General features: G+C 67.3%; 62 protein-coding genes and 1 riboswitch (2 of these 63 running past the window's edge). Of the genes, 31 read left to right on the forward strand and 31 right to left on the reverse strand.

All coding sequences use genetic code 11. The features are described from left to right. On the forward strand, positions 1–1,527 hold the 3' portion of the coding sequence (locus ABZ004_RS20790) for an AAA family ATPase (RefSeq protein ID WP_355681769.1). It extends 1,395 nt beyond the left edge of the window; only the last 1,527 of its 2,922 coding nucleotides appear in the window; its start codon lies beyond the left edge, outside the window; it ends in the stop codon at positions 1,525–1,527. Between the two features lie 97 nt (positions 1,528–1,624). Then, complete coding sequence (locus ABZ004_RS20795; RefSeq protein WP_355681771.1) at positions 1,625–2,857, forward strand: ROK family transcriptional regulator; 1,233 nt, start codon at positions 1,625–1,627, stop codon at positions 2,855–2,857. Here the strand turns inward: ABZ004_RS20795 and ABZ004_RS20800 are convergent. Beyond that, positions 2,854–3,597 (reverse strand): alpha/beta hydrolase, encoded by a 744-nt coding sequence (locus ABZ004_RS20800; RefSeq protein WP_355681773.1) that lies wholly within the window; start codon positions 3,595–3,597, stop codon positions 2,854–2,856. The two genes, ABZ004_RS20795 and ABZ004_RS20800, sit on opposite strands and share 4 nt — an antisense overlap. Further along, positions 3,594–4,280, reverse strand: a complete 687-nt coding sequence (locus tag ABZ004_RS20805; RefSeq protein WP_355681775.1) for a DUF998 domain-containing protein — start codon at positions 4,278–4,280, stop codon at positions 3,594–3,596. Before ABZ004_RS20805 ends, ABZ004_RS20800 begins: the two co-directional genes overlap by 4 nt. 59 nt (positions 4,281–4,339) lie before the next feature. On the opposite strand from ABZ004_RS20805, the gene lysX reads away from it, so the two are divergent. The 4 genes from lysX to ABZ004_RS20825 all read left to right on the forward strand — a co-directional run bounded on the left by lysX (position 4,340) and on the right by ABZ004_RS20825 (position 10,700). Further along, entirely contained in the window at positions 4,340–7,702 is a 3,363-nt protein-coding gene (lysX, locus tag ABZ004_RS20810) for a bifunctional lysylphosphatidylglycerol synthetase/lysine--tRNA ligase LysX (protein ID WP_355681777.1), read from the forward strand. 67 nt (positions 7,703–7,769) lie between these two features. Next, positions 7,770–8,666: a hypothetical protein gene (locus ABZ004_RS20815; protein WP_355681779.1), complete on the forward strand. Its 897-nt coding sequence runs from the start codon at positions 7,770–7,772 to the stop codon at positions 8,664–8,666. A 111-nt stretch (positions 8,667–8,777) separates the two neighbouring features. After that, complete coding sequence (locus tag ABZ004_RS20820) at positions 8,778–9,725, forward strand: hypothetical protein (protein ID WP_355681780.1); 948 nt, start codon at positions 8,778–8,780, stop codon at positions 9,723–9,725. A gap of 345 nt (positions 9,726–10,070) precedes the next feature. Continuing rightward, a complete protein-coding gene (locus ABZ004_RS20825; protein ID WP_355681782.1) occupies positions 10,071–10,700 on the forward strand; it encodes an alpha/beta hydrolase in 630 nt (209 codons plus the stop codon). On the opposite strand, the gene ABZ004_RS20830 is transcribed toward ABZ004_RS20825, so the two are convergent. Continuing rightward, entirely contained in the window at positions 10,678–11,373 is a 696-nt protein-coding gene (locus ABZ004_RS20830) for an SDR family NAD(P)-dependent oxidoreductase (protein ID WP_355681784.1), read from the reverse strand. The genes ABZ004_RS20825 and ABZ004_RS20830 overlap by 23 nt on opposite strands. A gap of 103 nt (positions 11,374–11,476) precedes the next feature. Between ABZ004_RS20830 and ABZ004_RS20835 the strand changes: the two genes are divergently transcribed. Continuing rightward, positions 11,477–12,325, forward strand: coding sequence for a helix-turn-helix transcriptional regulator (locus tag ABZ004_RS20835; RefSeq protein ID WP_355681785.1), 849 nt, complete (start codon positions 11,477–11,479; stop codon positions 12,323–12,325). Here the strand turns inward: ABZ004_RS20835 and ABZ004_RS20840 are convergent. Both ABZ004_RS20840 and ABZ004_RS20845 read right to left on the reverse strand, forming a co-directional pair. Next, a complete protein-coding gene (locus tag ABZ004_RS20840; RefSeq protein ID WP_355681787.1) occupies positions 12,312–13,685 on the reverse strand; it encodes an L-serine ammonia-lyase in 1,374 nt (457 codons plus the stop codon). The two genes, ABZ004_RS20835 and ABZ004_RS20840, sit on opposite strands and share 14 nt — an antisense overlap. A gap of 79 nt (positions 13,686–13,764) precedes the next feature. After that, positions 13,765–13,857, reverse strand: a riboswitch (glycine riboswitch). Positions 13,858–13,936: 79 nt separating this feature from the next. Next, positions 13,937–14,266, reverse strand: a complete 330-nt coding sequence (locus ABZ004_RS20845; RefSeq protein ID WP_355681789.1) for a DUF3817 domain-containing protein — start codon at positions 14,264–14,266, stop codon at positions 13,937–13,939. Positions 14,267–14,392: 126 nt separating this feature from the next. On the opposite strand from ABZ004_RS20845, the gene ABZ004_RS20850 reads away from it, so the two are divergent. Beyond that, on the forward strand, positions 14,393–15,880 hold the full coding sequence (locus ABZ004_RS20850) for an alpha/beta hydrolase (RefSeq protein WP_355681791.1): 1,488 nt from the start codon (positions 14,393–14,395) through the stop codon (positions 15,878–15,880). Here the strand turns inward: ABZ004_RS20850 and ABZ004_RS20855 are convergent. From ABZ004_RS20855 to ABZ004_RS20870, 4 genes are all read right to left on the reverse strand, one after another. Further along, positions 15,877–16,101 (reverse strand): hypothetical protein, encoded by a 225-nt coding sequence (locus ABZ004_RS20855; protein WP_355681793.1) that lies wholly within the window; start codon positions 16,099–16,101, stop codon positions 15,877–15,879. The two genes, ABZ004_RS20850 and ABZ004_RS20855, sit on opposite strands and share 4 nt — an antisense overlap. Before the next feature lie 208 nt (positions 16,102–16,309). Next, positions 16,310–17,734 (reverse strand): aminopeptidase P family protein, encoded by a 1,425-nt coding sequence (locus tag ABZ004_RS20860; protein WP_355681795.1) that lies wholly within the window; start codon positions 17,732–17,734, stop codon positions 16,310–16,312. A 19-nt stretch (positions 17,735–17,753) separates the two neighbouring features. Continuing rightward, a complete protein-coding gene (locus tag ABZ004_RS20865) occupies positions 17,754–18,524 on the reverse strand; it encodes a putative hydro-lyase (protein WP_355681797.1) in 771 nt (256 codons plus the stop codon). A 3-nt stretch (positions 18,525–18,527) separates the two neighbouring features. After that, a complete protein-coding gene (locus tag ABZ004_RS20870; protein WP_355681799.1) occupies positions 18,528–19,256 on the reverse strand; it encodes a GntR family transcriptional regulator in 729 nt (242 codons plus the stop codon). Positions 19,257–19,427: 171 nt separating this feature from the next. Between ABZ004_RS20870 and ABZ004_RS20875 the strand changes: the two genes are divergently transcribed. Genes ABZ004_RS20875 through ABZ004_RS20890 form a run of 4 tightly spaced genes read left to right on the forward strand, consistent with a single transcriptional unit; the run spans position 19,428 to position 22,124 of the window. After that, positions 19,428–19,937: a hypothetical protein gene (locus ABZ004_RS20875; RefSeq protein WP_355681800.1), complete on the forward strand. Its 510-nt coding sequence runs from the start codon at positions 19,428–19,430 to the stop codon at positions 19,935–19,937. Between the two features lie 2 nt (positions 19,938–19,939). Continuing rightward, on the forward strand, positions 19,940–20,692 hold the full coding sequence (locus ABZ004_RS20880; RefSeq protein WP_355681802.1) for a 5-oxoprolinase subunit PxpA: 753 nt from the start codon (positions 19,940–19,942) through the stop codon (positions 20,690–20,692). Beyond that, on the forward strand, positions 20,692–21,297 hold the full coding sequence (locus ABZ004_RS20885; protein WP_355681804.1) for an allophanate hydrolase subunit 1: 606 nt from the start codon (positions 20,692–20,694) through the stop codon (positions 21,295–21,297). The genes ABZ004_RS20880 and ABZ004_RS20885 overlap by 1 nt, the downstream gene beginning before the upstream one ends. Further along, entirely contained in the window at positions 21,294–22,124 is an 831-nt protein-coding gene (locus tag ABZ004_RS20890; protein WP_355681805.1) for a biotin-dependent carboxyltransferase family protein, read from the forward strand. The genes ABZ004_RS20885 and ABZ004_RS20890 overlap by 4 nt, the downstream gene beginning before the upstream one ends. On the opposite strand, the gene ABZ004_RS20895 is transcribed toward ABZ004_RS20890, so the two are convergent. From ABZ004_RS20895 to ABZ004_RS20915, 5 genes are all read right to left on the reverse strand, one after another. After that, entirely contained in the window at positions 22,114–23,115 is a 1,002-nt protein-coding gene (locus tag ABZ004_RS20895) for a proline racemase family protein (RefSeq protein WP_355681807.1), read from the reverse strand. The genes ABZ004_RS20890 and ABZ004_RS20895 overlap by 11 nt on opposite strands. Next, positions 23,112–24,014 carry a dihydrodipicolinate synthase family protein gene (locus ABZ004_RS20900; RefSeq protein ID WP_355681809.1) on the reverse strand — a complete coding sequence of 301 codons (903 nt, stop codon included), beginning with the start codon at positions 24,012–24,014 and terminating at the stop codon, positions 23,112–23,114. Before ABZ004_RS20900 ends, ABZ004_RS20895 begins: the two co-directional genes overlap by 4 nt. Next, the gene (locus ABZ004_RS20905; RefSeq protein ID WP_355681811.1) at positions 24,011–25,768 is read right to left on the reverse strand and encodes an FAD-dependent oxidoreductase; all 1,758 of its coding nucleotides are present in this window, start codon (positions 25,766–25,768) and stop codon (positions 24,011–24,013) included. Before ABZ004_RS20905 ends, ABZ004_RS20900 begins: the two co-directional genes overlap by 4 nt. Further along, the gene (locus tag ABZ004_RS20910; protein ID WP_355681813.1) at positions 25,765–26,928 is read right to left on the reverse strand and encodes an FAD-dependent oxidoreductase; all 1,164 of its coding nucleotides are present in this window, start codon (positions 26,926–26,928) and stop codon (positions 25,765–25,767) included. The genes ABZ004_RS20905 and ABZ004_RS20910 overlap by 4 nt, the downstream gene beginning before the upstream one ends. 139 nt (positions 26,929–27,067) lie before the next feature. Beyond that, the gene (locus ABZ004_RS20915; RefSeq protein ID WP_355681815.1) at positions 27,068–27,661 is read right to left on the reverse strand and encodes an XRE family transcriptional regulator; all 594 of its coding nucleotides are present in this window, start codon (positions 27,659–27,661) and stop codon (positions 27,068–27,070) included. A gap of 60 nt (positions 27,662–27,721) precedes the next feature. Between ABZ004_RS20915 and ABZ004_RS20920 the strand changes: the two genes are divergently transcribed. Beyond that, positions 27,722–28,633 (forward strand): cation diffusion facilitator family transporter, encoded by a 912-nt coding sequence (locus tag ABZ004_RS20920; RefSeq protein ID WP_355681817.1) that lies wholly within the window; start codon positions 27,722–27,724, stop codon positions 28,631–28,633. A 110-nt stretch (positions 28,634–28,743) separates the two neighbouring features. After that, positions 28,744–30,270 carry a hypothetical protein gene (locus ABZ004_RS20925; RefSeq protein WP_355681819.1) on the forward strand — a complete coding sequence of 509 codons (1,527 nt, stop codon included), beginning with the start codon at positions 28,744–28,746 and terminating at the stop codon, positions 30,268–30,270. Between the two features lie 7 nt (positions 30,271–30,277). Here ABZ004_RS20925 and ABZ004_RS20930 read toward each other — a convergent pair whose 3' ends face one another. After that, entirely contained in the window at positions 30,278–30,457 is a 180-nt protein-coding gene (locus ABZ004_RS20930; protein WP_355681820.1) for a DUF3099 domain-containing protein, read from the reverse strand. A gap of 107 nt (positions 30,458–30,564) precedes the next feature. Here ABZ004_RS20930 and ABZ004_RS20935 point away from each other — a divergent pair, with 107 nt between their 5' ends. Both ABZ004_RS20935 and ABZ004_RS20940 read left to right on the forward strand, forming a co-directional pair. Beyond that, complete coding sequence (locus ABZ004_RS20935) at positions 30,565–31,236, forward strand: response regulator transcription factor (RefSeq protein WP_355681822.1); 672 nt, start codon at positions 30,565–30,567, stop codon at positions 31,234–31,236. Positions 31,237–31,292: 56 nt separating this feature from the next. Continuing rightward, positions 31,293–32,606: a HAMP domain-containing sensor histidine kinase gene (locus tag ABZ004_RS20940; RefSeq protein WP_355681824.1), complete on the forward strand. Its 1,314-nt coding sequence runs from the start codon at positions 31,293–31,295 to the stop codon at positions 32,604–32,606. On the opposite strand, the gene ABZ004_RS20945 is transcribed toward ABZ004_RS20940, so the two are convergent. From ABZ004_RS20945 to ABZ004_RS20955, 3 genes are all read right to left on the reverse strand, one after another. Further along, positions 32,579–33,829 carry a DUF1501 domain-containing protein gene (locus ABZ004_RS20945; protein WP_355681826.1) on the reverse strand — a complete coding sequence of 417 codons (1,251 nt, stop codon included), beginning with the start codon at positions 33,827–33,829 and terminating at the stop codon, positions 32,579–32,581. The two genes, ABZ004_RS20940 and ABZ004_RS20945, sit on opposite strands and share 28 nt — an antisense overlap. Before the next feature lie 8 nt (positions 33,830–33,837). Next, positions 33,838–35,157 carry a DUF1800 domain-containing protein gene (locus ABZ004_RS20950; RefSeq protein WP_355681828.1) on the reverse strand — a complete coding sequence of 440 codons (1,320 nt, stop codon included), beginning with the start codon at positions 35,155–35,157 and terminating at the stop codon, positions 33,838–33,840. Positions 35,158–35,232: 75 nt separating this feature from the next. Next, positions 35,233–35,685 carry a MarR family transcriptional regulator gene (locus ABZ004_RS20955; RefSeq protein WP_355681830.1) on the reverse strand — a complete coding sequence of 151 codons (453 nt, stop codon included), beginning with the start codon at positions 35,683–35,685 and terminating at the stop codon, positions 35,233–35,235. A 272-nt stretch (positions 35,686–35,957) separates the two neighbouring features. On the opposite strand from ABZ004_RS20955, the gene ABZ004_RS20960 reads away from it, so the two are divergent. Next, positions 35,958–36,758 carry a serine protease gene (locus ABZ004_RS20960; protein WP_355681832.1) on the forward strand — a complete coding sequence of 267 codons (801 nt, stop codon included), beginning with the start codon at positions 35,958–35,960 and terminating at the stop codon, positions 36,756–36,758. 90 nt (positions 36,759–36,848) lie between these two features. After that, entirely contained in the window at positions 36,849–37,556 is a 708-nt protein-coding gene (locus ABZ004_RS20965) for a TetR/AcrR family transcriptional regulator C-terminal domain-containing protein (RefSeq protein ID WP_355681834.1), read from the forward strand. 1 nt (position 37,557) lies between these two features. On the opposite strand, the gene ABZ004_RS20970 is transcribed toward ABZ004_RS20965, so the two are convergent. Genes ABZ004_RS20970 through ABZ004_RS20980 form a run of 3 tightly spaced genes read right to left on the reverse strand, consistent with a single transcriptional unit; the run spans position 37,558 to position 40,957 of the window. Next, on the reverse strand, positions 37,558–38,886 hold the full coding sequence (locus ABZ004_RS20970) for a dihydrolipoamide acetyltransferase family protein (RefSeq protein ID WP_355681835.1): 1,329 nt from the start codon (positions 38,884–38,886) through the stop codon (positions 37,558–37,560). Beyond that, positions 38,883–39,848 (reverse strand): alpha-ketoacid dehydrogenase subunit beta, encoded by a 966-nt coding sequence (locus ABZ004_RS20975; RefSeq protein WP_355681921.1) that lies wholly within the window; start codon positions 39,846–39,848, stop codon positions 38,883–38,885. The genes ABZ004_RS20970 and ABZ004_RS20975 overlap by 4 nt, the downstream gene beginning before the upstream one ends. 20 nt (positions 39,849–39,868) lie before the next feature. Next, complete coding sequence (locus tag ABZ004_RS20980; protein ID WP_355681837.1) at positions 39,869–40,957, reverse strand: thiamine pyrophosphate-dependent dehydrogenase E1 component subunit alpha; 1,089 nt, start codon at positions 40,955–40,957, stop codon at positions 39,869–39,871. A gap of 160 nt (positions 40,958–41,117) precedes the next feature. Here ABZ004_RS20980 and ABZ004_RS20985 point away from each other — a divergent pair, with 160 nt between their 5' ends. Together ABZ004_RS20985 and ABZ004_RS20990 are read left to right on the forward strand one after the other, a co-directional pair. Then, positions 41,118–41,573: an Lrp/AsnC family transcriptional regulator gene (locus ABZ004_RS20985; RefSeq protein ID WP_355681839.1), complete on the forward strand. Its 456-nt coding sequence runs from the start codon at positions 41,118–41,120 to the stop codon at positions 41,571–41,573. A gap of 16 nt (positions 41,574–41,589) precedes the next feature. Next, on the forward strand, positions 41,590–42,087 hold the full coding sequence (locus tag ABZ004_RS20990; RefSeq protein ID WP_355681841.1) for a hypothetical protein: 498 nt from the start codon (positions 41,590–41,592) through the stop codon (positions 42,085–42,087). A 9-nt stretch (positions 42,088–42,096) separates the two neighbouring features. Here ABZ004_RS20990 and uppS read toward each other — a convergent pair whose 3' ends face one another. The 3 genes from uppS to ABZ004_RS21005 are packed head-to-tail and all read right to left on the reverse strand — an operon-like array spanning position 42,097 to position 44,453. Further along, the gene (gene uppS, locus ABZ004_RS20995; protein WP_355681842.1) at positions 42,097–42,873 is read right to left on the reverse strand and encodes a polyprenyl diphosphate synthase; all 777 of its coding nucleotides are present in this window, start codon (positions 42,871–42,873) and stop codon (positions 42,097–42,099) included. Positions 42,874–42,924: 51 nt separating this feature from the next. Then, entirely contained in the window at positions 42,925–43,431 is a 507-nt protein-coding gene (locus ABZ004_RS21000) for an AAA family ATPase (protein WP_355681844.1), read from the reverse strand. Positions 43,432–43,451: 20 nt separating this feature from the next. After that, a complete protein-coding gene (locus tag ABZ004_RS21005; RefSeq protein WP_355681846.1) occupies positions 43,452–44,453 on the reverse strand; it encodes a magnesium and cobalt transport protein CorA in 1,002 nt (333 codons plus the stop codon). A gap of 93 nt (positions 44,454–44,546) precedes the next feature. Here ABZ004_RS21005 and ABZ004_RS21010 point away from each other — a divergent pair, with 93 nt between their 5' ends. Further along, the gene (locus ABZ004_RS21010; RefSeq protein WP_355681848.1) at positions 44,547–45,518 is read left to right on the forward strand and encodes a 2-hydroxyacid dehydrogenase; all 972 of its coding nucleotides are present in this window, start codon (positions 44,547–44,549) and stop codon (positions 45,516–45,518) included. A gap of 53 nt (positions 45,519–45,571) precedes the next feature. On the opposite strand, the gene ABZ004_RS21015 is transcribed toward ABZ004_RS21010, so the two are convergent. Next, a complete protein-coding gene (locus ABZ004_RS21015) occupies positions 45,572–46,123 on the reverse strand; it encodes a DUF402 domain-containing protein (protein ID WP_355681849.1) in 552 nt (183 codons plus the stop codon). 133 nt (positions 46,124–46,256) lie between these two features. Between ABZ004_RS21015 and ABZ004_RS21020 the strand changes: the two genes are divergently transcribed. Beyond that, positions 46,257–46,742, forward strand: coding sequence for a DUF2199 domain-containing protein (locus ABZ004_RS21020; protein ID WP_355681851.1), 486 nt, complete (start codon positions 46,257–46,259; stop codon positions 46,740–46,742). Here ABZ004_RS21020 and ABZ004_RS21025 read toward each other — a convergent pair. From ABZ004_RS21025 to ABZ004_RS21040, 4 genes are all read right to left on the reverse strand, one after another. Continuing rightward, positions 46,739–47,239, reverse strand: a complete 501-nt coding sequence (locus ABZ004_RS21025) for a DinB family protein (protein ID WP_355681853.1) — start codon at positions 47,237–47,239, stop codon at positions 46,739–46,741. The two genes, ABZ004_RS21020 and ABZ004_RS21025, sit on opposite strands and share 4 nt — an antisense overlap. 42 nt (positions 47,240–47,281) lie before the next feature. After that, complete coding sequence (locus tag ABZ004_RS21030) at positions 47,282–48,175, reverse strand: alpha/beta hydrolase (RefSeq protein ID WP_355681855.1); 894 nt, start codon at positions 48,173–48,175, stop codon at positions 47,282–47,284. Beyond that, a complete protein-coding gene (locus ABZ004_RS21035; protein WP_355681857.1) occupies positions 48,176–48,589 on the reverse strand; it encodes a VOC family protein in 414 nt (137 codons plus the stop codon). It abuts the gene before it with no gap. A gap of 79 nt (positions 48,590–48,668) precedes the next feature. Continuing rightward, positions 48,669–48,887 carry an HAD hydrolase-like protein gene (locus tag ABZ004_RS21040; protein WP_355681859.1) on the reverse strand — a complete coding sequence of 73 codons (219 nt, stop codon included), beginning with the start codon at positions 48,885–48,887 and terminating at the stop codon, positions 48,669–48,671. A gap of 504 nt (positions 48,888–49,391) precedes the next feature. Between ABZ004_RS21040 and ABZ004_RS21045 the strand changes: the two genes are divergently transcribed. Continuing rightward, on the forward strand, positions 49,392–50,648 hold the full coding sequence (locus ABZ004_RS21045; RefSeq protein ID WP_355681861.1) for an alpha/beta fold hydrolase: 1,257 nt from the start codon (positions 49,392–49,394) through the stop codon (positions 50,646–50,648). On the opposite strand, the gene ABZ004_RS21050 is transcribed toward ABZ004_RS21045, so the two are convergent. Beyond that, complete coding sequence (locus ABZ004_RS21050; RefSeq protein WP_355681863.1) at positions 50,628–50,903, reverse strand: YggT family protein; 276 nt, start codon at positions 50,901–50,903, stop codon at positions 50,628–50,630. The genes ABZ004_RS21045 and ABZ004_RS21050 overlap by 21 nt on opposite strands. Positions 50,904–50,994: 91 nt before the next feature. Then, a complete protein-coding gene (locus ABZ004_RS21055) occupies positions 50,995–51,372 on the reverse strand; it encodes a Rid family hydrolase (RefSeq protein WP_355681865.1) in 378 nt (125 codons plus the stop codon). Positions 51,373–51,475: 103 nt separating this feature from the next. Here ABZ004_RS21055 and ABZ004_RS21060 point away from each other — a divergent pair, with 103 nt between their 5' ends. From ABZ004_RS21060 to ABZ004_RS21095, 8 genes are all read left to right on the forward strand, one after another. Beyond that, positions 51,476–51,775 carry a GNAT family N-acetyltransferase gene (locus ABZ004_RS21060; protein WP_355681867.1) on the forward strand — a complete coding sequence of 100 codons (300 nt, stop codon included), beginning with the start codon at positions 51,476–51,478 and terminating at the stop codon, positions 51,773–51,775. Continuing rightward, a complete protein-coding gene (locus ABZ004_RS21065) occupies positions 51,757–52,275 on the forward strand; it encodes an AAA family ATPase (protein WP_355681869.1) in 519 nt (172 codons plus the stop codon). The genes ABZ004_RS21060 and ABZ004_RS21065 overlap by 19 nt, the downstream gene beginning before the upstream one ends. A 244-nt stretch (positions 52,276–52,519) precedes the next feature. Further along, on the forward strand, positions 52,520–52,918 hold the full coding sequence (locus tag ABZ004_RS21070; protein ID WP_355681870.1) for a hypothetical protein: 399 nt from the start codon (positions 52,520–52,522) through the stop codon (positions 52,916–52,918). A gap of 3 nt (positions 52,919–52,921) precedes the next feature. Further along, a complete protein-coding gene (locus ABZ004_RS21075; protein WP_355681872.1) occupies positions 52,922–53,347 on the forward strand; it encodes a GNAT family N-acetyltransferase in 426 nt (141 codons plus the stop codon). 23 nt (positions 53,348–53,370) lie between these two features. After that, positions 53,371–53,664: a hypothetical protein gene (locus tag ABZ004_RS21080; protein ID WP_355681874.1), complete on the forward strand. Its 294-nt coding sequence runs from the start codon at positions 53,371–53,373 to the stop codon at positions 53,662–53,664. Between the two features lie 10 nt (positions 53,665–53,674). Continuing rightward, positions 53,675–54,055, forward strand: coding sequence for a hypothetical protein (locus tag ABZ004_RS21085; RefSeq protein WP_355681876.1), 381 nt, complete (start codon positions 53,675–53,677; stop codon positions 54,053–54,055). Between the two features lie 47 nt (positions 54,056–54,102). Then, positions 54,103–54,387: a hypothetical protein gene (locus tag ABZ004_RS21090; protein WP_355681878.1), complete on the forward strand. Its 285-nt coding sequence runs from the start codon at positions 54,103–54,105 to the stop codon at positions 54,385–54,387. A gap of 85 nt (positions 54,388–54,472) precedes the next feature. Then, positions 54,473–54,649, forward strand: the beginning of a protein-coding gene (locus ABZ004_RS21095; protein WP_355681880.1) for a hypothetical protein. 453 nt of this gene lie beyond the right edge of the window; the window shows 177 of its 630 coding nt (coding positions 1–177); its start codon is at positions 54,473–54,475; its stop codon lies off the right edge, out of view.

The following is a 54,649-nucleotide window of genomic DNA, read 5'->3' on the forward strand; positions in this document are numbered from 1 at the left end:
GACCATCCCGCCGCCGGCACGGAGGCGATCGACGAACTGGCCAACCGCAACCTCGACAGCCGCAAGGTCGCGGCTCTGTACGTCGAACTGGCCGGCGTCGAGCACGTGGCCGGCCGCTGGTCCCCGGCGTCCACCCATATCGCCCTCGCCCGATCCCTGCTCGGGCCGGACGCGGACGACGCCGACCAAGCTCCGCTGGATGCGATGGCGGCAGCCCTCGAACTGACGAAGACGAGTCCCGGCCGGTTGAAGTCCGCGGCCGAGCTCGCCACCCGGGCCGCCGAGGCGGCCGAGCGGGCCAACCTGCCGGCGGTCGCCGTCGATGCCTGGCAATTGCTCGGGATCCTTTCCCGCGAGCACGATCTGGATCAGTCGATCGGCTACTTCCGCCGAGCCCAGCAAGTGGCCGCGGAGAACAACATGGCGGTCCAGCGGGTCATCTCGCATATCTTCCAAGCCGGCACGATGTGTCTGGCCGACGGTGATGTGACGGAGCTGGAACGGGCCCGCCAGCAGGCGCTCCGGATCGGCGCGATCCCGAGCGCCTACGAAGTCGACGGCGCGCTCGGGCAGCAGGCAGTCCTGCGGGCGGAGTACGAGAAGGCTGCCGAGATGATCGATGCCTGCCTGGCGGTGACCCAGCGGCTCAAACTGACCCGAGGTGCGCCGTACGTGCTGGTCACCAAGGCTGTATTGGCCGGCCATCAGGGCAAGCGCGCCGAGATGGAGGCAGTGCTCGCGGAGCTGGCTACCTGGGGCGAGCGCGCCTCTCATGAGCTGCCATTGTCCTACGGACTGGCCAGGACCTTCTGTGCTCTGCTCGAGGAGAATCGGGAGCTTGCCGAGTCCGACATGGCCCAGGCGCTCGCCTACGACGCGCAGAATCCGACAACGTTCCACGCGGCCGGGAAGAACGGACTGGGACTCCTGCTGGGTGTGCTCGCCGGGCGCAACGGGTGGCCGCACTTCGATGCGGTGACCGCGACCGCCGGTAGCAAAATGCGATGGAACCGGCAGTTCGTGCAGTGGGCCCATGCGATTTTGCTCGGCAGGGACGGGCGGATCGAGGAGGCGAACGCGAAGGTGGCCGAGGCGTTGGAGACCTCGTCGCTGTACCCGATGGCTCGGCATCTCGCGTTGCGGATGGTGGCTGAACCTGCTCATGCCGATGGCTGGGGTGAGCCGGTCGGGTGGTTGCGGCAGGCGGAGGACTACTTCCACACGGCGGATGTGCAGCCGGTCGCTAGTGCATGCCGGAGTTTGATGCGGCAGCTGGGGGCGACGGTTTCTCAGCGGCGTACCGGGACTGATCAGGTGCCGGCGAATTTGCGGCGGTTGGGGGTTACTACGCGGGAGTATGAGGTGTGCCGGTTGTTGGTGGATCGGATCGGGAACAAGTCGATTGCGTCGCGGTTGCATATCTCGCCGCGGACGGTGGAGAAGCATGTTGCGAGCCTGATGACCAAGACGCAGCAGCCTGACCGCGAGGCGCTGAGCAGTTTTGCCCGCACTGTCCTGCAAGACTGAGGCACAACAGGTCGCGAACCGCCCCTACCCGAGTGTTTTAATTTATGAACGCTCGCTTTATATATAGGATGGGCGAGTGGCAGGCAAGGGGTCGGACATGAGCAAGGGAACGGTCGGCGGCGGCGGCGGTACGACGATGCTGCGGCGGATCAACGTCGCTGCGGTGCTGGACGCGGTCCGCCGCTCGGCACCGGCCCCGTTGCGGGTCGCCGAACTGGTGGAACGGACGGGTCTGGCCAGACCGACCGTCGCCCAGGCGGTCGACGAGCTGCTGGACAACGGCTGGCTGCAGCAGCACGGGCCGGATTCGGCGGACCGGTCGCTCGGCCGGCCGGCGATCCGGGTGTCGCTGCGAGGCCGCGCCGCGCCGGTGCTCGGGCTGGACGTCGGCCCGCACCGGGTCACCGTCGGCGTCTCCGATCTGGCCGGCCGGAAGTTGTCGCTGGTCCGCCGGTCCGGTCCGGGCTGGACGGCCCAGGAGCTGCTCGGCGTGATCAGCGAGGTGATCACCGAGGCGCTGGCCGAGGCGGAGGTGCCGGCCGAGGACATCGCGGCGGCCGTCGCCGCGAGCCCGGGCATCGTGGACGAGCACACCGGCCGGGTCCAGCTGGTCCCGTCAGTGCCCGGCTGGTCCGCGGTCGACCTGACCAAGCACGTCCGCAGCCTGCTCGATTGCCCGGTCATGATGGACAACGACGCCAACCTGGCGGCACTGGCCATCGCCGCCGCCCGCGGTGGCACCGGCACCTTGCTGGCGGTCCAGTGGGGTGAGCGGCTCGGTGCCGGCATCGTGATCGACGGCCGGCTGCACCGCGGTACGGGTGCCGCCGGTGAGATCGGCTTCATCGCGATCGCGCCGGACGACGTCATCAATCCCGAGGACAGCCGCGGCCCGCTGGAGCGCGCGGTCGGCTCCGAGGCGATCGCCGAACTGGGTCGGCAGGCTGCCCTGGCCAACCCGAACTCGCGGCTGGCCGAGCTCGGTCGCGACCAGCTCGACACGGCGGACGTGTTCGCTGCGGCGGCCGAGCGCGACCCGGTGGCTCAGGCAGTCGTGCAGCAGGTCGCCCGGGACTTCGCGAGGGCGCTGGCGCCCGCAGTACTGGTTCTCGACCCGACCGCTGTGGTGATCGGTGGCGGTGTGGCGCGTGCGGGTGCGGTGCTGCTCGACGCGATCTCCGACCAGCTGCGGCTGCTGACGCTGAACCACCCGAAGCTGGAGCTGTCCGCTCTTGCCGAGGACGCGGTCGTCACGGGCGCGATGCGGATGGCGCTCGACGAGGTCTGGCAGCGCAAGCTCCCTACTCCCGCGCTCACTACACCCGCCTAACTCAAAGCTTTGGCGATCGCATCCGGACGGTCCAGGTGGACCAGATGGGCGGAGTCATCCAGTACTTCGAAGCCAACCGTGTTGAGTTTCGCGGCGAGTTCGCGCTGCCCGGCCAGCCAGCTCTTCGCGGTGAAGCGGGAGCTGCCACCGGTCGCGACCAAGAAGGTGGTTGGCGGCAGGTGCTCGGGAGGGTCCTTGAGCAGCTGAGCGACCTCGGCAGCAAGGGTCCAACTACGAGCCAGGTCGTCCCAGAACAAGAGCCACGAGTTCGCCGCGCCGTACCGCGCCCTGGCCGTTGCCTTTGACAACAGATCCCGGTTGGTCCGGCTGCCGACCCAGACCAGCAACCTGCGCAGCGTCGGCCCGATCAGCCGCGGCAACCCCGACCGGCCGACCACCCTCAGGAACGAGCGGATCGCCCGGTCGGCCCGGGTGCCCGGATAGAGCCAGGGCCAACCGGTTTCCGAGGTGAGGCTGGTGTCGATCAGTACGGCGTGCTCGACCTCACCGGGATGGGTCAGCAGCCAGCGCAGTACGGCGAGGCCCCCGATCGAGTGGCCGGCCAGGCGCACCGGCGTACCGGCGTCTGTTGCTGTGCGCAACTCGTCGACCGGTGCTGCGACCGGGGTCCGCCATGGGTCGAGCACCCGGATGTCGCGGCCGGGGAGCAGCTCGAGGACCCGGTCGAACTCCTCGGGAGTCTCGGCCAGGCCGGGCAGCACGATCCACGGTGTACTCATCTGATGAAAGCCTGCCGTAGGCCTGGTAACAGGGTCGCCATCAAGAGGCAGACCAGCAGCACGGAGATGCGCTGCAGGATCCCCGGCGGATGCAGGTCGTTGCCGGTCAGCACCTCCACACCGGTCTCGACGCCGAGCCAGGCCTGGGTGATCGCGACACCGGCCGCGAGCACCGCGATCGCCTTGGCCAGCAGACCACCCCAGCCCAGGCGCCGGAGTACGAGGACCGCGAAGATGCCCATGGCAACACTTCCGAGACCGGCCATCGTCGAGGTGACCTCGTGCAGGACCAGCGCGGCGCCGGTCTGACCGCTCTCCTCGGCGTCGTGGCAGGCCTGGCTCAGCGACGGCGCACAGTCCATCGGGGAGAGCGCGTCGGACATCGTCCCGATGCCGAGCACGGCCGCGCTGATCAGCAGCCCACTGACATCGCGATGCATCCGGGCCGCGGGCCGGCCGAGAATCGCCGCCAGCACGAGCAACACGCCGGAGCCGAGATCCATCGCCCGGGCATAAGGACTCGTCGGCTGGTCCTTGGCACCCAGCTCGCTGAGGAACGAGTAGCGGATATTCAGCGGGAATCCGGCCGCTGCCTCCAGCAACAGGCTGCAGTAGAGCACCCCGGCCGCGACCATCACATCGCGCATCAGCCGGTACTGGAACCGGGCGGGGACGGCCATCATGCGGGCCAGAGTGACACACGTGCGCAAGGGAGGTCCTGGCAGGTGCGATGATCAGTCAGGTGTCATCGGAACAGGTGATCCCCAAGTGGCAGCAACGGGCCGCGGTGTGGGTCGGGCGCGCCGTGATCTTCGCCTCGATCTGCTCGTTCATCGCGGTCCCGGTGCATCTGTTCGCGCCGGACTTCGTGAAGGACGTCGAGGACGTCATCGAGTTCTTCGGCATCCCGGCCGGCCACACGTTCCTGTCCGGGGTGTACCTGGCGGTCGTCGGCAGCGCCCTGCTGCGCGGCAAACGGGCGGCGCTGCTCTGGGTGCTGTTCGTCTTCGAGGGCCTGTGGCTGCTCGGCCAGATCGTCAAGGTCGGCTTCCTCAGCGTGCTGCTGTCCAACCCGAACGACCCGGACTTCAAGACCCCGGAGTTCGCCGACATCGGCCTTCCGGACCTGGAGTGGAGTATCGCCAGCCTGGTCGTCACGCTGGGCATGATCTGGCTGCTCTGGACGATCCGGCGCGCCTTCCCGGCCCGGCTCGCGCCCGGTACCCGGCGGCTCGCGGTCTTCGCGCTGATCGTCGGGCTGGCGATCTCGACCGCGGCCAGCATCACCCTCACCCAGGTCTTCCCGCACACCCTGCAGGGCCAGCGGCAGAAGGTCGGCTGGGCCATCTTCGCGGCGCTCGGGCAGAGCAAGACCCGGATGGCCGGCGACCACTCGGGCCACAACTGGGTCGGCCTGTCGGTCGGCTTCCTGTCCGCGCTCTCGCTGGTGATCGCGTTCGGCATCTTCCTGCGGTCCGTACGCCGGGTGCGCTACCTCAGCCAGACCGAGGAACTCCAGGTCCGCCGGCTCCTCCTCCAGTACGGCGAACGCGACTCGCTCGGGTACTTCGCCACCCGGCGCGACAAGGCCGTGGTCTTCTCCCCCGACAACAACGCGGCGATCGCGTACCGCGTGGTCAACGGGGTCAGCCTCGCCAGCGGCGATCCGCTCGGCGATCCGGCGGCCTGGCCGGCCGCGATCCAGCGCTGGCTCGCCGAGGCGCGGGTCTACGGCTGGTCCCCGGCCGTCCTGTCCGCCAGCGAGGAGGCGGCGCACGCGTACGTCGACGCGGGCCTGCGCGCGCTGGCGATGGGTGACGAGGCGATCATCGACGTCGCCGACTTCAGCCTCGAAGGCCGGACGATGCGGCCGGTCCGGCAGGCGGTGACCCGGGCCCAGCGAGCCGGGTATCACGCGGAGGTGCGGCGGCACGGCGATCTGTCCCCCGCCGACCTGCAGGACTACGTGAAGCTGGCCGAGAAGTGGCGCGGCGCGCAGACCGAACGCGGCTTCTCGATGGCGCTCGGACGGCTCGGCGATCCGGCCGACGCGCGGTGCGTGATGGTGATCGCGCGCGACGCCGACGGCGAGGTCCGCGGGCTGCTGTCCTTCGTCCCGTGGGGTGTCCGGGGCGTCTCGCTCGACCTGATGCGGCGTGATCCCGAGTCGGTGAACGGCCTGATGGAGTTCATGGTCGCCTCCCTCGTCGACGCCTGCAGTGACCTCGGCGTACACCACGTCTCGCTGAACTTCGCCATGTTCCGGGAGATCTTCAGCGACGCCGAGCGGGTCGGCGCCGGGCCGGTACTACGGCTCACCAACGCGCTGCTCACCGCGGCTTCGAGGTTCTGGCAGCTGGAGAGTCTCTACCAGTCGAACGAGAAATACCTGCCCCGCTGGTCACCTAGACTGATTTGCTACTCGCGTGGCCTGTCCCTCGCGCGGCTGTTGCTGGCCGCCGGGACGGCCGAGGGCTTCCTTCCGGCACCGCGCCCGTGGACTCGCGTGGACACGGTCGAGACGGCCGAGCGGCACGCGATCATGGCGGCCGACGGCGGCCGGTTCACGGCGGCTGTGCGCGAGCAGGAGGAGAACCTGCTCCGGCCGGCCCTGCCGGACCGGCGACTGACCGAGCAGGAGCAGATCCGCCGGACCAAGCTCGCCGAACTCGTTGCCGCTGGCATCGATCCGTACCCGGTGTCGGTGCCCCGGACGGAAACCCTCGAACGGATCCGGGAGCTGCACCAGAACCTGCCGGCCGATCGCCACACCGGCCAGCAGGTCTCCGTGACCGGGCGGGTGCTCCGGATGCGTAACCACGGCGGGCTGGCGTTCGCGCAGTTGCAGGACGGGCTGGCCTCGTTGCAGGTGATGCTGTCCGCCGAGGCGTGCGGGTTCGAGGCGTTGGGACAGTGGCGCCGGCTGGTCGACATCGGTGACCATGTCAGCGTCACCGGCGAGGTGGTGACGAGTCGCCGCGGCGAGCTCTCGATCGCGGCGACCGGCTGGGTGATGGCCGCCAAGTGCCTGCATCCCCTGCCCGACAAGCGGAAGGGCTTCACCGATCCCGAGGCGCGGGTCCGGCAGCGGTACCTCGACCTGGTGATGAACCCGGACTCGCTGCGGATGATGCGACACCGCAGTACGGCGGTACGGGCCCTGCGCAACGGTTTCGAGATGCGCGGCTTCATCGAGGTGGAGACGCCGATGCTGCAGGCGGTGCACGGCGGCGCGAACGCCCGGCCGTTCGTCACGCACATCAACGCCTACGACACCGAACTGTTCCTGCGGATCGCGCCCGAGCTGTTCCTCAAGCGGCTGAGCGTCGGTGGGATGGGCAAGATCTTCGAGCTGAACCGGAACTTCCGCAACGAGGGCGCCGACGCGACGCACAACCCGGAGTTCACCTCGGTCGAGGCCTACCAGCCGTACGCCGACTACCACACGATGCGCGAACTCACCCGGGAACTGCTGATCGAGACCGCCACCGCGGTCTTCGGCAAACCGGTGGTCAAGCGACCCGACGGCGAGCTCGACATCTCCGGCGACTGGCCGGTGGTCACCGTGCACGACGCGGTCAGCCGGGCGACCGGCGTACCGATTGATTCCGGTACGCCGTGCGAGCGGTTGCGTGAGCTCTGTGCGGAGAAGGGCGTTCATGTCGCCTTCGACCTGACCGCCGGCGAGCTGGTCCTCGAGCTGTACGACGAACTGGTCGAGCCGGCCACCACGCTGCCGACCTTCTACACCGACTTCCCGTTGGAGACGTCACCGCTGACCCGGACCCACCGGTCCGACCCGCGACTGGCCGAACGCTGGGACCTGGTCGCCTTCGGCGCAGAGATCGGTACGGCGTACTCCGAGCTCGTGGACCCGGTGGAGCAACGGCGCCGGCTCACCGAACAGTCGCTCAAGGCCGCCGCCGGCGATCCCGAGGCGATGTCGCTGGACGAGGACTTCCTCAGCGCCCTCGAATACGCGATGCCCCCCACCGGCGGCCTCGGCATCGGCGTCGACCGCGTGATGATGATGCTCACCGGCCAGAACATCCGAGCCACCCTCGCCTTCCCCTTCGTCCGCCCCCACCTCCCCTCTGACAGGTAGCGGTCAACACCCACTCGGTCATCTCCGGCCTTCCTAGGGTTTCTCAGGAAGGCAAAGGAGAAACGTGATGCGGGTAGTGGCAGTGCTGGCGATCGTTGGTGTGTTGGCAACAGCCTGCAGTGGTTCAGGCAAGCCACAGGCTTCGGCACCGGCTCCCTCGTCGGGCTCGCTGGACAAGACGCAGTACCAGGCAAAGCTGACGAACCTTGAGCAGTTGCTGGCTGGCAAACTCCGCGCGATCGCGGCAGCTCGCTCGGCGAGTGACGCGGACTCGGCGCTCTCCGCACTGACCGGTGAGCTGAATACTCAGATCTCCGCACTCGCGCTCCTGGACAAGGCAGCGACGCTGAAGACCGCGGACCAGGCGCTGTTGCAAGGGCTGATGGCGGTGCGGGACGGCACGCAATATGCCCGGCTGGACTCCGTCCGGGAGAAACATGCCGGGGAGGTCGGATCCTGTGGCGGCGCCGCCTATGTCGCCGGTACAGCTTCCGTGCTGTTCTCCGCTCACCTGCCGAAGACGATCAGTCAGCTGCGGGCGGCCGGGGTGACGTTCGGATCGACGCTCGTGACCACCGGAGGGAAGGCGCCGCTCAGCACCTTGAAGAACGGCACGATCCTGCAGCGGTCCGGTCCGCCGGGCGGTGGTTCGGTGGAGATCGAGAATTCAAGCACCTACGAAGATCTGATGATCTCGGCCGTGCCGGTGGGAGGTTCGCCGAAGAAGCCACAGCTCATCGTCTTCCTGCACGCCGATGCGAAGACGACGGTGACCGGTCTTCGCGGGAACTACGTTCTCTACTACCAGAGTGGTCACACGTGGAGCCCGCGACTAGGCCGGTTCCTGGAGAGATGTCAGTTCCAGCGGCTGGACGAGGTCTTCACCAAGAATCTGGACTGGAGTGTCCGGCTGCAGACGGCCTCCGGCCTGATCGCGGACGTGAGCAAAGTTCCGGCGTACTGAAACCGTTCGGGGGTGGGGTGCGTCTGCGGGTTGTGGACATTCGGGTCGCCGTTGTCGGTGCGGCCGCATAGGCTTTCCTCTCAAGGGGAAATCAAGGATCTGGGGGGCAGTGTGAAGAAGCTTTTGGCTGTCACGATCGGGGTGGCCGTGATCGGTCTGGCCACCGGTTGCGGGACGTCGTCGAAGAACGAGGCGAGTCCGAAGACCACGCAGACCACGGAGGCGCCGACGCCGACGCCGACGGACACACCGACGCCGGACGTCCCCACGTCCGCCGGACCGTTGTCCGTGGCGGACTACCAGCAGAGCATGAAGGAGCTGGACCAGAAGATCGCGGCGGCGGTCGACGGACTCAACACGGCCAACAACGGCACGAATCTGAGCCTCAAGCTGACCGAGCTCTGGCAGCTGATGGACTCCGCGAAGTCCGAGCTCGAAGACGTGAAGCCGCCGGCCGCGGCGACCGCTGCTCACAAGCTGCTGCAGGCGCGGCTCCAGAAGGCCAGCGACGACCTGTCGGGGGACGAGCAGGACGACGCGGAAAGCGATGCCAAGTGCGGCGGCGTCGTCTACAGCCGGCAGAACCTGCAGCGCAAGCTGACCGCTGCCCTCGGTCCTGCCGTCACCGCGCTGAAGAAGGCCGGGATCACCTTCGGTAGCACGCTGCCGGATCTGGGCCCCGCGCCGACCGCGCAGCGCCCGTCGAACGGTGACGTGATCGTACGGACCGGCTCGCGTGGGTCGGGCCGGTTGCAGGTGGAGAACGGAACCGACCAGGACGTCGCGGTCTCGATCGTCAACGACGGGCAGGCGCCGAGTAAGCCGCACATCATGCTGTTCGTGCAGGCGAAGCGGACCGCGACGGTCAGCCGGATCGGCGGGAAGTACCACATCTATTACAAGACCGGGAAGAACTGGAACGCCAAGCGGCGCCAGTTCAGCTCCGACTGCAGCTTCGCCAAGTTCGACCAGGGCTTCGGCAAGAACGAGGGCTGGAAGATCGGCCTCAAACCGAGCATCGGCGGCAACGCCACCACCAGCGACGTCGACGCCTTCTAGGTTCACCGGTGGCCGGCGTACCGGGTGTGCAGATCGCCTACGACCGCAAGGGTGCCGGACCACCCCGGCTTCGGCGAGTCTCCCGACGTACCGGCCGATGTTCCGGACGAGCTCGGACTCCGGGACGCCGCGCCGGGCTGCAGCTTCCTTAATCAACTCCAGGTCTTTGACATCCACCCACACTCTTGTCCGCTTGATGGCCATGCGCCAACGCTAAATCAGCACGTGTCCTGGAAGAACTCGCCAGGTTGAGCGGCAGGACGTGGGTTGCTGTGTGAGGCTGCTGGGGTGAGTGGATTGTTGTTGCATGGGCTGGGGGCTACCCGGCGAGTTTGGGATGGATGGGTGGCGCTGGGAGGGGAGTGGGGGGCGCCGGATCTGGCTGGGCATGGGGCGGCTGCGCGGCAGTCGGAGTACACCTTCGGGGCGATGGCGGCGGAGGTTGCTGAGGGGTTGGCTGGGCGGGGTGGGCTGACTGTTGTGGGGCATTCGCTGGGTGGGGTGGTTGCGCTGGAGCTGGCGAGTGGGCGGTACGGCGTACAGGTGGATCGGGTGATCGCGCTCGGGGTGAAGGTGGTGTGGTCCGAGGCTGAGCTTGCCAAGGCTGCTGAGTTGGCGCGGCGACCGGTGACCTGGTTCGACACCCGGCAGGAAGCAGCCGCGAGGTATCTGCGGGTCTCGGGGTTGCAGGGGCTGGTGGACCCGGGAGACGAGTCCGTCGATCACGGGCTTCGGCGAGAGGGTGATCGGTGGCGACTCGCGCTCGACCAAGCGGCGTTCGGGGTCGGGGCGCCGGAGATGGCGAAGTTGCTCGCGGCCAGCCAGGCGCACGTCGTACTGGCTCGTGGGGAGCTCGACCCGATGAATACCGATGCCCAGCTGGCCGCCCTCCACGATGAGGTCGTCACCCTGCCGGGGCTGGGCCACAACGCTCATGTGGAGGACCCGGCTGCTACCAGGGCATTGTGCCGGTGAGGCTCAAGTACTGCGCGGTCGGGCCGTCCTGATCGATCTGGGCGAGGCGGATGATGATTTCGGCGCCCTGCTCGATCGTCTGGTAGCCGTTGTGGCTGTTGAAGTCGGTCGCGGTGTAGCCGGGGTCGACGACGTTGATCCGCATGTTCGGGTACTGGTGCGCGTACTGGACCGTCAGCATGTTGAGCGCAGCCTTCGACGAGCCGTAGACCAAGGCCGGCACCCAGACCGGCGCCGCCGACTTGTTGCCTTCCGGATCGGTCGCCACGGTGATCGAGCCGAGGCCGCTGCTCACGTTGACGACCACCGGGTTGTCGCTCTTCTCCAACAGGGGAAGGAATTCCTGCATCATCCGGGCGACGCCGAAGACGTTGGTGGCGTAGACATTCTGAAAGTCCTCGACAGTGTTCTCCCGGCTGCCGAGGATGCCCGCGTTGTTGACCAGTACGTCGAGCCCGCCCGCCTCCTCCAGGATCTGCTGCGCGGCGGCGCGAACCGATGCGTCGTCGGTGACGTCGAGCTGGACGAAGCGTCCGCCCAGCCGGTCAGCCGCCTCCCTGCCTCGCCCCAGGTCACGGGCGCCGACGTACACGGTGTGGCCGGCGGCGATGAGCTGACGGGCGGTCTCGTAGCCGAGGCTCTTGTTGGCGCCGGTGATCAATGTTGTTGTCATGTCTTCGACTCTGCGCGACCGGCTGAGCAACAGGTAGTGCAAGCTTTTGCCTAGGGAACCGCAGTACCAGGCTGTTGTCGGCAGGCCCGGGGATACTGGTCAGGTGGGAGAACTCGGGAAGACCTTGCACGCGTGGCGCGACCGCGTCAGCCCGGCCGAGGTCGGCTTGACACAGGCCGGCGTACGACGGGCGCCCGGGCTCCGGCGCGAGGAGCTCGCCCAGCTGGCCGGATTGTCCGTCGACTACGTGATCCGTCTCGAACAGGGCCGGTCGTCCACTCCATCGGTCCAGGTCCTCACCGCACTGGCCCGCGCGCTCAGGCTGACCGATGCCGAGCGCAACCATCTTTTCCTGCTCGCCGGCCAGCTCGAACCGTCGACCGGCCACATCTCGGCGTACATCCCGGCCGGGGTGCAACGCCTGGTCGACCAGCTCGAGGGCGCCCCGGTCAGCGTCTCCGACGCGTCCTGGAACATGATCAGCCACAACGCGATGTGGTCGGCGCTGATGGGCGACCCGTCCGGCCTGCGCGGCCGCGACCGCAACGTCATCTGGCGCCATTTCAGCCCCGACGCACCGACCGACGTCCGGCGGATCGAGCAGACCCCGGAGCAGGCCGAACACTTCCGGGCGGCGATGGTGACCGACCTCCGTTCTGCCAGCGCGCGCTACCCGAACGACGCCGACCTCAAGGCCCTGATCAAGGACCTCCGCCGGACCAGCGAGACCTTCGCCAAGCTCTGGGACGAACGCCCGATGGCCTTCCACGGCAGCGAACGCAAGGTCATCCACCATCCCGAGGTCGGCGAGCTGACCCTCGACTGCGACGTCCTCACCGCCCCCGGCAACGACCTGCGGCTGGTCGTCTACACCGCGGCTCCCGGCTCGGACTCCGCCGAGAAACTCCGGCTGCTGTCGGTGATCGGCCTCCAGCCGCTCAGCACTCGATGACGTTGACGGCAAGCCCGCCGCGCGACGTCTCCTTGTACTTGATCTTCATGTCGGCACCGGTCTCGCGCATGGTCTTGATCACCTTGTCGAGGGTGACGACGTGGACGCCGTCGCCGTGCATCGCCATCCGGGCCGCGTTGATCGCCTTCACCGAGGCCATCGCGTTGCGTTCGATACAAGGGATCTGCACCAGTCCGCCGACCGGGTCGCAGGTCAGGCCGAGGTTGTGTTCCATCGCGATCTCGGCCGCGTTCTCGACCTGCTCGGGAGTACCACCCAGTACTTCGCAGAGCCCGGCGGCCGCCATCGAACAAGCCGAGCCGACCTCGCCCTGACAACCGACCTCGGCACCGGAGATCGACGCGTTCTCCTTGTACAGCACGCCGATCGCGGCCGCGGTCAGCAGGAACCGGACCACCCCGTCATCCGTTGCCCCTGGCACGAATCGGCGGTAGTAGTGCAGTACGGCGGGAATGATGCCGGCCGCACCATTCGTCGGCGCGGTCACGATCCGGCCACCCGACGCGTTCTGCTCGTTCACCGCGAGCGCGAAAAGGTTGACCCAGTCCATCACCTTCAACGGATCGGTCGACCACGGATCGCGGCTCAGCTTCTGGTGCAGCAGATGCGCCCGGCGCGGCACCTTCAGCCCGCCTGGCAGGATGCCCTCGGTCTCGCAGCCCTCCTGCACGCAGTCCTGCATCACCTGCCAGATGTGCAGCAACCCCTCGCGGATCTCGGGCTCGGTCCGCCAGGCCAGCTCGTTCGTCAGCATCACCTCGCTGATCGGGAGCTGCGACTCGCGGCAACGGTCGAGCAGGTCGGCGCCACTGAGGAACGGATATTTCAGCGGGGTCCGGTCGAGGACGATCCGATCGCCGGCCGCGGCGTTCTCATCCACGACGAAGCCACCACCGACGGAGTAGTACGTACGCTCACGGAGTACGGAACCGTCCCCGTCCCGAGCGACGAACGTCATCCCGTTGGGGTGATAGGGCAGCGCCTTGCGCCGGTGCATCACCAGCTGGGTGTCCGGGTCGAAGGCGATCTCGTGCTGTCCGGCCAGCCGCAAGGAACGACTGGCCAGGATCCCCTTGACCCGCTCGTCGACCGCCCGGGTGTCGACCGTCTCCGGGTCCTCGCCCTCCAGCCCGAGCAGGACGGCCTTGTTACTGCCGTGCCCGTGCCCGGTCGCACCGAGTGAGCCGAACAGCTGCGACTCGACGGCCGTCGTACGGGTGAGGAGGCCGTCGGCGGCGAGGCCGAGGGCGAAGGTGCGGGCGGCTCGCATCGGTCCCACGGTGTGGGAACTCGACGGGCCGATCCCGACGCTGAACAGATCGAAGACGCTGATCGCCATCTGGAGGATTCCTTCCGGTCGTCGTTGACCGTTTGGTGTACCTCCCCGCTCTGTCAGACCTGACGTCTTCCAGAGGTGCCTCGCCCGTACGGTGAAGGTGCCTGAGAGATTCTTGGGGAGAGTTGCTCCTACGGCGCCCGGATCTGGCCCGGGTCTCTCCCGCACGGGTTCATACAGCTGTCGTGACCGTACGGCGCGCCGGCGGCAGCCGTCAATCCGGCATCACCGGACAATCCGGCGAACAGACGGTGTCAGCGGCCCAGCCGGCCGGTGCGCTGCGCCCAGAGTTCGAAGAACCAGGTGAACAGCGGCGGGATGCTCGCGGCCAGTGCGAGCAGCGTGGTCGGCCAGGTCCAGCGCAGCGGCTTACGCACCAGGGCGACCGTGATCACGTAGCCGATGAAGATCGTGCCGTGGATCGGGCCGAAGACCTTGACCCCGATCTCGTTGTCCGACAGCACGTACTTGAACAGCATGCCGATCAGCAGGCCGGTCCAGGAGACCGCCTCGGCGATCGCGATCGCGCGGAACCAGGTCGCGTGTTTCGGCCGGGCAGGGGCGTCGAGCGTCGTCTCAGTCATCAGGTCAGTGACCCTAACAAGTCCCCCAAACCCGTCCGGGGGAAAGGTCCGGGCCCACCCCCGATGCGCTACGGAAGACGTTTGCCGAGGATCGAGAGGTCCCCCTTCCGAGCAAAGGATGCGTAGATGAGTTTCAGGAGAAGGACCGCCGCATGGGCGGTGGTCCTGAGCATCACCTTGGCCGGCACAGCCGTAGTACCGGCCGTTGCCACTCCCAGACCACCAGGTCCGACGCTGCACTGGACCGACTGTCTCCCTGAGCCGGGTGACACCGACGAGGACAAGGAACTGCTCAAGGGTTCGCAGTGCGCGACTCTGCAGGTCCCGGTCGACTGGAACGATCCATCCGGACCCACCTTCGCTCTAGCGGTAGCACGCCGTACTGCGAAGCAAGCTCGCGTCGGCACCTTGGTGTTCGGGCCGGGCGGACCGGGCGACTCGGGGGTCGACCGGATCAGGACCGGGATCAGCCGGTTCAGCGACGACATCCAGAACCGCTTCGACATCGTCAGCTTCGATCCGCGTGGTATTGCTCGCAGCAACCCGGTGAAGTGCTCGGCCGCTCTGCTGTCGCAGCAGCCTTCACCGATCATCAGCAGCCAGCAGGAGTTCGACCGGACGATCACCTACAACCGCAAGCTGGCCAAGGATTGCAGGGCGAACACAGGGCCGCTCTTCGACCACATCGACACCTTGCAAACAGTGCGCGATGTGGACGCGATCCGGATCGCGCTGGGCGAATCGAAGCTGACCTTCCACGGCAGCTCGTACGGCACGCTCCTGGGCGAACAGTACGCCGAGCGGTACCCCGACAAGGTACGGGCGATGGTCCTGGAGAGCGTGTTCGACCACGGCTCGGCGACGACCCGCGAGTTCCTCGACGCGCAGTCGACGGCGGCCCAGGACTCCTTCGACGAGTTCGTGAAGTGGTGCAACGCGGCAACGAGTTGCGCCCTGCACGGCCGGGATATCCATGCTGTCTGGGCAGGGTTGCTCGCAAGGGCCGGCCGTGGTGAGATCCCGGATCCCCAGCGCCCGCAGTACGCGACATCGCCTTTCTTCCTGTCGTTCGCGGTGTTCCGGCTGCTCTACGAGCCGCAGTGGGCGAGGCTCGGCAACATACTGAAGACCCTGGAGACCGGTACGCCGCCGACTCAGCAGCCGCCTGTTCCTACCGGTCTGCAGTCGAACACGATCGCGCCGTTCTGCCGGGACTTCAGCCTTCCGGTGCACAGCTACCGGGAGTTCGCCGGGTATCTGCAGCGATTGGCCAGGAACACCCCGGACTTCAGGTATCCGGGTCAGCTGATCGCCGTGACGTCCTGTCTTGGTCTGCCCAAGGCGCCCAATCCGCAACAGAACCTGCACGTCCGCAATCTGAAGACGCCGATCCTGCTGTCGAATGCCGTCCACGACCCGGCGACCGGCTACAACTGGGCGACGAGCGTTGCCCACCAGCTCGGCCGGGACGGCGTACTGCTGACCTACCAGGGTTGGGGACACGGCAGCTACAACAAGAGCCCGTGCATGCAGGCCACCATCGACAAGTACCTGGTCTCATTGGCAGTCCCTCCCCGAGGCGCCAGCTGTCCGGCGGTGCAACCCACCGGCTAGACGTGCACCAGATTGGCTTCTTGAACCCTGGTGAGCTGGCGAGCACGGGACAGCACCCGCAGTTGGGCGCAGGCGACCTCTAGCGCCCGGGACTGAGTCGAGCAGCCGTCGACGAACCAGAACGGGTCGTCGGGTTGCAGGTCGTCCGCATCATCGATGTCGGCGAACCAGTGATGTCCTCCGGTGCACGCACAGCGCACCACCCGCACTCGCAGGTTCATTCGAAATTCTCCCCCATACCGGGACCGCCCTGGGTCCCCCCCGGGTCCCAGTCGGGGTCAGCCCGGCCGGCGCGTGGTCCGCGGCCCCCCACTGCCACGCGCCGGGCCGAGTTTGACCCTCCCCCGCTCGCTACATCGTGCGCGGGCCGCCCGGTGTTACTGCTTGTGACGAAGTTTTTCTCCGTGTTCGCCTGACTACAGTTCGTGATCAGCTAGGCAGGTTGGACCGGACCCATTGTTCTAGGCCTTCGGGGGTGATGGGGAGGTCCTTGGTGAGGATTTCGGTGCGGTCGGCGTGGACTACGACGTTGTCCTCGATGCGGATGCCGATGCCGCGGAGTTCGGGTGGGACTGTTTCGTCGTTCGGGTGGAAGTAGAGGCCTGGTTCGACCGCCAGCGCCATGCCGACCTCGAGGTCTGCGGCGAAGTAGGTCTCCGGCCGGGCGGCGTCGCAGTCGTGGACGTCGAGGCCGATGTAGTGCCCGAGCCCACACACGACGTACCGGCGGTGTTGCTGCCCGTCCGCGCCGAGCGCCTCGTCCAGCGAGACGTCGACCAGGCCCCAGTCGCGCAGCCCTTCGACCAGCACCCGCATCGCTTCGTACTGGAAGGCCCGGTACGGCGCTCCCGGCCGCACCGCGTCGAGCGCGGCCAACTGTGCCTGGTGAACCAGGTCGTAGACCTGCCGCTGCGCATCCGTATAGACCCCGGTCACCGGGAACGTCCGCGTCACGTCAGCCGTGTACAGCGTCCGCGTCTCCACCCCGGCATCCAGCAGGATCACGTCGCCCTCGCGCACCGCCCCGTCGTTCCGCACCCAGTGCAGCACCGGCGCATGATTGCCAGCAGCAACGATCGACGCGTAGCCGACCCCGTTCCCGGCACTCCGCGCCCGCCGGTCGAACGTCCCCTCCAACCACCGCTCGCCACCACCGCGAACCGCCTCGGGCAGCTCCCGCGCCACATCGGCGAACGCCTGCACGCTCGCGTCAACCGCCTCGCGGAGCTGTGCGATCTCCCAGTCGTCCTTGATCCGGCGCAACTCGGCCAACGTCTGCCGGAGCGCGTTCCCGTCGTACGGCGACGTCCGGATCAACCCGTCGAGCACCGGATCCACGCCGTACGTCGCGAGCATGAACGGTACGGCGCCGCGCACGGCCGACGGGAGCTCCTCGAGCGGCCGGCACGCGATCCCGAGCGCATCCGACCAGTCCTTCAATCCCGGCACCGGGCCGATCCACAGCTCCCCGTCGCGCGCGTTCGCGAAGAAGTCGACCTCGTCGGGGCCGGCCGTCTCGCGCAGATAGAGCGTCGCGTCGCCGTCACCGGAGATCACCAGCACTGCGCCCTCGGCCTGGCACCCGGTCAGCCAGACGAAGTCGCTGTCCGCGCGGAACCGGTAGTCGGTGTCGTTCGACCGGACCGGCGCGTGTCCCGCGGCGATCGCGATCCGCCGGCCCGGCAGCGCCGCGACCAGCCGGCGGCGATGCTCGGCGGCGGCCTCGGCCAGTCCTTCCGGCAGCACCACCGACCGATCGACCGGGCCCCAGCTGCGGCCGATGGACTCGCGGAACCCCTTCGCGTCGATCGGGCGGTACGACTTGCGCTGTTCCTCGGCCCGGTCTTCAGCCATGCTGTGCTCTCCCTACGAGCTAGAGCTGTCGGTAGACGCTGTCCGGCACGTCGGTCACGAACATGTGCCCAGGGGCATGGGTGATCGCGAACGGGGGCCGTGAATCCATCAACGCAGCTTGGGGTGTCACTCCGCAACCCCAATACACCGGTACGTCGCCCGGCTCGGCCTCGACCGGCTCCCCGAAGTCCGGCCGATCCAGGTCGGCGATACCCAGCCCGGCCGGTGGCCCGACATGGACCGGCGCCCCGTGCACCTGCGGCATCCGCGCCGTCACCTGGACGGCGGTCGCCACCAGGGCCGCCGGAATCGGCCGCATCGACACCACCAGCGGACCACCCAACCGCCCGGCCGGACGGCACTCGATCGACGTCCGGTACATCGCCACGTTGCGGCCCTGCTCCAGATTCCGCACCGGCACCCCGGCATCCAGGAGCGCCTGTTCGAAGCTGAAACTGCAGCCGATCAGGAAGCTCACCAGGTCGTCCCGCCACAGGTCCACGACGTCGCTCGGCTCATCGACCAGCGAGCCGTCCCGCCAGACCCGGTAGCGCGGCAGGTCGGTCCGGAGGTCCGCGTCGGGCGCCAGCGCAGTACGGAATGATCCTGTGTCGGTCACGTCCAGCAGCGGCACGGGCCGCGGATTGCGCTGCCCGAAGAGCAACATGTCGTACGCCCACTCGCGCGGCAGCACAACCAGGTTGGCCTGGGTGAATCCAGGCGCGTGCCCGGTCGTCGGAGCGACCAGGCCTTGCCGGTACGCCGTACGCGCGGCCGCCGGCGTCAGCATGGCCTACCGAGCCTTGAACGCGGCGAGCAAACCTTGCTCTGAGTCGACCAGGTACTGGTGCAGCTCATCGGCTGCCCGCTCGTAATCGCGGGCTTCGAGCAGCTCGAGGAGTGCCTGGTTGCGGACGATGTACGGCTCGTGGAGCTCACGCGGTGTCGCCATGACATGGAAGAGCAGTCGCAGCTCGGCCAGGAGCCGGCCGGTGATGTCGTCCAGCCGGGAGCTGTCCGCGAGGCCGATGAGATTGCGATGGAAGCGCATGTTCGCCGTACCGACCGCTGGCCAGCGACCACCGAGAGCGGCCGCTTGCGCGGTCTCGACGTCGTCCCGCAGCGGTTCCAGCCGGGACGACGGGAGCTCCGGATCGCGCTCGGCGAGGCCGCGGACCACGTCGACCTCCAGCACCCGGCGCAGCCGGTAGAGGTCGACCACGTCGTGCTCGTCCAGCTCGGGCACGAAGACGCCGCGGTGCAGCTTGTAGACCAGTAACCCTTCGTGGGTGAGCAGCCGGAAGGCCTCGCGCAGGGTGTTCCGGCTGACCTCGAGGACCTCGGTGAGCTCGATCTCGGACAGCTGCGCACCGGGCTGGAGAGCGCCCTCGGTGATGCTGCGCCGGAGGACGTCCGCGGCGCGCTCGGCGGAGCTGCTGCGGTCCAGCCGCGCGACGTCGGCGGCGACACCGCGCAGCCAGGCCCGGCGGCCTTCGTCATCGGTGCGCTGTGGGGTGGACACGTGTGCATCATCGCTCACTCCCCGCCTCGGAGGAAACTTTGGTTGAACAGGAGTCTTGCAGGATTGTTGAACAATCTCTACTCTCAATTCACCGAAGGCGACCGACCACCTACTGCCCGCACCCCCTGGAGCACCGACCGACAGCTTGCTGAGAACCCAGGAGCCACCGCCATGACGAACAAGCAACTGCCACCCGCCTCGGCCATCGGTCCCGGTTTCATCACCCAGACGACCACCTTCACGGTCTCGCTCGGGTCTGCGTTCGCATTCGCCATCGCAGCCTCGATCCTGGTCGACATCGCCCTGCAGCTGAACGTCTGGCGCGTGATCGGCGTCTCCGGCCGCCGCGCGCAGGAGCTCGGCAACCTGGTCGCACCCGGCGTCGGCTCGGTGATGGCCGGGCTGCTGCTGGCCGGCGGGCTGGTGTTCAACATCGGCAACGTGTCCGGCACCGGGCTGCTCGATCACCGGCATCCTGATCACCGGGCTGATGCGGATCGTGCTGCTGCCGGTCGGGATCGGTGTGCTTCTCTGGGTGGCGTGGCAGCGTCCGGATCTGCTGCGTGGGTACCACTACCCTCGGTGGCTGCTGGCGATCGGCGGCGCGGCCTGGCTGCTGACCATCTACCTGGCCGTCCGGTCGGTCAAGCCGGTCTTCGAACTGTTCTCGTAAGGAGCTGACGATGGATCTCAACGCCGATCTGGGTGAGGGCTTCGGCTCCTGGTCGATGGGTGACGACGCGGCCCTGCTCGACGTCGTCACCAGCGCCAACGTGGCCTGCGGTTTCCACGCCGGCGACCCGTCGATCATGCGCCGGGTGACCGGCCGGGCGGTCGAGCGCGGGGTCGCCATCGGGGCACACGTCGGGTACGACGACAAGCCCGGTTTCGGCCGCCGGTTCATCGACATCGAGCCCGCCGTGCTGCGCGACCAGGTCGTCTACCAGCTCGGCGCACTGGACGCCTTCGCCCGGATCGCGGGCGATCGCGTCCGGTACGTGAAACCGCACGGGGCGCTCTACAACACGATCGGCTCGCACGAGGAGCAGGCGGCGGCCGTGGTCGGCGCCATCGTCGACTACGACCGTTCACTGCCGGTCCTCGGCCTGCCGGGCTCGGCCTGGCTCCGGCTCGCGGCGGCCGCCGGGCTCACCGTCGTCCATGAGGCGTTCGCGGACCGCGCCTACACGCCCGACGGTGCGCTTGTGTCCCGGCGACTCGAAGGCTCGGTGCTGCATGATGCCGGGGAGATCGCGACCCGCAGTACGGCGATGGCTGTCGGCGAACCGATCCAGGACTTCGAGGGCGGTTCGCTGAAGGTCGAAGCTGCGTCGATCTGCGTCCACGGCGACACCCCGGGCGCCGTCGAGATCGCCCGGCGGGTGCGGCAGTCGTTGGAGGGAGCGGGCGTCACGCTGAGCCCGTTCGCGTCCTGATGAAACTGCTGCCGGCGGGCGACAACGCTCTGCTGGTCGAACTCGCAAGCCTCGACGAGGTCCTCGGGTTCTACGCGGCGCTCACCGCCGATCCACCCGCCGGTGTCGTCGACATCGTCCCTGCCGCCCGAACCGTACTCGTCACGACGACCGGCGACCTCGATGGGCTGGCTCGGAGACTCGGCGCAACCGTGCCTTTGACAGGCAGTCGAAGTACGGGCGACCTGCTGGAGATCCCGGTCGTCTATGACGGCGAAGACCTGCAGGACGTCGCCGAACTACTCGGCTGCGACACCGCCGAGGTGATCCGGCGGCACACCGACGAGGAATGGACCGTCGCCTTCTGTGGTTTCGCGCCTGGCTTCGGCTACCTGACCGGCAAAGGGAATTGGGACATCCCGCGCCGGAAGTCACCGCGGACGAAGGTTCCGGCCGGTGCGGTCGGCCTGGCCGGCGAATTCAGCGGCGTCTACCCCCGCGAGTCCCCCGGCGGCTGGCAGCTGCTCGGCCGCACCGAGATCAAGATCTTCGACCAGGATCGCGACCCCGCCGCCCTAATCCATCCCGGTCGACGCATCCGTTTCACCGCCGCGGGCCGTGGATGATTACCGTCCTCGAAACCGGGCCGTTGGCAACGATCCAGGACGCCGGCCGGATCGGCCAGGCCGCGCTCGGCGTACCGTCGTCCGGCGCCTGCGACCCGACTGCCTACGCCCTGGCGAACCGGCTCGTCGGCAATCACCCGGGCGCCGCCGCTCTCGAGATCACCTTCGGCGGTCTGGTGCTGCACGCCGATTCCGACCTCACCTTCGCTGTCACAGGTGCACCCTGCACCGGCGTACCACTCAATGCACCTGCCGTACTACGTGCCGGTGAGCTGCTCCGCTTCGGGCCGCCCCGCAGCGGCCTGCGCAGCTACCTCGCCGTACGGGGCGGAATCGATGTGCCGCCGGTCCTCGGCTCCCGTTCGACCGATCTCCTGTCCGGCCTCGGTCCCGCACCACTGCAACCCGGCCAGACCCTGAAGATCGGTCATGCCCACGACCCGATGCCCGGCGTCGACCTCGCTCCCGTCCCCGATCCGCCCAGCGGCGAGGTGACCCTCCGCGTGACTCCAGGCCCTCGCCGCGACTGGTTCACCGACGCAGCGTGGGAGTCGTTCACCACCCAGCGGTACGCCGTGAGCAGCAACAGCAACCGCGTCGGCGTACGCCTCGACGGCGAACCCCTGGAGCGCGCCCGCGACGGCGAACTGGCCAGCGAAGGCATGGCGCTCGGTGCGATCCAGATCCCGCCGTCCGGCCTCCCGGTGATCTTCCTGGCCGACCACCCGGTCACCGGCGGCTACCCCGTCATCGCCTACGTCAGCGCTTCGTCCATCCCGCTCTGCGCCCAACTCCGCCCTGGTCAACCCGCCTGTTTCAGAGCGTGAAGCCGGTCGGGAAAGGGTCATCGGGATCCAGCAGGTAGTTCGCCGTACCAGTGATCCATGCCCGACCAGTGATGGTCGGTACGACGGCCTGCCGGTCCCCGACCGTTGTCTCCTCGACCAGCCGGCCGGTGAAGCGGGTGCCGATGAACGACTCGTTGACGAAGTCGGTGTGCAGGTCCAGTTCGCCGCGCGCGTGGAGCTGAGCCATCCGGGCACTCGTCCCCGTCCCGCATGGCGATCGATCGAACCATCCGGGGTGAATCGCCATCGCATTCCGCGAGTCCGCGCCGTCCTCGCCGGGTGCTGTGAACTGCACATGCTTGCAGCCGCTGATCCCGGGATCGAGAGGATGGACCGGGCGATCGGTCGCGTTGATCGCAGCCATGATGTCCAGCCCTGCCTGCAGAATGCGGTCCTTCTCGGCCCGGTCGAACGGGATGCCCAGTTGCTCCAGCGGCAGGATCGCGTAGAAGTTCCCGCCGTACGCGAGGTCGTAAGTGATGAGGCCCAAACCAGGGACGTCGACGGTCGCATCCAGTGCATGACTGTACGACGGAACGTTGCGCAGCGTCACGTGCTCGGCGCGACCGTTACTGACGGCAACCTCTGCGACGACCAGCCCGGCCGGGGTGTCGAGCCGGACCGTGGTCACCGGCTCGGTCACCTCGACCATCCCCGACTCGACCAGCACGGTCGCGACGCCGATCGTCCCGTGTCCACACATCGGCAGGCAGCCGGAGACCTCGATGTAGATGACGCCCCAGTCGGCATCCGGCCGCGACGGCGGCTGCAGGATCGCGCCGCTCATCGCCGCGTGCCCACGCGGTTCGTTCATCAGGAACAGCCGCAGGTGATCGAGGTGCTTCAGGAAGTACTCACGCCGCTCCGCCATCGTCGCGCCCGGCACCACCCCGACGCCGCCGGTGACGACGCGGGTCGGCATTCCCTCGGTGTGCGAATCGATCGCGGTGATGGTTCGGACCGACCTCATCGCAGTGACTCCACGGCCTTCTTCATGTCCTGCTCCAATTGCGCGACGTGCTCAGGCACGAGCGGACCGCGCGGTGGCCGGCACGGACCGCCGTACCGGCCGACGTAGTCCATGCCGTACTTGATCGCCTGCACGAACTCGACCCGCGAGTCCCACCGGAACGCCGCGACCAACGGCTCGTACAACTCCTTCGCCTCTTGCAGTTTGCCCTGGACGGCGAGGTCGAACAAGCGCGCCGATTCCTTCGGGAACACGTTCGGGAACCCGGCGAACCAGCCGGTCGCGCCCATCAGCAGAGCCTCCAGGGTGAGGTCGTCGGCGCCGGCCACGATGGCCAGGTCCGGCGCGAGCTCCTTGATCTCCAGGATCCGCCGGACGTCGCCGGAGAACTCCTTCACCGCGACGACGTTCTCGATCTGCGCGATCTCGGCGAGCAGATCCGGCGTCAGGTCGACCTTGGTGTCGAGCGGGTTGTTGTAGACCATCACCGGCAGGCCGGCCTTGGCGACCTCGGTGAAGTGGTGGATCACCTCGGAGCGGTTCGCGCGATACATGGTCGGCGGCAGGCACAGTACGCCGTCCGCGCCGTCCTCGGCCGCCTTCTCGGCCCAGCTCCTGGCCTGGTGGGCACCGACACCGTGCACGCCGACCACCACGACCCCATCGTTGCCGACAGCATCGATTGCCGTCCTCGCCACCGCGCGGCGTTCGTCGTCGCTGAGCGAGGAGTACTCACCCAGCGACCCGTTCGGACCGACGCCGCGGCAGCCGTTCTCGACCAGCCAGCGGCAGTGCTCGGCGTACCGATCGAGATCGGGTCGCAGACCGGCAGGCGCGCTCGCGTCCTCGGCGTACGGCAGTGCGGTGGCGACAATCACGCCGTCCAGCTTCTCGGTCACAGTTCCTCCACGTTGGCTAAATCTTGAAGTCTGATCGGTACTGCGATCGGGCGGCGATGGTCGGCCTGGATACCGGTGAGCTCGGCGGTGGTCCGCGAGCAGACCCTTCCCTGGCACAGCCCGAGGCCGACCCTGCTGGTGAGTTTGAGACTGCGCTGTCCGGTGACGTCGCGATCGGCGACCGCCTCTTCGATCTGCCCGCGCGTCACTTCTTCGCAGCGACAGACGACGGTGGTGTCACCGCTCCAACTCCGCCAGCCAGGCTGGATCGGGTAGGCCTCTGCCAGCGCCTGCGCGAATCGCTTGCCCTTGGCAACTTGGCGACTTGCCCTCGGCATCTGGTTGTTCAGATAGGCCGCAGCGGCTTCCCCGGCGGCGCGCCCTTCGGCAGCGGCCAGGTCGGCACCACCGATGCCGGTCAACTCACCGGCTGCGAAGACGCCGGCCTGCGAGGTCTGCTGGTATTGGTCGACTTCAACAGCTGGTCCGCCATCGGGCCCCTGCCCTAGCTTGCAGCCGGCCGAGACCGCGAGTTCGAGCTGGGCGGTGAAGCCGAAGCCGAGGCAGACAGCATCCACTTCCAGATCGCGCTCGCTGCCGGGGATCGGATGCCAGTCTTTGTCGAGCTCCGCCGTCGTCACGCCTTCGACGCGATCACGCCCGTGCGCGGCGATGACAGTTCTTCCTTGCAGGAAAGGAATGCGGTGCCGGACGAACATCGCGGCGTACTGCGCGGCTTCGCGCGTCTTCCCCGGAAGCACCAGGGGATCGCTGAGCCAACCTCTGGCCGACCGGGCCAACCGATTCGCTTCCAATACGGCAATCACTTCGGCATCGACACCCAGCAACGACTCCGCAACAGGGAAGAGGAACGGGCCAGTCCCGGCGAGCAACACCCTCCGCCCCACCGCGATCCGCTGACCCTTCGCCAACGCCTGTGCCGCGCCCGCGCTGTAGACCCCGGGCAATTCCCACCCAGGGAACGGCAGCACGCGATCGTAGGCACCAGTCGCCAGTACGACGGCCTTCGCGTCGATCGCCTGCATCTCGCGACCCACCGCATCCACCGCGCCACTCTGCACCCACAACCGATAGCCGGCTTCGATCGCCCACACCGAACTCTCGGTCAACACCTCGATCCGCGGATGCCTCTCGAGCCGATCCACCAGCTTCCGGAACGAACCCCATCCATGCTGCAACCGCTCCGGCTTCCCGGCATTGAACTCCACCGGCAACTGCCGCCGAAACTGCCCACCCACCCGCCGCCCGCTATCCACGAGCACCACCCGAGCACCCCCATCAGCAGCAGCCAGGGCCGCCTCAACCCCCGCAGGCCCCGCCCCCACCACCACAACATCCACGACACCCCGTCCCCGCCCAGGTGTCTGCCTCCCGGACCCCGCGCTCCCGGCGCCTGGCCCCACCACGCCCCCTGCGCTTTCCGGGAGGACCGCTCCCGCCTGGCTAGTGATGTTGTCGCCTGCAGCGACTGTGCGCTGGCAGGCGCGAACATCTGGAGTGCCGTTGACGACGACCAAGCAGTCGAAGCAGGCGCCGATGCCGCAGAAGACGCCGCGCGGGCGACCCGTAGTACAGGTTGATCGCCACGACTCACGCCCGGCCGCCATCAACACGGCAGCAACCGTCTGCCCAGGCAGCGCTTCGACCTGCTCGCCATCGACCACAACCGCGATGGGTTCCTCAGCACGCGGCTCCGCCGGATCATCTGCAAAAGAACGAAGATACGGACTCATACCGCCATCACCTGAACCACCGCCGGCCGATCCACACGGAACGGCGCCGGATTAACATGCGGTTCCAGCCCGAGAAACAGCTCGGTCACCAACCGTCCCGTTGAAGCAGCAAGCCCGATGCCGGCCCCTTCATGCCCAGTCGCATGCCACAGACCCGGCACCCGCGGATCCGGACCGATCACCGGCAGATGATCAGGCGCATACGGCCGAAACCCGCCGTACGCACGCATCACCGCAACCCCAGCAAGGAACGGAAACAGCCCGACCGCCTTCCGCGCCAACTCCCGCAACACCTTTACCCGCACAGAATCGTCGAACCCGATCCGCTCCCGGCTGGACCCGATCAGCACCGTCCCAGCACGAGTCGACTCAACCACCGTGGACGTCTGCAACTCCGCATCACCACTACCGACAGCCCCGACATAATCCGCGTCATACACCTTGTGCCGAACGCATTCCGGCAACGGCGCAGTCACCAGGATCATCCCCCGCCGCGGGTGAATCTCGATCGCTCCACCCGCCGCAGTACCGAACGATCCGGCCCATGGCCCACACGCATTGAGTACGGCGCCGCACGGGATCACCCCCGCATCGGTCTCCACCGCAATCACCCGGCCACCCGCGTCACGGCGTACGGACTGTGCCGTGACGCCCGCTCGCACCTCACCACCACGAGCCCGTACTGCGGCCAGCAGTGCCGTCGCCGCCAAGACCGGCTGGAGTTGCGCATCCTCAGGGTAGAACACAGCGGCCGTCACAGCCCTCGTGAGCAGCGGTTCAAGCTCGAACGCATCCGCCGGAGTGATCACGCGAGCGTCGACGCCCGCCGCACGCTGGTTGGCAGCGAACTTCTCGAGCGGCCCAGGCTCCGTCGTCGCCACGACCAGACCGCCCTTGGCTTCCCACTCGACATCCGCCGTCCGCTCCGGCAACCGAGCCAGCACGACGGGCCACTCACGACGGGACGCGATCGCGAGATCCAGCTCAGCTCCTGGCTCCTTGTCGGAGACCAGGACGTTGCCCTCACCAGCAGCAGTCGTGCCGGAAGCCGGCGCCCCGCGATCGAGGACGACCACCCGTACGCCGGCCGCCGAGAGCGCCTCCGCGCAGGCAGCACCGATGATCCCGGCACCGACCACGACAACATCGGCCGCACGCACGTCCCACTCACCGCCGTTCAATAGAATGAACGCTCCGAGCGTAGAGCCGCCGAACGCCTGCGGTCAATGCCTAGCTCCGACGGCACCGTCCGGCTCAGCCTTCGCCGGGTGGTTTCACCGCTGCGGCACCGAGCAGTCGTCAGCTCGGCGGGTGGATCGAGGTGAGGCTGGGAGTGGTGAGGTCGGAGGGGTATTCGAGGAGCAGAACGGACGTCACCGGACCGTCCAGCGCCTCATACTCATGCGCCCCGTCCGCCCGGAACGCCAGATAGTCCCCAGGCCCGATCTCGTGCACACGCCCCCGCGTGGTGAGCCTGAGTAAGCCCGACAGAACGACGTGATGCTCCGTCCCAGGATGACCGCTCGACTGCTGAACCGCGCCCGGCCGGATCCGCTGGTCGTAGATCTCGAACAGGCTGCCGGGATGCTCGAGCCGCCGCAGCATCCGCAGATCCACCGCGTCGCCGCTCAGCACATCCAGCTCACTCGACCGGACGACGACCAGGTCGGTGGCCGGCGGTTCGTTCAGCAGAGCCGAGACCGGTAGGCCCAGGGCGTTCGACAGACTGAACACCGTCTCGATCGTCGGATTGCCCGCTCCGGACTCCAACTGTGACAGCGTCCCCTTGGCGATCCCCGACCGCCGCGCCAGTTCCGACAACGAGATCCCCTGCTCGTCGCGCCGCGCACGCAGATTGACCCCCAGCACCCGCCCCGCACCGTGACCACCCACCCGGGGAGCATGCCACACCAGCGGTTTGACTCCGCCGTCCCGCGGGCACCGAGCCGGTTGATGGCTGACGAATCCGAAGGAACAGTACTGCTGGCCGGCGCGGCGAATCTGGCGATCGCGGTCGCCAAATGCATCGCCGGACTACTCTCGGGCTCGACCGCCCTGCTGGCGGAGGCGGCCCACTCGGTCGCGGACACCCTCAACCAGGTGTTCCTGATGACGGCGATCCGGCGCAGCCGCAAACCTGCCGACGGTAACCATCCGTTCGGCTACGGGATGGAACGGTACTTCTGGGCTCTGCTCGCGGCCGTCGCCATCTTCGTCCTCGGCGCCGGCTTCTCGATCGTCGAAGGCGTCCGCGCGATCGTGCATCCCGAGCCGGTGGCGATGCTGCTGGTCGCGTACGGCGTACTCGTCGTCTCGTTCGTCTTCGAAGGGGTGTCCTGGCTGAAGGCGGTCCGGCAACTCCACCGTGAGGCCGCCGATGACGGCAGGCCCGCCCTCGAGCACCTCCGCGAGCACGCCGAGCCCGCGGTGAAGACGGTCGCCTTCGAAGACTCCGCGGCGCTGATCGGCCTGCTGCTCGCGGCCTGCGGTGTGACGTTGAGCGCGGTCACCGGCCAGGAATTCTTCGACGGGGCGGCATCTGTTGCCATCGGCATCTTGCTGATCGTGGTCGCCATCGCGCTCGGCCGGGACAACATGGCGATGCTGGTCGGCAAGGCACTGCAGGACGATGTGGAGGAACAGATCCGCGCCGAGATCGCCGGTACGCCGGGCATCGACGCCGTCGTCGAACTACTCAGCCTCCGGCTGGCACCCGACCAGGTCCTGGTCGTCGTCCGGGTCGACCTCGACGACTCCGAGACCACCGGCGCCGCGATCGAGCAACTCGCCGACCAGATCGACACCCAGGTACGCCGCGAGTTCCCCACCGTCCGCCACCTCTTCCTCGATCCGACCCCCTCTTGACCTACACGCTTTTGCCTCCCGGTCGGGTGTGACGTTTCCCCTTGTGGACAAGGCAAACCGGCCTCTTCCCCATTTGTTGCCTAACACCCGTGCGGCGTATAGTCGAACACATGTTCCCCGCCTTCGAGTTCGCTGACTGCGACGCCGCCGAGACCCTCGCCCGGGCCGCTGCTGCCCATGAGCTGCAGCGGCGAAGCGAACTCGAATTGATCTTGTCGGCCCAGCACTTCGCCCGCCTGCACCCGTCGCCCGCCAGAGTCCGCGACGACGGCCTGCCCGGCGGTGAACAAACGCGCGTGTACGGCGGCGTCGGCTGCCCGGAGATCGCGGAATTCGCCGCCGCCGAGTTCGGCGCCGTGATCGGCCGGTCGGCCGGCTCAGCAGCGATGTTCATCGGTCAGTCGGTCGCGTTGGAGTACCGGTTCCCGCTCACCTGGGAACGGGTCCGGGCCGGCGACGCAACCGGGTGGAAGGCTCTGCAACTGGCTCAGGACTGCGTAACGCTGTCGCTGGAAGCTGCCGCGATCGTGGACCGTCGAGTCGCCGACATCATCGACTCGGTGACCTTGCTGCAGTTGAAGAAGATCATCAAGGCCGCGAGCTGGGACGCCGATCCCGACGCCGCCAAGGCGAAAGCAGAAGAAATGGCGAAGGAACGTGGCGTGTGGGTCGGCCGCACCGACGACCACGGAACCACCACCTTGTTCATCAAGGCCGCAACCGGCGACGTCATCCAACTGGATGCCACCATCGCCCAACTCGCCAAGGCCCTGGCCGCCCTGGGTGATGGCGCCTCTCTCGACCAACGCCGCGCGAAGGCGGCCGGCCTCCTGGCCGACCCCGAACTCGCCGCCGATCTCCTCGCCGCAGCCGCCCAGCGCCTCGCCGACACCACCCAGCCCACCGCCACGGCCGCCTCCGCGGCCCTCCTGGACGCTGTCGACGACGGGTCCGGCGCGGACGACGAAGCCGATCGCGACATACCTCGTCCGGACCCGGCCGATCAAGATCCGGAGGACTGCGACCGAACGCTCGATGCGGCCCCACCTCCGGCGCCGATCGACGACGCTGCCGCACGCCAGGAACTCCGCCGCACGATCGACGCCGCTCGGCGCGATCATCCTGACCGACGGCGGACCTACCAGACCGTGGTCAACCTGCACATCACCGACGAGACGCTCCTCGCCGGTGGCGGTGTCGCACGGGTCGAAGGCTACGGACCTGTCTATGCGGACCGACTCGAGGAACTCCTCGGCCATCACCGCATCGTCGTGCGCCCGGTGATCGACCTCAACACGGCCGCCAGCGTGCACGCCTACGAGATCCCCACCCACATCCGCGAGCACATCGATCTGCGCTACCCCGTCGAGCAGTTCCCCTACGGCACCGGAGAAACCACCAGCTCCACCGACCTCGACCACATCCAGCCCTACACGCCGGAAAGCCCGACAGAACAAACCACCACCGACAACCTCACCCCACTACGCCGCTTCAGCCACCGCCTCAAGACCCACGGCCACTGGAAGGTCCGCCGCATCAGCAAACACACCCTCGAATGGACCAGCCCCCACGGCTACATCTTCCACGTCGACCACAACGGCACCCGCCGCGCCTCCCATCGAACAGATCCCGGCTGAAGCTGCCTCAGTCGTCGGGGCGGTTGGCAACGATGACGGCGATGGGTGGGATGACGGCGGCAACGCAGCTCATGCCGATCGCAACCGGTACCGAGATCAGGCGCACCACGAACCAGGCCAGGCCGATCAGAGTCAGGCAGCTACCCATCAGCCAGACGTACGCCCTCACGCGGGTCGCTCGCTTCATCACCTGATCCTTCCGCCTCCTTCGACCATACTCACGCCGCTGAAGTTCTGCTGAAGGTTGCCGTGGTGGGCTCGGCGGGTTCCGGGATCGGATGCGACGATGGGCGGATGGCGGCGAGGGTCCTGGTGGTCGAGGACGCGGAGGCGATCCGGACCGCGGTCGGGATCGCCCTGGAAGAGACCGGGTGCCTCGTCCTGACGCGCCCCGACGGCAGCTCGATCGAGCGCGACCTCGCCTCCTTCCGGCCGGATCTCGTGCTGCTCGACGTGATGCTGCCCGGGCGCGACGGATTCGAACTGCTGGAGCTCGTACGCCGTCTGTCGAGCGCCGGAATCGTCCTGCTGACCGCCCGGGACGCCGTCGAGGACCGGCTCCACGGTCTCCGGACCGGCGCCGACGACTACGTGGTGAAGCCGTTCGTCCTGGCCGAGCTGATCGCCCGCGTCGAGGCCGTACTCCGCCGTATGGGCCGCCTTCGCACAGTGCTGGAGATCGGCGACCTCCTGATCGACATCGAGGCGAACTCGGTCACCCGCGCCGGTCAGCCCATCGACCTGACCGCCACCGAACTCAAACTCCTGACCTTCCTGGCCGGCCGCCGGGACAAGGTTGTCGGCAAGGCACAGATCCTCGCCGCCGTCTGGGGCTACGACGACTACGCCGCCAACCTGGTCGAGGTCCACGTCAGCGCCCTCCGCCGCAAACTCGAATCCACCGGCCCCCGCCTCCTCCACACCATCCGAGGCTCCGGTTACATCCTCCGAGCCCCCACCCCATGAGCGAGCCAACCGTGTCGCTGCCGACCCTTCAGCCTTCACCGACAAAACTGCGGACTGTGTCTTTGCGGCGGCGGGTGACTCTGACGGCGCTCGTCGTTCTCCTGATAGTCCTGCCGATCACCGGTCTGGCGGTGAAAGCGATCTTCGACGCTCAGGCCGAGCGGAACCTCAACACCCTGCTCAACGGCCGTGCTCAACTCGCCCAGCAGCTCGCCCGCCAGAACGTCGCCCCCACCAACCTCGTCCGCCGAATCGACGCCGACGGCATCCGCGTGACGCTCACCCTCCGCACCGGCCAGCAATTCGGCGCCCCACCGATCGAGCCGACCGGCCAGATCCGCGAGGTCCGCACCACCCTGCAGGGCGGTCAGCGCACCCGCGGCGCCACCCTCGTCCTCACCTCAGACACCTCCCTGCTCGACGGCGCCAGCCGCACCCTCCGCCGTGTCCTCTTCCTCTCCGGTGCCGCGGCGCTGCTCATCACCGCCCTCGCCCTCATCCTCGGCATGCGCTTCGCCCTGGCCCCGCTCGACGCGATGACCTCGCTCGCCCGCTCCATCGCCGCCGGCCGACGAGGCGGACGACTCCAACCGACCCGCACCGACACCGAGCTCGGCCGCACCGCCGCCGCCTTCGACGAGATGCTCGACTCCCTCGAGGGCGCCGAACACACCGCCCGCGGCTCCGAACAACGGATGCGCCAGTTCGTCGCCGACGCCGCCCACGAACTCCGTACGCCGGTAGCCGGCCTCCAGTCCGCAGCAGAAACCCTGCTCCAGCTGACTCCTGACACCCCCACCCAACGCCGCGAGGAACTGGAACTACTCCTGGTCCGCGAATCCCGCCGGGCCGGCACCCTGATCGCCGACCTGCTCGAACTCGCCCGCATCGACGCCGGCCTCGAACTCCGCCGCCGCCCGGTCAGCCTGCACGAGATCGCCACCACCCAACTCGACCGCCTCCACCTGGTGGCGCCCGCCCTGAAGATCACCCTCACCGGCCCCGACGTCACCCTGTACGCCGACCCCGACCGCCTCACCCAGATTCTCGCCAACCTCCTGGACAACGCCCGCCACGCCACCGCCGGCACTGGTGAAGTAGAGGTCCGCATCATCCACAATCACGAAGCCGAGATAGTTGTCCAGGACAACGGTCCAGGGGTTCCACCAGAAGACAGAGAGCGGATCTTCCAACGCCTGGTGCACGGCGACGCCAGCCGAGGCTCCGGTCTCGGTCTACCGATTGCCAGAGGATTCGCCCGCGCACACGGCGGTGAACTCGTCTGCCTCGACCGATCCGACGGTCACCCGGGCGCCGCCTTCCGCCTCACGTTGCCAACAACTCAAACCTTCAGCAACCCGGCAACCTGACCGTCGTACCCGTCAAGAACCTTCCCCGCATCAGCCCCGAGCACATCCCGCAGTACGGTCCCGTAGACATCCCGGAAATCAGTCGTCGCCTTGAGATCCCCATTGTCCAGATCGGTCAGACTCGGCTGCTCCCCGAAGAACCCACCCTTCACCCGATCGCCGATCACGAACAGCGGCCCAGCCGTCCCGTGATCCGTCCCGTCACTCCCATTGGCGTGCACCCGCCGACCGAACTCCGAATACACCAGTACGACGACCTGCCGCCCCCGATCGCTCTTCCGCATCCGTTGCACAAAAGGCGTCAACGCACCATCGAGCTCACCCAGCAATCGTTGCTGAGTGCCCCTTTCATCGGCATGCGTATCGAAACCACCCAGCGAAACCGAGTACGCCCGAGTCGGCACCCTCGCCTCGACCAACCCAGCCACCAACTCCAACTGAGCCCCCAAGGCAGACCCACCACCCGCAGAAGCCCCGCGAGTCTTCTCGTCGTCCTCATCATCCGGAGTCTCCGCCTGATCGTGCACCGCACCACCCAGCACCCGAACCGCCTCCTGCAAATCCCGCAGCGACTTGGACGCCAACGCCTGCCAGTGCTCCTCGCCAGAACTCGGCTCGCCCAGCGCAGCAAACGCAGTACCGATTTTCCCGCCAGGCAATTTCAACCCGCGCACAGGTAGTGACGCTGCCGCCGTCGTCGCCCCTGCTAACAACGGCGGCAGCGTCGGCTCGACCGACACCGCGTGCAACGGATCCGCACCGGTCGCATCGAGCCAGCGCCCGAGCCACCCGGTCGGCACCGGCGTCTTCGGCGATGCGGTCTGCCAGATCGCCATCGACCGGAAGTGACTGCGATCCGGATCCGGATACCCGACGCCCCGCACGATCGCGAGTGACTTGTCGTCCCAGAACCCCTTTAACCCCTTCAAGCCCGGATTGAGCGCCAGCCCGTCCCCGAGATCCAGTACTTCGTCCGCCTGATACGCCAAGTCGGGCCGCGCCTTCTGGTACGCCGGATCGCCGGCCGGAATCACCGTGTTCAACCCGTCGTTCCCGCCGTACAGCGTCACCACGACCAGCACGGAATCCCCACTCTGCAAGGGATTCCGCACCGCCGCATTCATCAGATCGGACCAGCTCACCTGGGTCGCTCCAACCGCGAGCGCACCCGCAGCCGTCACCCCACTCATCGTCAGGAACCGGCGTCGCGTCAGGTTGTCCATGATTCTCCTCAACCGCTCACTACGTATTCGGGCGCACAAGCCGCAACAGCAACCAGTTGCGCAGGTTCGGTCACGCCGGCCAGTGCATCCCTGGTCCGCGTGGACCAGTGATCGACCCCGAGCAGAGCCCGTACGCCGTCGACGCGCGCGCTGGACTTCTGCAACTGACCGAGCTCGGCATTCCTTGCCAGCAAGAGCGCAAGCTGCAACCGAGTCACTCCGGCGGACGTGGTCAGCCAACTCCCACCCGACGGCCAACCCCCGACACTCGGCGGCCGCAACGGCAACTGCCCCATCCCCCGCAACCCCGTGAGCACCTTCACCCGAGTCTTGTCATCAAGCCTGGAAGGTTGCACTCCGAGGGCCCGCATCAACCCGACCGCCCACTCAACGGGTTGCTTCACCAACGTCGAAGTACTGTCCCTGAAGGCAGATTCCGCAACGATCGCCTTCAGCACCGCACCGATGTCACGCCGTACGCCGTACGCCGCCACCAGCCGCTCCATCGTCGCGGCGCTCGGCGGAGTCGCCGACACCAGCCGGAACCACAGCCGCCCGATCACGAACGGCGCCGAGTCCGGCTTGGCCAGCGCGAGATCCACGAACCCTTTCGCGTCGAAGTTGCCGGTCTTTCCCAGCATCGTCTTCGACCCGGAGTCATGCCTCGAAGGCACGAATCGCGCTTCCGTGGAGTTCCGCCGAATCGTCCACCCGGTCAACGCCCGGGCGCCTTCGAACACGTCGGTCTCGGCATAGTGCCCGATTCCCAACGTGAAGAGTTCGAGAAACTCCCGCGCCAGGTTCTCGTTCGGCGATCCTTCCCGGTTGTCGTTGCCGTCCAGCCACCGGATCATCGCCGCATCCACCACGAGCGCCCGCGCCAGCTCGGTGAAACTCCCCCGAGCAAACTTCCGGAACGTCTGGTTCTGCGCCAGCATCAACTGCGGGCTCCGTACCTTCTGCTCACTGGTCGCGAAGTGCCCATGCCAGAACCAGGTCAGCCGCTCAGTAGCTGCACCGGCGGGCCCGTTGACCGCTCCCCCGCTCGACACCATCCGGTCGAGCCACCACCCGGTCACCTGCACTTCTTGGGCAACCCGGGCCTTGTTCGCAGCCTTCTTCGCTTCTTTACTGAGCTTCTCGCCCTTGCCGGGTCGGTCGACCGGTGCCTTCAGTTCAGGCGCCGGCTTCGCTGCACTCTCATCGGCCGCCGCGAGCAACCGTCGTACGGCAGCGTCGTACCCAGCTGCCGCATCCCCAGGCCCCAAGCCGAAGCCCAGCCGGTCATGCAACCGCCCGACAGCGGCCCGTTCGCTGATCTCACCCATACCCCCGATCCTGACCAGCGGACTCCCCACCGGACCAGGATCGAGCCGACATCTTCAGCCAACCCACAGCCGCTGTCAGCTGACGGGCAGAGCCAGCTTTGCCAAGGCGTCGACCAGCGGAGAGAGCTCAGGAAGCTCAGCTGCCTTGTCGAGAGCAGCAGTCAGTACCGCGTCGTGCGTCGGCTGGGCCTGGTCCAGCAGGTCACGGCCGGCCCGGGTGACCTCGGTGTAGATGCCGCGGCGGTCTGTCGGGCACAGGTAGCGCTCGAGCAGCTTGCGGTCCTCAAGACGGTTGACCAGACGGGTCGTTGCGGACTGGCTGAGCACCACCGCGTTTGAGAGCTGGTTCATTCGCAGGTGGTAGTCGTCCTGCCGCGCGAGCACGTCGAGCACGCTGTACTCACTGACGGACAGCCCGTGCTGCTTCTGCAGCGCGCGCTCCAGCTCGTCCTCGATCCGGGCATGCAGCGCCGCCAGCGTCCGCCAGCCTTGCGCGCGCGCCTCGGCGGCGCCATCCGGTAGTCCCACTGCTCCTCCTCGGCCCCGCCCTTGATCGCTACCGTTGCATGAGGCAGCATGGCGCTTATGCAATAGCCCGCGTGTGCAACTATCGCGGACGCCGGTAACAGTTACAAGACTACATTCGAGGCGAGAAGAAGCCATGCCAATGTGACACAGGACTGCGACGTCACCGATGTGCCCAAGCAATCGCTTGCGCTACGGACTGTGCGCGGGTGACTCTTCTCCGCACATGGCTGCTCCGCCCTTGCGGCCACATTGTTCACCCTGGAGTGTGAAACATGACAGGAAAGCTCAAGTTCGCCCGTGCGGCTCTCGTCGCGGCCGCGGTCGCCCTCGCTTCCGCCGGCGCCGTCGGCACCGCTGAAGCCCGGACCCCACCGCCCACCACCAACATCGTCGGTGGATCGCTGGCCAGCACCGCGCAGGCGCCCTGGGCCATCGCGCTGAACAACAGCGGCTCGCCCGACCGGTACGGCCAGTGGTGCGGCGCGACGCTGGTGAAGGCGAACAAGATCGTCACCGCCGCGCACTGCGTCGAGGAGGCCCGCAGCACGTACACCGCGATCCAGGGCCGGGACAACTTGCAGGTCAGCACCGGCGGCAAGACCTCGAAGATCTCCAAGATCTGGAAGGACCCGCAGTACGGTCGGGTGGCCGGTCACGACGTCGCGGTGATGACGCTGAGCACGCCGTTCACCGGGGTCGCCACGCTGCCGCTGGAGACCAGCCGCGCCGCGGACGCGGTCGGCGCCCAGTCGACCGTCTATGGCTGGGGCGACACCGAGGGCACCGGCCCCGCGGACCGCTTCCAGAAGGTCCTCGTCCCGGTCCTCGGTGACGCGTACTGCGGCCAGGTGTACGCCAGCGACGGCTACGTCGCCAACGGCGAGATCTGCGCCGGCTACAAGAGCGGCGGCAAGGACTCCTGCCAGGGCGACTCCGGTGGTCCGCTGGTCCTGAACGGCCGGCTCTTCGGCATCGTCTCGTGGGGCATCGGCTGCGCGGACGCCGGCAACCCGGGCGTGTACGCCGAGGTCGCGACGTACGCCACCGCACTGCAGACCCAGATCGACAGCTGACCTGGTTCGCCGATGGCCGGTCCCACGGGGATCGGCCATCGGCTTTTCTGATACAGCGTGTCACTTCCTGAAACACTGTATTGTCCGACCGTGGCACGGGAAGCGGACGAGAGAACAGCACTGGGATCGGTCTGGCTGCGCGCGGAGCCGGGGCAGACGCGGGCGCCGTTGAGCCGGGACGACATCGTCCGGACGGCGATCGAGCTGCTGGATCGCGACGGGCTCGACAAACTGTCGATGCGCCGGATGGCGACCGAGCTCGGGACGGCCGCGACGTCGGCCTTGTACTGGCGGGTCGCGAACAAGAACGACCTGCTCGAGCTCGTCGTCGACACCGTGATCGGCGAGGCGCTGGTGCCTGCCGACGAGGGCGACTGGCGTGATCGGCTCACCGTGCTCGCGCGAGCGGCGTACGACGTACTCGGGCAGCACGCCTGGGCGCCACAGCTGCTCGCGAGCCATGCGGGACTCGGGCCGAACTATCAGGCGTACGCCGAACGCGTGCTGACGATCCTGCACACAGCCGGATTCAAGGGCGTCCACCTCGATGCGGCTGTCTCCGCGGTCTTCCACTACGTCGTCGGAGCCGCGGTCACCGATGCCGCCTGGACGGCGACCGTCCAGCGCAGCGGCATGACCGAACAACAATGGGCCGACGCCGCCGGCGACCAGCTAGGCGTAGGCGCCGCCACCCTCGCCGCCTACCTCAACCGCGAAGACCTAGCCGGCCCCCAAGCCCGCTTCAACGCCGGCCTCCGAGCCATCCTGATAGGCCTCCGCCCCCGCCAACTCCGCTGATTCAGAGGTCGGCTAGGGCTGAGGCGGGGTTCTCGAAGGCGTCGGCGACGAAGCGGAGGAAACCTGCTGCCACGCCGCCGTCGCAGACCCGGTGGTCGAAGACGAGCGAGAGCTGCGTGAGCTTGCGGATCGCCAGTTCACTGTCCACCACCCAGGGTCGGTCGATGATCCGGCCGACGCCGAGGATCGCGACCTGCGGGTGGTTGATGATCGCCGCGCTCCCGTCGACCCCGAAGCTGCCGTAGTTGTTCAGCGTGAACGTGCCGCAGGACAACTCCCGCGTCGTCAGCTTCCCCTCCCGCGCCGACGCTGTCAGCCGCCGGATCTCGGCATCGAGCCCGCGCGCCGTGAGCGCATGCGCGTTCGCAACAGCCGGTACGACGAGCCCGCGTTCCGTCTGCGCCGCCAACCCAAGGTTCACCCCGTCGTACTGAACCAGCTCCTCGCGCTCGGTGTCGACGAACCCGTTCAACTCCGGATACTTCTGCAATCCCGCCACCACGAACCGCGCCATCAACGCCAGCAATCCGGGTCCCGCATCAGTTGCCGTCCGCAACGACTCCCGCAGCTCGACCAACGCCGTCGCATCCACATCCACCCAGGTAGTAGCCTCCGGAATCTCAGCCCGGCTCCGACTCAACGTCGCCGCCACCGCCTTCCGGAACCCAGACATCCCCACCCGCCGCAACTCGGCCAACCCAGTCCGCTCAGCCGGAACCCGTGCAACAGCAGAAGCCGCCGCCGGCTCAGCCTGCCTACCAGCGGCAATCGCCGCATCTACATCTTTGCGGACGATCACGCCACCAGCCCCAGACCCACCCACCTCGCTCAGATCCACTCCAGCATCCCGCGCAAGCCGCCGCACCAACGGCGAAATCACCAAAGGCACTCGCGCCGCACCGGCGTCGGCCGAGCTTGCCGGCGCGGTCGCCTCGCGCGCGTCCGCGGGCCGTCCGGCGATGCCATCCGACGCAAACGTTTTCCGGCGGCGACGGCGGCCGTTTGCCCCGCCTTCAGGGGTTCCGTAGCCGATGAGGACGTTGCCGGAGCCGGCTTTTTCTTCCTCGCGGTAGGTTTCGGCGGCGGGGGCGAGGATGCCGATCGTGATCAGCGGTTTGCCGACGTCGATCGTGGTCCCGGCGTCACCGTGGAGTTCGGCGACGACACCGGCGTACGGCGACGGCACCTCGACGACCGACTTGGCGGTCTCGACCTCGGCGACCGGCGCGTCGACCGCGACCACGTCGCCCACCGCGACCAGCCAGCGCACGATCTCCGCCTCGGTCAGCCCCTCACCGAGATCCGGCAGCAGGAACGTCTGCGTGCTCACGAGTCCTCCCACTGCAGGTCGTCGACCGCGTCGAGAATGCGATCCACGCCCGGCAACTGGTGCCGCTCCAGCTTCGGCGGCGGGTACGGGATGTCGAACCCGGTCACCCGCCGGATCGGCGCCGCCAGCGAGTGGAAGCACCGCTCGGTCACCCGCGCCACGATCTCCGACGACACACTCGCGAACCCACTCGCCTCCGCAACAACAACCGCCCGGCCCGTACTACGAACCGCCGCGCAGACCGTCTCGTCGTCGAACGGCACGATCGACCGCAGATCAACGACCTGCAGCGACCGTCCATCCGCGGCAGCCACCTCGGCGGCCTCGAGCGCGATCGGCACCGACGGACCATAGGCGATCAGAGTCGCATCGCGCCCTTCCCGGCGTACGACGGCGGTCCCGATCCCCGGCTGCTCGACGGTCAGGTCGACCTCTTCCTTGGCCCAGTAGAGCTTCTTCGGCTCCATGAAGATCACCGGGTCGGGGAACTCGATCGCCTTGCGGAGAAGGGTGTACGCGTCCGCGACCGTCGCCGGCGCGACCACGGTCAGCCCCGGGGTGTGCGCGTAGTAGCTCTCGGACGAGTCGCAGTGGTGCTCGACCCCGCCGATGCCACCGGCGTACGGCATCCGGATCACCATCGGCAGTGCGACCCGGCCGCGGGTCCGGTTCCGCATCTTCGCGACATGCGACACGACCTGCTCGAACGCCGGGTACCCGAACGCGTCGAACTGCATCTCGACAACCGGCCGCATCCCGTTCATCGCCAGCCCGACCGCCATCCCGACGATGCCCGACTCGGCCAGCGGCGTGTCGAAACACCGGTCCTCGCCGAACTCCGCGGTCAGCCCGTCGGTGATCCGGAAGACCCCACCGAGCGCCCCGACGTCCTCACCGAACATCAGCACAGTGTCGTCAGCCGTCATCGCATCCCGCAGCGCCTGGTTCAACGCCTGCGCCATCGTCAACTTCACCAGAGTGCTCACTGGTGCTCCCGGGCGAGCTCGTCCTGAAGGAAGGCGGCTTGCTCTCGGAGCTGCGGCGTCTTCTCGGCGTACAGGTAGTCGAACAGCTCCGCGGGATCCGGCTGGACCTCTTCCATCAGCCCGAGCCGCAACGCCTCAGCAGCTTCGTCAGCGGCAGCCACAGCCTGCTTCTTCGAAGCCTCGTTCAGTAGACCGCGTTCGAACAGATAGGTCTCGAGTCGCTTCAGCGGATCGCGCTCGAGCCATGGCGTGACCTCGGCGTCGTTGCGGTAGCGGGTGGCGTCGTCCGCGTTCGTGTGCGCCTGCACGCGATATGTGTGTGCCTCGATCAGCTGCGGCCCTTCGCCATTCCGCGCCTTGTCGACAGCCTGTCCCAGTACTGCGAGCAGGCCGGCCAAGTCGTTGCCATCGGCCCGCTCCCCCGGTACGCCGTACCCGATCCCCTTGTGCGCAAGAGAAGGCGCGATCGTCTGCCGAGCGAGCGGTACGGAGATCGCATACTCGTTGTTCTGAATGAAAAACACCACCGGCGCCTTGAAAACGGCGGCGAAGTTGAGCGCCTCGTGGAAGTCGCCCTCGCTGGTCGCACCGTCCCCACACAACGCCATCACGACGGTGTCCTCGCCCTTGAGTCTGGCGGCGTGCGCGACCCCGACAGCGTGGATCAACTGCGTCGCGAGCGGCGTGGCCTGCGGAGCGACATGCCGGTCGTACGGGTCGTACCCGGAGTGCCAGTCGCCGCGCAGCAGCGTGAGCGTCTCGATCGGGTCGACCCCACGGCTGATGATCGACACGGTGTCGCGGTACGTCGGGAACAGCCAGTCCTGGTCGCGCAGCACCATCGTCGCCGCGACCTGGCAGGCCTCTTGCCCGTGCGATGACGGGTAGACCGCGAGGCGGCCCTGCCGGACGAGCGCGCCGGCCTGGTCGTTGATCCGGCGGCCCTTGACCAACTGCGCGTAACCGTCGACCAGGGTCTGCTCAGCGGGCAGCCGGTACTGCGAATGGTCGTGCGGTACGCCGTGTTCGTCGATCAACCGGATCGGTTCGGCGGAGGGGAGCAAACGCTCCTCGACGGTAGTCATGGACCCTCCTGCGCAGGGAGACGGACGGATGGCTCATCGTCGTACTTCTGGCCAAACGGATCCATAGCTGGGAAAATGACGAGACATTCGGTCATCGCTAGAGAAGTGAGCGCGCATTTTGTCTGATCTGGAGTCGCCCGCGTCGGTGGAAGCTGGACAGATGGCCGCCCATTTCGTCGCGCCGGCTCTCGACGAGGTCGACCGGCAGCTCGTCGAGGCGCTCGGCAAGGACGGCCGGATGTCGATCCGGGCGCTCGCCGATCAGGTGCACATCTCCCGCGCAAACGCTTACGCCCGCGTCGAACGGCTCACCCAGACCGGGGTGATCACCGGATTCACGGCAACGGTGGACCCGTTGAAACTGGGGCTGGCAACCTCGGCGTACGTGACGCTCAGTCTCCGTCAAAGCTCCTGGCGCACCCTGCGCGCTCAGCTCCAGGCGATCCCCGAGGTCAAGCACATGGCCCTCGTCGGCGGCGACTTCGACGCCATCCTGCTGGTCCGGGCCGCCGACAACGAGGGCCTCCGCCGGGTCGTCCTGGAGAAACTCCAGGCCATCCCCGAGGTCCTGGCCACCCGAACCGCCCTGATCTTCGAGGACCTCAGCTCCCTCTGACCCCTAGCATGAGCGGATGCGCAGCCGCCCCGCCTGGATCCTCCTCCTGATGCTGATCGCCGGCGGCGTGCTGACCGGTTGTGGGCCGGGTCAGTCCGGCACGATCGGGCTGAGCGTGGACGACGCCGGCCGGACGGTCGTCGTACTGCAGGACTGCAAGGGCGACATCGACAAGCTGAAGCTGGTCCAGCTCGGCAGGCTCAAGACCGATCCGGAGACGGTGCTGGTGGAGTGGTCCAACCCGAAGTCGCCGAAGGGCATCGTGCAGTTCCCGCTGGTCGAAGGTGCGGGCAAATGGAAGCCGCAGTCGCCGGTCCCGGAACTCGACGTGACCCGGCACTACCAATTGCAGGGCAAGAAGGACAATGGCTGGTCGAATGCCAAAGACATCACCTTCACCGTGACGGAGCTGAAAGACCTCGAGCCGGGTCAGGTCCTGCGGTGGAAGGTCGGCCTTGGTGAGGCCAACGAAATCGTGACGATGGACGAATACAGTCCGAAAGACTGCGGCTGAGCACCGGTACTACGCGCCGCGGCGGCGGTGCCGGTCGGCGTACGAGCGGAGGGCGCGGAGGAAGTCGACCTCGCGGAAGGCCGGCCAGTAGGCCTCGCAGAAGTAGAGCTCGGAGTACGCGCTCTGCCAGAGGAGGAAGTTCGACATCCGCTGTTCGCCGCTGGTGCGGATGATGAGGTCGGGATCCGGCTGGCCGACCGTGTAGAGGTGCTTGGTGATGTCGTCGCCGTCCAAGGTCTCGGCGAGGGTGTTGAGGTCGTTGCCGGCGTCGGCCTCGGACTCCAGCAGGGAACGGACCGCTTCGACGACCTCTTGGCGGCCGCCGTACCCGATCGCGAGCGTGATGTGGTTGCCGGTCGCGCAGTCCTTCGTCGCCTCGACCGCCTTCTTCAGGGCGTGCGCGGTGCTGTCCGGCAGCAGGTCGAGCAGACCGGCGATGTGGACCTGCCAGCGACCGCCCGGCTGGGAGAGGCGGCTGGCAACGATTTCTTCGGTGACCTCCATCAGGTACGCGACCTCGGCGTCGCCGCGCTTGACGAGGTTCTCGGTGGAGCAGAGGAAGACCGTCACGTGGTTGACGCCGGCGGTCTCGCACCAGCCGAGCACCTTCTCGACGTGCAACGCGCCGTACCGATGGCCGACGCTCGGATTCGCATGCCCCTTGCCGCGCGCCCACCGCCGGTTCCCGTCCATCACGATCCCGATGTGCTCCGGCAACGGCCGGCCCTTCAGGTGGCTGCGAACCCGGCGTGCGTACAGGGCATAGACGAGATCCTTCAAAGACATCCCCGCAACCTACTCAACCACCACTACTCAGCGCATCTCCTTGACCACGACTTAACCTGTCCCTGCAGCTAACCCGGTATCGCTGAGCACCCGACGGACCGTCTCCGCCAGCGTGCTGCTCTCGTCGATGATCACTTCCCCTGGTACGCCGAGCGGATCGTGCCCGCGATACCACTCCCGCATCGCGTCCGCCCCGAACGCACTCGCCTTCCCCCGCGTCCCATGCCGCCGCACCGTCTCATCGAACGAAATGTCCAGGAAGTACACGTACGCCGGATGCCTCTCGACCAACTCGCAGAGCATCCCGCCGTACCGGTCCGTCGGCAGGATCCCCTCCACAACCGCATGGAACCCCCGCTCCAACGCCAATTCCGCCAACAACCCGATCGCAGCGATATTGGCCCCGTCCGGCTCCCGATCCTCCTGAAACATCGTCCGCCGCACGTGATCCTGCTCGATCCACGCCACCCCCCGCCCGTACGCCGCCCTCATCCCCTCCACCACAGAGCTCTTCCCAGCACCGGACGGCCCCCTGACCACAATCAACCGCGGATCCATCCCCGCAGCCTAGCCAGGGGTCAGGTGGTTTTTCGGGTAGAGCGTTGGCGGTGGATCCAGAGGAAGAGGGCTATGCAGGGGAGAAGTAGGCCGCCGAGGCCCAGGACGATGAAGTCCCACTCGTGGTTGACGTGGTCGACGAGCCAGCCGAAGTTCTGGCCGAAGAAGCCGGTGACGAAGGTGAGGGGGAGGAAGACGGTGGCGAGGACGGTGAGCTGTTCGATGGTGGCGTTCTGCTGGACACTCACCTTGGTCTGCTCCACTGAGATGACCGCCATGTTCGCCTCCAGAACTGTGGCGAGCAGGTCGCGCTGGGCGGCGACCTCCTCGTTCACCAGGACCAGATGGTCGTGGACGTCGCGGAAGTACGGGAGCAGCCCGGTGTTGCGCGCACCGCGTTCGATGGTCGCCAGTACTGCGAGCAGCGGGTGCACCGCGCGGTAGAAGTCCGTCACCTCGCGGCGCAGGAAGTAGATCCGCTCGGTCGGCGCCACGGTCCCCGCGAACACCGTCCGCTCGACCTCCTCGATGTCGCGCTCCAACTCGGCGACCACCGGTCCGTAGGTGTCGACCACCTGGTCCAGGATTGCCCAGAGCACCGAGTTCGTCCCGTTCTCCAGCAGCTCGGGCCGCTGTTCGAGCCGGGTCCGGGCGCCGTGCAACTCGCTCGCGACCCCTTCGCGCACGGTGATCACGAAGGACGGCCCGACGAACACGCTCACCTCGCCGAAGTCGACCTCCTCGCGCTCGTCGTCGTACCGGGCGGTGCGCAGGATGACGAGCCGGATGTCACCCTCGTACGGCTCGACCTTCGGCCGTAGATGGAACGTCTGCGCGTCCTCGACCGCGAGTTCGTGCAGCCCGAAGCACTTGCTCGCCTCGTCGAGTTCGGCGGGCGTCGGATCGAAGAGCCCGAGCCAGACGAACCCGCCTTCCCGGCAGTGTTCGGCGGCATCCTCGATCGACATCGCCCCGACGTGCTGGCGGCGGCCGTCCAAGTAGTACGCGCAGTCGATGATCATGGCCGGCTCCTTACTCGTCCCTCTTCGATACTAGGGTTGATCGAGCGCTGTGTTGACGAACATTTGGCGGTAGTGAACTTCAGAGGAGCATTGATGGCGCTGCCCACCGTGTTGATGCCTGGTCCGATGAACCGCTCGGTGCAGGCCGGGCTGGACGGCCGCTTCGAGGTGATCCGGCTCTGGGAGGCGGACGACCCGGATGCCGTGCTGGCCGAGCGGGCCAAGGACATCGTTGCCGTGGCAGGAGCCGGTACGCCGATCGACGGCCCCTTCCTCGATCGGTTCCCCTCGCTCCAGCTCGTGGCGAATTTCGGAGTCGGATACGACAAGATCGACGCGACGGCGGCGGCCGAGCGCGGCGTCGTGGTGACGAACACTCCCGGCGTACTCGATGATGAGGTGGCCGATACTGCTCTCGGGTTGCTGCTGATGACGGTTCGCCAGCTTCCGCAGGCCGAGCGGTATCTGCGGGCCGGGAAGTGGCTCGAGCGACCGTATCCGTTGACGCCGTCGACCCTGAACGGTCGCACGATGGGCATCATCGGGCTCGGCAGGATCGGCGAAGCGATCGCTCGCCGGGTCGAGCCGTTCGGCGTTTCCGTTGCCTACCACAACCGTCATCACAAGGACGTCGCCTACCGCTACTACCCCACGCTGCTCGAACTGGCCGCCGCGGTGGACATCCTGACCATCGTCGTCCCTGGTGGCGACGAGACGCGACACCTCGTAAACGCTGAAGTCTTGCAGTCGCTCGGGCCGGACGGCATCCTGATCAACGTCGCCCGCGGATCTGTCGTCGACGAGGCCGCGCTGGTGGAAGCCCTACGCTCCAAGACGATTCTCGGCGCGGGCCTCGACGTCTTCGAACACGAACCCAAGGTTCACCCCGGCCTCCTGGAGGTCGACAACGCGGTACTGCTCCCCCACGTGGGCTCCGCGAGCGTCCCGACCCGTGACGCCATGGGCGGCCTCGTCGTCGCGAACTTGGTGAGCTGGTTCGACAACGGCGTACCGGTAACCCCTGTACCGGAGTCAGCAGATCTGGTACGCCGTACTCATGGCTAGCCAAGACGACGTACTCACCGACGGGTGGAGATGCCAGGCTCCTCGCACGTTGGTCAAGCAGTACGACGGTTGACCGACCAGGCGGAGCCGCCCGCGCGGAACTCATTTGGGAGAATGGGGATCGGCCAGGCCGGGTCGGGGCGCCAGGTGATCCAAGCCGGGTCGAAAGGGCCTCGGCCGGCGCTGAGCTCACGTAGTACGCGAGCCTTCTCTTGCTCCAGATCGGGCGTCGCTTCGAGGATCCCCCGCTCGACCGCCGCCGCGTAGTCGTCCTCGTCCTTCACCTGCGGGTTGCCGTCCGGATCGATCAGCAGATCCAGAACCAGATCCATCGTCTCCAACCCGTACTGCGTTTCCTCGTACGGCTGCTCGAAGTTCACATACCACCCGACGAACTCGCCGTCCTTCCAGCCGAGATTGACACTCGACCACGCACCCCGCGTGTGGAACGTCAACGTCGCAAGATCCGCCGGCGCCTCAACCACGTTGTAAACCAGGCTCTCCATCGCCACCAACTTCCGCTCCCCCCGCGACAACCCCTCCCGCCCCGGCACCCCACGACTACTCGCATAAGCCCCCACAACACCGACCGGCGCAAACGTCACCCACCGATCTTCAGACCGCTCCACCACCACCTGAGGCACCGCACTCCACAACCACCCCCGCCACACCTCGGCAACCAGAATCTCCACAGGAGTCCCCCGCTCGTCAGCCACGTGCATCCCATACTCTCGTCCCATGCCCAACGCCCCCTGCCCAACCTGCGGCCGGCCGGTGGACGAGCATGACCGAAACGTGCGATTCACCCTCCCTACACCGCTGTTCGAGCTACCCGACTGGCGGCAAGCGCCGGGCCTGTGGATGAGCCATGAAACCCCCACCGAATCGGTGATGCTCCAGGCGGAAGGCGTCGGCGCCTTCATTCGCGCAGTGCTGCCGATCCGGCTGGCGGATGATCACCGGCTCACGTATGGGGTCTGGGTTGGGGTGCCTCCGGATCTGCTGCAGGAGGCGTTTGCTGTTTGGTGGGGTGACAATCCGGCGTACAAGGATCTGCGGTTGACCGGTGTGCTGGCGAACAAGGTCCTGCCATGGGGGTTGCTCGGCGCGCCGGTCGTTGCGACGGTCGAGGATGTTGAGGCGACGCCGTACTGCACAGAGTCCGCCGACCCGATGCTCGCTCGCGTGCTGACCGAGGTGTGGGCGCACGACGTCCTTGGTTAGCGATCCCAGATTCGGTTCGTGTGCCAGGCGTATTCCCAGGCTTGGATGTCGGGGGGTTCGATGCCCAGGCCGGTGAGGATGGCGCAGACCTGTTCGCGGTGGTGGTTGGCGTGGTTCAGCGCCTGGGCGATGAAGATGCCGGCGCGGCATTCGCGCAGACCGTTGTCGACGACGATGACGCGTTCGGTGTCGATCGCCTTGGCGAGGACCTCCTCCCAGAGCAGGCGGGCTTCCTCGATCCACTGCTCCAGCGTGTCGAAGTCTGCCTCCGCCGGACCGCCGTCGGCCCAGGCGAGCTGCTTGCTGTCGGCCAGGCGCCGCAGGTAGCTTCCGTCGCAGGTGACGATGTGATGCAGCGTCTGGAGGATCGTTCCGAAGGTGCCGACGCCGGTCGCGCCGAGCTGTTCCGGGGTGAGGTTCTGATCGCGGCAGAACGCGACCAGCTCTTTGCTCGCCCAGTTGTTGTGCCGCACCGCGTCGTACAGGACCTCGTTCACGCTCTCCTCATTCCGCCGGCTTCCTCCGACGGTAGCGGCCGACTATCGGCCGGAGTAATTGTTTTTCAGCCTGACGAGGAGCTCAGGCCAATGGGTGTGCAGCGTGCTGAGGTGAGCGGTCGGGCGTAACTCCAGCGTGGCGCCGGGGATCTGGCTGGCGAGCCAGCGGGCGTTGCGGATCGACGCGTTGGAATCTTCGATGCCGTGCCAGATCGTCGTGGGACAGCTGATCGTCTCGGGTCGGAAGGCCCAGGCTCTGAAGGAGATCGCGGCGTCGCGGAGGTATCCGGCCGTGTTCGTCAGCGCTTCGCGTGCGGCAGCGGCGAGCTCAGCTGGTTCATGCCGCGCGAGCACAGCCTGGTCGAGAGGGTGCAGCCCGTCGAGCCACTTCGCCGCGAGCGCTTCGTCCTCGGCGCCGACCGGATCGAGCTGTGCGACGAACGCCTCGAACTCGGGGCGCATCAACGCGATCGCCTCGTCGACGCTTTGCCGCGCGAGCTTCCGGATGAAGTCCTGCTTCTCCGGCGTCAGATCGTCGCGATGCCACGGCGGATCCAGCTCCGGCACGTTCGCCGTACTGGCAACCATGCCCACTGCCCGAACCCGCTCAGCCCGCAGCGCCGCACAGGCCAACGCATACGGCCCACCGAGTGACATCCCCAGTACGGCGTATCGCTCGACGCCGAGCAGATCCGCCACCGCCGCGACGTCGTGGGCCACGGTGAGGTGATCCGACTCGGCCGCGTCGGACTGCCCGTACCCCGGCCGATTCACTGCGATCAGCCGTACGCCGACCTCGCGCGCCGCTTCGGCACCGGGGAATGCGGCATGGCGGGTGTCCGGGCAGCCGTGCAGGAAGAACACGGCCGGCCCCTCGCCCACACTCCAGTACTGCGCCTGCCGTCCGTCGGGCAGGTGCAGCAGTTCGCTGGTCAATCAGCCCTGCGGCGCGGCGATGTTCACCATCCAGGAGACGCCGAACTGGTCGATCACCATGCCGAACTCGTCGCCCCACATCTGTTTCTCCAGGGGCATCGTGACGGTGCCGGCTTCGGCGAGCTTCTCGTAGTACCCCCGGAGGTCGTCGCCGTCGTCACCGCTCAGGCTCACCGACATCGTGGTGCCCGGCTTGTACTCGAGCTCCGCGGGCGTGTCCGCGCCCATCAGCGTGAAGCCGCTCGGCGTTTCGAGCGAGGCGTGCATGATCTTGTCGGCATCCGACGAGTCTGACGCGCCGAACTCACCGAAGGTGTTCATCGCGAGTTCGCCGCCGAACACCTCCTTGTAGAACTCGAACGCCTCGCGCGCGTTGCCGTTGTAGCTGATGTACGGATTCAATTTTGCTGCCATCGGAAAGCTCCTTGCCCGAGTCACGTTTTCCCCTTGGCTCGCACAGTAGACCCACCCACAGACAGTTTGCGAGACCTCGTCAGCCGAGCAGTTCCTTCATGCTGTGAACCACCGCATCAGCCCCTGCCGCGGCGAGCTCCCGCCCCCGCTGCGCGTTCTTCGCATAGCCGACAGCCACCACCCCAGCACGATGTGCGAACTCGACATCCGTCACCGCATCCCCCACCATGCAGGCCCGCTCAGCCCCCACCCCGAGCAACCGCAACGCCTCGAACGCCAACCCCGGATGAGGCTTCATCAACTCCGGCCCGGCAAACGGTCGGCCCCAGCACAAACGCAACCTGACTCCGCAACCCATGCAGCTCAAGAAACACCTCGATCGCCTCAGCACCTCAAGATGATCAACCGTGCTAGCAACCGCCTCCGGCATCACCACCCCCACCCGACGCACCGGCGTACGAGCCTCCTCCGCAATCCGCGACCCACACCCGCGCGGAAACAAATCCCCCACCGGCCCATCAAAATCAAGCAGGACGCCGTCAACACCGGTGAGTGGGTGGGTTCGCATGCGTTCATCATCAGGGATGGTCGAGAGGCTTCTGATGGGGCATGCTCGTGGGATGTGGTGGCGTCGGCGGCGGAAGCGGGATGAGGGGGAGTCTGTCTCGCGGGGGAGCGAGCGGACTGATTGGCGTGCGCCGCGGCCGCCGGCCGAGGTGAAGGATCTGCGGGCCCGGCTGACATCCGAGGGGCACAACCTCAAGCATTAGAAACTGTCGGCGGGGGCTGGGATCGTTCCTGCATGGGTGAAACGCTGGTCGACGTCGGGGACGTGACGCTGTTCGTGCGCGAGTTCGGCGTGCCGGGCGAGCGGCCGTCGCTGGTGGTGATGCACGGCGGGCCGGACGTCGGTCATCGGTATCTGGTGCCCGGGTTCGAGCCGTTGGCGCGTGATCACCATGTCGTGATGTTCGACTTCCGCGGCTGCGGGCGGAGCACTCGTGGGCTGCCGGACGAGGCACTGCAGCCGGAGAACGTGGTGGAGGACACCCGTCGGCTGATCGACAAGCTGGGGCTCGGCCAGGTGGATCTGCTCGGGTTCTCGACCGGCGGGAGGGCGGCGGTGCAGTTCGTGGAGAAACATCCCGAGCAGGTACGACGGCTCGTGCTCGCCTCGACGACGGCCTACACCGATTTCGAGCCGCAACTGGCGAGCTGGGAGGAGTACCAGCGACGCCAGGCGACGGGCGAATCGGTCAGCGTGTGGGACCTGGAGCTCGCGCCGGCGTACGAGGAACTCCGCGGTACCGACGAAGGCGACTGGAGTTACGAGCGAGCGGTCAGCGGTGCGATGCATCCGTGGTGCCCAGCCGATCCTGAGCTGGTACTGCGTACTTCGGGCAAGCCGCTCCTGATTCTGCAGGGGGAGCGCGACATGGGGTTCCCCGTCGAAGTCGCGCGTCGCCTACATTCCGCAGTACCGGGGAGTGTGCTCGCGGTTGTGCCCGAAGCCGGGCATATGTGCCATTTCGAGAAGCCGGAGGTCTGGTCCGGGCATATCCGGAGCTTCCTGGCCAAGCGGTCTGCGGATTGGCATTCTGGGCAGATGGAGAGCGTCTACGAGGCCGCGGGCGGCAGCGACGGCATGCTTCGGTTGGCGGAGGCGTGGCATGCGCGAGTGATGGCTGACGAGGTGGTGAGCCATGCGTTCAGCCATGGGTTCCACCCTCAGCACAGTGAGCGGCTGGCGGCGTACTGGGGTGAGGCACTGGGCGGGCCTGCTGTCTATACGGAGCTGTACGGCGACGAGACCTCCGTCGTACGGACTCATAGCGGGAACGGGCCGCATCACGAGATGGACCGGCGCGCGATCGCGTGTTTCGACGTGGCGCTGGACGACCTCGGGTTGGCGGACCCGCTGCGACAGGTGTTGCACGACTACTTCGTGTGGGCGACCGACGTGAGCATGGCGCAGTACACGGGGGCCAAGGATCAGGTGCCCGACGGCCTCAGCATTCCGCGCTGGTCATGGGACGGGCTACAGACTGAAGGCGATTGACCGCAGGATGAGCACCGCGAGGAACACCACCGTGAACGCGATGTCGAACGACAGACCTCCCGCATTCACCGGACGCAACCGCCGTCGCACCGGCGCAAGCACCGGCTCCGTCCCCGCATGAGCCAACGCCCGAGCCCGCCCCACCCACGGCGGCCCCTGCGCCACCATCCGCCCCCAGTCCAGAATCATCCGTGCGATCAGCAACAGCACGAACAGCGTCAACACATACCCGACAAGACTTCCGACAAGACTCATAACCAAGCTCCTCCGTGGCTGCTTACCTGCGCCAACGAGCGGGCCGACCCGGAAAGTCCTCGCCGCCGACTTTCTTAGCGGGCTTTCAGGTCTAGGCCTCGGCGATCGCTGCGATCGACACCCGCAGCCCTTCCACGTCCACGGGAAGTGAGGCGCCTTGCCGGGCCGGCTGAACCGTGGGGAACCACGCCAGCCACTCCTCGTTCATCCCCGCGAAGTCCTCGGGATCCCGCAGGATGAAGGTGGCGCTGACCACCTTGTCCAGCGAACTCCCCGCCGCCTCCAGGATCGCCGCGACATTCTTCAAACACTGCCGCGTCTGCTCCTGGATCGTGCTCCCCGCCAGCAGGCCGGTCGCCGGGTCGTAACCCGCCTGCCCTGACACGAACACCAGCCCCGCAGCCTTCACCGCCTGGCTGTACGCCGCTGACTTCGGCGCCTCATCCGTCTCGACAATGATCTTCACCATTCCGCTCCCCCTCAGCTCCGAAAAACCCCAGTCAACCTCCACCAACCCCAGATAGCCAGACGGCAAGTGCCCGGTCACCCCACCGCAGCACAGAATGGCGTCCATGACGGAATGGGCTGTGCGCGACTACGAGCCGGATGACGAGCGTTCGTGGCTGCACTGCCGCGTCCTGTCGTTCCTCGACACGAACTACTACGACGATGTCGTCACCGCCAAGCCTGTCCGCGACCCAGGCCTCGAGTTGGTAGCCGTCGCCGGCGATCAGGTCGTCGGCTTGCTCGACGCAAGCCTCGACGGCACCTCGTCAACCATCGAGACCCTCGCCGTCCACCCTGACCACCGCCGCCTTGGAATCGCCCGACCCGCCGCGAAGGTGAGGCCCGAATGGGTTTGGTTTATGTGACGGGAGCTTCGGGGGTTGGGAAGTCGGCGGTTTGTGGGGAGTTGCGGGGGCGGGGGTTTGTTGCTTATGACATCGATGCGGATGAGTTGGCTCGGTGGTTCGAGAACGGGTCGGGGGTCGAGGTGGAGTTGCCGGCGCTGCGGGATGATGCGTGGTTTGCCAACAACACCTATCGGCTGCCGCGGGAGACGGTCGAGCGGGTGGCGACGGAGGTTGGGGACGGGGTGGGGTTCATCTGCGGGACGGTTGGAAACGACAACGAGATCTGGGACTTGTTCGAGACCGTGATCAGTCTCAGCCTTGACGCGAAGACACTGCGGCGGCGTCTGACCGAACGGGCGGGCGGCTTCGGGTCGTCCGGGGAGGAGTTGGAGCGAGTGTTGGGGTGGCATGCGCGGGTGGATGCCGACAATTCGCAGTACGGGGCCGTGTTGATCGATGCGAGTCCGGCGTTGGCTGAGGTGGTTGATCGAGTGTTGGGGTGTGTGCGTGGTGGTTGATGTGCTCGGGTTGCCTCGGTTGGGTGGGTTGCCGTGGGTGGACGTGGCGACTGAGGCTGCGTATGAGGAGTTCTCGCGGAAAGTCGGTTCACCGGGGGCACCGCCGGGGAATCTTACGGCGTACGTGCGATGGCTTGCGGTCCACAGGCAGGTGCTGTTTCACGGCAGCCGGCGGGGCGGGATCGAGGAGCTCCGGACCGAGCGGGAGACGGGCGACAGTACGGCGTACGGGGGTCAGCGTGCGGTGTTCGCGACGGATGATCCGGTGTGGGCGATGTGGTTCGCGCTGCTTGCCCGCGGGCCCGGCTTTCGGTCGACGCGCAACGGAGTTTGGTCGATTCGCGGGCGACGGCGCTATTTCTTCTCGGTCGACAGCGACGACGCGGATGTCCTCGCTGACGGCTGGCTGTATGTGCTGCCGCGCGCCGGCTTCACCCCCGAACCAGCCGTGGCCGGCCTGCTGCAATCCGGCCAATGGGTCAGCCCCGAACCAGTCAAACCCCTGGCCCGCTTGGCCGTCACGCCTGCCGACTTTCCCTTCGCCGACCTCATCGGACGCCACAACAGCGGCGACTCCATGGTCCGAACGCTATGGAACGCCCGTACTGCGTATCGTCGGCGCCCGCGTGCCTTAGGGTCCTGAACTGTGAGAGTAGAAGTCCTGGATCAAGTCACCGATGAGATCGTCGCCGCCTTCGATCGCCTGCTTCCGCAGTTGTCGCGATCGGCGGAAGCGCTCGATGCGGCTGCGCTGCGACGACTCGTGGCGTATGAGGCGAACACGATCCTGATCGCCCGCAGCGGGGACGCGATCGTCGGCACGTTGACCCTGGTGGTCTTCCCGATCCCGACCGGCCTGCGAGCCTGGATCGAGGACGTCGTGGTCGACGAGAGCGCCCGGGGTCAAGGCGTCGGGGCGGCGCTGACCGAGGAAGCTCTCCGAATCGCCCGCGCGGCCGGCGTACGGACCGTCGATCTCACCTCGCGCCCCGAACGCGCCGCCGCCAACCGCCTCTACCAGCGCCTCGGCTTCGTCCAGCGGAGCTCCCAGGTCTACCGCTACACCATCTAGTTGCCATCGGCACCCTTCCGGCGTTGATCCTGCTCGTACTGGCGGTGATCGTCAGCGCTCAACTACTGATGATGATGGGCCGGCGAAAGCCTCTGGCCGCGCGACTCAGAAGCCTCGACGAGGGCGGCGACGCGACCAGCCTGCTCATCATCGGGTTTCTCCTCGGTGGCGCGCTGGGTGCCGTGATCGGCAGCCTGTTCAACAACACCGGCGCCGGCGCTGCAGCGGGGCTCGGCGCGGGACTCTTGACCTGGCTTGTCGCTCTCGTCTGGGCGCACAAACGGCCGCAACCACCCGCTCGACACCGCGATCAGTAGGGTTCTGCGCGTGACGTACATCCGCTACCAGAGCCCGACGCCCAACGCACGAGGCGCCTTCATCGGCATCTTCGGCCTCGTCAACGGGCTCGCGCGCGACGGTCTGCTGACGGAAGAGGAGGAGAGCTTCCGGCGTACGAACAACGCCTGGTACGACGAGGCGTACACCGACCCGAGCACGGTCGATCCCACCGTGTACGACCGCACCCTCAACCCACTGGCCGCCGCCTGGTTCCGCACCGCCACCACCGCCTGGCTACTCGAACCCCTCCCCGGCTACCTGCAAATCCTCCAGGCCCACCACGTCCCCTGCACCAAACTCCATTCCCCCGACCCCGGCCGAATCATCTACTCCGACCCCCACCAGGTAGTCGTCGTCCCACATCGCTGATGCCCGGTCAGACGAACGCAGCTCTGCTCTGCGAGGCCGTTCGATGGGTGAGCGATGAACCATTCCCTGGCTGGATCGAGGTGACCTTCACCGATGCAGACGGGCACCTGTGGAACCTTCATGACAAGCCCACAATCTTCGGCAACTCTGTCGCCCTGGTGCGCGAAGCCGCCTTCCCGATCGCCGTGGAGCTGGACTGCGAGATCCTCCATGTCGAGCAACGCTCAGGGCAGGAGCTGATCACCATCTCCACCCGCGCGCCTTGGGGCGTGACAACCGACGACAACCGATCCGAGTTCATAGTCTTCGGCTGGCAGCTGATCGATCGGTAAGCAGGAGCTGCGTGCCCCTAGATCCCGTCACGTCACGGAGGCGCACCTCGGGAAGTTGTCGGTGGGGGCTGGGAAGCTGCTGCGTATGGCGGCGAGTCCGGAGGAGTGGCGCGACAACGGGGACGGTTCAACCTGGGTGATCGGGACGAAGCTGGTCGACCGCGACGTCGATCGGCTGCAACACGTGCGCTACTTGACTCTGGTAGACACGCGCCTACCCGCCGACTTCCTCGGCCAGCTTCCGAAGCTCGAGCTACTCGAT

Source organism: Kribbella sp. NPDC006257 (assembly GCF_040613535.1).
Taxonomy (GTDB): Bacteria; Actinomycetota; Actinomycetes; order Propionibacteriales; family Kribbellaceae; genus Kribbella.

Bases quoted from the DNA above. Each gene is read 5' to 3' on its own strand.
- ABZ004_RS21010 (WP_355681848.1), top strand. From the start codon at position 44,547: ATGGCGCTGCCCACCGTGTTGATGCCTGGTCCGATGAACCGCTCGGTG.
- ABZ004_RS20830 (WP_355681784.1), bottom strand. From the start codon at position 11,373: ATGACAACAACATTGATCACCGGCGCCAACAAGAGCCTCGGCTACGAG.
- ABZ004_RS20805 (WP_355681775.1), bottom strand. From the start codon at position 4,280: ATGATGGCCGTCCCCGCCCGGTTCCAGTACCGGCTGATGCGCGATGTG.
- ABZ004_RS20905 (WP_355681811.1), bottom strand. From the start codon at position 25,768: ATGAGTCCGTATCTTCGTTCTTTTGCAGATGATCCGGCGGAGCCGCGT.
- ABZ004_RS20985 (WP_355681839.1), top strand. From the start codon at position 41,118: ATGGCCGCCCATTTCGTCGCGCCGGCTCTCGACGAGGTCGACCGGCAG.
- ABZ004_RS21055 (WP_355681865.1), bottom strand. From the start codon at position 51,372: ATGGTGAAGATCATTGTCGAGACGGATGAGGCGCCGAAGTCAGCGGCG.
- ABZ004_RS20885 (WP_355681804.1), top strand. From the start codon at position 20,692: ATGAAACTGCTGCCGGCGGGCGACAACGCTCTGCTGGTCGAACTCGCA.
- ABZ004_RS20930 (WP_355681820.1), bottom strand. From the start codon at position 30,457: ATGAAGCGAGCGACCCGCGTGAGGGCGTACGTCTGGCTGATGGGTAGC.
- ABZ004_RS20840 (WP_355681787.1), bottom strand. From the start codon at position 13,685: ATGGCGATCAGCGTCTTCGATCTGTTCAGCGTCGGGATCGGCCCGTCG.
- ABZ004_RS21020 (WP_355681851.1), top strand. From the start codon at position 46,257: ATGCCCAACGCCCCCTGCCCAACCTGCGGCCGGCCGGTGGACGAGCAT.
- ABZ004_RS20855 (WP_355681793.1), bottom strand. From the start codon at position 16,101: ATGAACCTGCGAGTGCGGGTGGTGCGCTGTGCGTGCACCGGAGGACAT.
- ABZ004_RS20850 (WP_355681791.1), top strand. From the start codon at position 14,393: ATGAGTTTCAGGAGAAGGACCGCCGCATGGGCGGTGGTCCTGAGCATC.
- ABZ004_RS20815 (WP_355681779.1), top strand. From the start codon at position 7,770: ATGCGGGTAGTGGCAGTGCTGGCGATCGTTGGTGTGTTGGCAACAGCC.
- ABZ004_RS20860 (WP_355681795.1), bottom strand. From the start codon at position 17,734: ATGGCTGAAGACCGGGCCGAGGAACAGCGCAAGTCGTACCGCCCGATC.
- ABZ004_RS20880 (WP_355681802.1), top strand. From the start codon at position 19,940: ATGGATCTCAACGCCGATCTGGGTGAGGGCTTCGGCTCCTGGTCGATG.
- ABZ004_RS21045 (WP_355681861.1), top strand. From the start codon at position 49,392: ATGGGTGAAACGCTGGTCGACGTCGGGGACGTGACGCTGTTCGTGCGC.
- ABZ004_RS20945 (WP_355681826.1), bottom strand. From the start codon at position 33,829: ATGGACAACCTGACGCGACGCCGGTTCCTGACGATGAGTGGGGTGACG.
- ABZ004_RS20980 (WP_355681837.1), bottom strand. From the start codon at position 40,957: ATGACTACCGTCGAGGAGCGTTTGCTCCCCTCCGCCGAACCGATCCGG.
- ABZ004_RS21035 (WP_355681857.1), bottom strand. From the start codon at position 48,589: ATGGCAGCAAAATTGAATCCGTACATCAGCTACAACGGCAACGCGCGC.
- ABZ004_RS21065 (WP_355681869.1), top strand. From the start codon at position 51,757: ATGGGTTTGGTTTATGTGACGGGAGCTTCGGGGGTTGGGAAGTCGGCG.
- ABZ004_RS21060 (WP_355681867.1), top strand. From the start codon at position 51,476: ATGACGGAATGGGCTGTGCGCGACTACGAGCCGGATGACGAGCGTTCG.
- ABZ004_RS21040 (WP_355681859.1), bottom strand. From the start codon at position 48,887: ATGAAGCCTCATCCGGGGTTGGCGTTCGAGGCGTTGCGGTTGCTCGGG.
- ABZ004_RS20990 (WP_355681841.1), top strand. From the start codon at position 41,590: ATGCGCAGCCGCCCCGCCTGGATCCTCCTCCTGATGCTGATCGCCGGC.
- ABZ004_RS20895 (WP_355681807.1), bottom strand. From the start codon at position 23,115: ATGAGGTCGGTCCGAACCATCACCGCGATCGATTCGCACACCGAGGGA.
- ABZ004_RS21050 (WP_355681863.1), bottom strand. From the start codon at position 50,903: ATGAGTCTTGTCGGAAGTCTTGTCGGGTATGTGTTGACGCTGTTCGTG.
- ABZ004_RS20960 (WP_355681832.1), top strand. From the start codon at position 35,958: ATGACAGGAAAGCTCAAGTTCGCCCGTGCGGCTCTCGTCGCGGCCGCG.
- uppS (WP_355681842.1), bottom strand. From the start codon at position 42,873: ATGTCTTTGAAGGATCTCGTCTATGCCCTGTACGCACGCCGGGTTCGC.
- ABZ004_RS20935 (WP_355681822.1), top strand. From the start codon at position 30,565: ATGGCGGCGAGGGTCCTGGTGGTCGAGGACGCGGAGGCGATCCGGACC.
- ABZ004_RS20845 (WP_355681789.1), bottom strand. From the start codon at position 14,266: ATGACTGAGACGACGCTCGACGCCCCTGCCCGGCCGAAACACGCGACC.
- ABZ004_RS20920 (WP_355681817.1), top strand. From the start codon at position 27,722: ATGGCTGACGAATCCGAAGGAACAGTACTGCTGGCCGGCGCGGCGAAT.
- ABZ004_RS20865 (WP_355681797.1), bottom strand. From the start codon at position 18,524: ATGCTGACGCCGGCGGCCGCGCGTACGGCGTACCGGCAAGGCCTGGTC.
- ABZ004_RS20975 (WP_355681921.1), bottom strand. From the start codon at position 39,848: ATGGCGCAGGCGTTGAACCAGGCGCTGCGGGATGCGATGACGGCTGAC.
- ABZ004_RS20950 (WP_355681828.1), bottom strand. From the start codon at position 35,157: ATGGGTGAGATCAGCGAACGGGCCGCTGTCGGGCGGTTGCATGACCGG.
- ABZ004_RS21000 (WP_355681844.1), bottom strand. From the start codon at position 43,431: ATGGATCCGCGGTTGATTGTGGTCAGGGGGCCGTCCGGTGCTGGGAAG.
- ABZ004_RS20795 (WP_355681771.1), top strand. From the start codon at position 1,625: ATGAGCAAGGGAACGGTCGGCGGCGGCGGCGGTACGACGATGCTGCGG.
- ABZ004_RS20890 (WP_355681805.1), top strand. From the start codon at position 21,294: ATGATTACCGTCCTCGAAACCGGGCCGTTGGCAACGATCCAGGACGCC.
- ABZ004_RS21005 (WP_355681846.1), bottom strand. From the start codon at position 44,453: ATGATCATCGACTGCGCGTACTACTTGGACGGCCGCCGCCAGCACGTC.
- ABZ004_RS20875 (WP_355681800.1), top strand. From the start codon at position 19,428: ATGACGAACAAGCAACTGCCACCCGCCTCGGCCATCGGTCCCGGTTTC.
- ABZ004_RS20925 (WP_355681819.1), top strand. From the start codon at position 28,744: ATGTTCCCCGCCTTCGAGTTCGCTGACTGCGACGCCGCCGAGACCCTC.
- ABZ004_RS20800 (WP_355681773.1), bottom strand. From the start codon at position 3,597: ATGAGTACACCGTGGATCGTGCTGCCCGGCCTGGCCGAGACTCCCGAG.